We start from the raw sequence: 43,716 nt of genomic DNA, 5'->3' as shown, positions 1-43,716 counted from the left end.
CCTGCACCTGGTCATCGAGGTGAAGAACGGTTTCGTGCCCGAGGCGGTCCTGGAGCAGCTGTACCGGCTGACACCGATGGAGTAGACCTTCGGCATCAACAACGTCGCCCTCGTCGAGGGCCAGCCCCGCACGCTGGGGCTGAAGGAACTGCTCGTGGTTTTCATCTCCCACCGCCTGGACGTGGTGCGCCGGCGCACCGCGTACCGGTTGCGGCGCAGGGAGGAGCGCCTGCACCTGGTCGACGGCCTGCTGGTGGCGATCCTCGACATCGACGAGGTCATCGCCATCGTGCGCTCCTCCGACGACGCCGCCTCGGCGCGCACGAGGCTGGTGCAGGTGTTCGACCTGTCCGAGACGCAGGCCGCCTACATCCTGGACATGCAGCTGCGGAGGCTGACGAAGTTCTCCCGCATCGAGCTGGAGCGCGAGCAGGAGGAGCTGAACCGCCAGATCGCCGAGCTGCGGGCGGTCCTCGCGGACGAGGGCAGGCTGCGGAAGCTGGTCAGCGACGAGCTGGCGCAGGTGGCCGCCGAGCACGGCACGCCGCGGCGCACGGTGCTGCTGACCTCCAGCGGCCCGGCGACGGGAGCGGTGGCGGCGCTGGAGGTGGCCGACGACCCGTGCACCGTGCTGATGTCCTCCACCGGGCTGCTGGCGCGCACGGACGCGGCCGAGCCGCTGGGCACCGAGGGCCGGCGCACCCGCCACGACCTGGTGGTCTCGGCGGCCCCCGCCACCGCGCGCGGGCACGTCGGGATCGTCACCTCCGCGGGGCGCCTGGTGCGGCTGCCGGTGCTGGACCTGCCGGTGCTGCCGCCGACGAACGGGCGCCCGACCCTGTCCGGCGGGGTGGCGCTGAAGGAGTTCCTGACCCTGGCCAAGGGCGAGCGCGCGCTGGGCCTGGTGCCGCTGCCGGTGCCGGGGGTGGAGGACCCGGACGACCCGGGTTTCGCGCTGGCCACCGCCACGGGCGTCGTCAAGCGGCTGGTGCTGGAACCCCTCGGCAACCGCGAGGAGGTCGACGTCATCGCCCTGAAGGACGTCACCGCCCGCCGCAAGGACGAGGTCGTCGCCGTCGCGCAGCTGCGCACCGGCGAGGAGGACCTGGTGTTCATCACCTCCGACGCGCAGCTGCTGCGCTTCAGCGCCTCGCTGGTGCGACCGCAGGGCCGCGGTGCGGCGGGCGTGGCGGGGGTGCGCCTGTCCCCCGGCGCGCAGGTGGTGTCGATGACGGCCGTGGACGCCGACGACCCGGACGCGGTGGTGGTGACCGTGGCCGGCGACTCCGGAGCGCTGCCGGGCACCCAGCTGGGTTCGGCGAAGGTCACGCCGCTGTCGGAGTACCCCGCCAAGGGCCGGGCCACCGGCGGGGTGCGCTGCCACCGCTTCGCCCGCGGCGAGGACGTGCTGCTGCTGGCGTGGGCCGGGCACGGCCCGGCGGAGGCGGCCACCCCCACCGGCACGGCGGTGGCGCTGCCGGAGGCGCCCGGGCGCCGCGACGGCTCGGGCACGGCCCTGGACAAGCCCGCCGCGGCGGTCGCCGGGCCGCCGCTGCTCTGATCGACGTGCGGGTGCGCGAGGCCCCCGCACCTGCTCGGATGAGCGCGAGCGCCGTCGAACCCACGGGCGGCGAGGACGGAGGGCGCGTGAGCGCGAGCGGGAACGCCGGCAGGAGCACGGACAAGGACCTCGGCGCGGTGCACCCGTGGGCGGTGCACGAGGGCGAGCTGGACGTCTCGGCCCTGGAACGCACCGAGTCGCTGTTCACGCTGGCGAACGGCCGGCTCGGCGTGCGCGGCTCGCTCGACGAGGGCTCCCCCAGCGGCAGCCCGGGCACGTACCTCAGCGGCGTGCACGACCTCTGGCCGATGCACTACCCCGAGTACAGCTACGGGTACCCGCAGGTGCAGGAACGCATCGTCGCGGTTCCCGACCCGAGCCTCGTGGAGCTGTTCGTGGGCCCCGAGCGCTTCGACGTGCGCACCGGCGAGCTGCACGCCCACGAGCGCACCCTGGACCTGCGCACCGGCACGCTGCGCCGCGAGGCGGAGTGGACCTCCCCCGACGGCGCGCGCGTGCGGGTCCGCTCGGAGCGGCTGGTGCCCCTGGAGCGCCCCGGGCTGTTCGCCGTCGACCACCGCGTGCAGGCGGTGGACGAGCCGCTGGAGGTGGAGGTGCGCTCGGCGGTGGTGTGCAGCCCGCAGCTGCACCGGTCCCGCACCGAGGCCGCCGGTCGCGGCGGCGCCGTGCGCCAGCGCACCGACGGCAGCGCGCTGGCGGTCGCCGTGCTCGTGGAGCACGACGTCACCGGCCCCGCCGAGACGGAGGTGCGCACCCACGCCACCGCCGACCGGGTCGTCACCACCGCGCACGTGCGCCTGGAGCCGGGCCAGGAGCTGCGGGTCGTGAAGGTCGCCGCGCTGGGCTGGGAACCGCAGGAGACGCGCCAGCACCTGCTGCCGCGGCTGCGCACCGCCCTGGAGGCGGGCCTGCGCGACGGCTTCGAGCACCTGGCAGCGCAGCAGCGGGAGGTCCTGGACGACTTCTGGGAGCACGCCGACGTGCGGGTGGACGGCGACGAGGCGCTGCAGCAGGCCGTGCGGTTCGCCCTGTTCCACGTCCTGCAGGCCGCCGCGCAGGCCACCGACCGCGGCATCCCGGCCAAGGGGCTGACCGGCACCGGCTACGACGGGCACACCTTCTGGGACACCGAGGTGTTCGTCATGCCGATGCTCAACCACGTGTGGCCGCAGGCGGCCGCCGAGGCCCTGCGCTGGCGGCACGCCATGCTGCCGGCCGCCAGGGAGCGGGCCGCCGAGCTGGGCCTGGCGGGGGCGACGTACCCGTGGCGCACCATCACCGGCCGGGAGAGCTCGGGGTACTGGCCGGCCGGGACCGCGGCGGTGCACCTGAACGCCGACATCGCCGACGCCGCGGTGCGGTACGTGCACGCCACGGGTGACGAGGACGCCGCGCGCGAGCTCGTCACCGACGTCGTGGTGGAGACCGCCCGCTCCTGGGTGGTGCTGGGCCGCGAGGACGGGAGCGGCCGGTTCCACGTCGACGGGGTCACCGGCCCGGACGAGTACAGCGCCCTGGTGGACGACAACGCGTACACGAACCTCATGGCCCAGGCGAACCTGCGCGCCGCCGTGGACCTGGCCGGGCGGTTCCCCGAGCGCGCGCGGGCGCTCGGCGTCACCGGCGAGGAGGTGGCGCGGTGGGTGCGGCTGGCCGACGCGGTGCACGTGCCGCGCGACCCGGACACGGGCGTGCACGCCCAGGACGAGGGGTCCACCCGGCGCAAGCGGTGGGACTTCGAGGGCACCTCCCCCGAGCAGTACCCGCTGGCCGACCACTTCCCGTACTTCAGCCTGTACCGGCGCCAGGTGGCCAAGCAGGCCGACCTCGTGCTGGCCCTGCAGCTGCGCCCGGAGGCCTTCACCCTCGAGGAGAAGCGCGCCGCCTTCGAGTACTACGAGGGCCTGACCGTGCGCGACTCCTCGCTGTCGGCGTCGGTGCAGGCCGTCGTCGCCGCCGAGGTCGGGCACCTGGGCCTGGCCGCGGACTACGCCCGCGAGGCGGTGTTCGTGGACCTGCACGACCTGCGCGGCAAGACCTCCGACGGGCTGCACATCGCCTCCCTGGCGGGCGCCTGGCAGGCGCTGGTGGCCGGTTTCGGCGGGATGCGCGACGCCGACGGGCGCCTGGTGTTCGCACCGCGCCTGCCGGAGGGCCTGGACGGGTTGTGCTTCCGCACCCGGCACCGCGGTTCCTGCCTGGAGGTGAACCTCAGCCGGGACGGGGCGGTGCAGCGCGCGCGCTACACCGTGGTCAGCGGTGGGGCGGTCGACACCAGCCACCACGGGGAACGCTTCACCGTGGAGCCGGGCGCCCCGCGCACCCTCGACGTGCCGCCCGCACCGGACCTGCCCCGGCCGGAGCAGCCGCCCGGGCGGGACCCGCGCGAACTGCGCGAGCAGGCGGGCTGACCCCCCGCCCGCGGGGCTCCACCGTGAACTCCGTGTTTCCCGGCGGCGCGGCGCGGTGGCCGCCGACCGCGGACAGGAGTAGGTCTGCTGGGCATGGCAGAACCAGGCACCCCGCACCGGCAGGACCCCGCTGAGCCGGCCGCGCCCGACCGCACCTACCTGGCCTCGCTGCTGGCCGGTGTGGAGCGGGCGGCGGCGAGCGCCACCCCGCTGGGCAGCGGCTTCGCCGGTGCACCGCCGGAACTGCTGGACGCCACCGAGGTGGCCGTGGAGGGCCTGCGCGAGCAGTTGCTGGGGCTGAGCCACCGGCTGCACGCGAACCCGGAGGAGGCGTTCGGCGAGCACGCCTCGGTGCGCGCGGTGGCGGACCTGCTGGCCGGGCAGGGTGTGGACGCGCAGGTGGGCGTGCACGGGCTGGACACGGCGCTGCGGGCGTCCGTCAGCGCCGGTGAGGGCCCCACGGTGGCGGTGCTCGCCGAGTACGACGCTCTGCCGGGCATCGGCCACGGCTGCGGGCACAACGTCATCTGCGCGAGCGCGGTGGGCGCGTTCCTGGGGCTGGTCGCCGCGCTGCGCTCGGGCGCGGTGGGCGGCACGGCGGTGCTGCTGGGCACGCCCGCCGAGGAGGGCGGTGGTGGCAAGGAGACGATGGCGCGCGCCGGGGCGTTCGACGGCGTCGACGCGGTGGTGATGCTGCACCCGTTCAGCTACGACGTGGCGGTGCAGCCGTTCCTGGGGCGCCGGCAGGTGCGGGTGACGTACCGGGGCGTGGCGGCGCACGCCTCCGCGCAACCGTTCATGGGCCGCAACGCCCTGGACGCGGTGGTCGCCGGCTACCAGGGCATCGCGATGATGCGCCAGCACATCAGCCCCGCGGACCGGGTGCACGGCATCGTCCTGGACGGCGGGCAGCGTCCCAACGTGGTGCCCGAGCGGGCGGCCGCCGAGTACTACGTGCGCTCGGCGGAGCCGGCGACGCTGGCGGACCTGTGCGCGCGGGTGGAGGCGGTGCTGGTGGCCGCGGCCGCGATGACCGGGTGCGGATACGAGCTGCAGTGGGACCGCCAGCCGGCGTACCTGCCGATCCGGGCGAACCTGGAGCTCGCCGCGCGCTGGACGCAGCACCAGCGCCGACGCGGGCGCACCGCCCTGCCGCCGGGGGTGGTGCCGGAGAACCTGTCGGGGTCCACCGACCTGGGCAACGTCAGCGTGCGGGTCCCGGCGATCCACCCGATGGTCGCCGTCGCGGGGCCGGAGGTCTCCCTGCACACCGAGGAGTTCGCTCGGGCGGCCGGTTCCCCGTCGGGTGACGCGGGAGTGCTGGACGGTGCGGTGGGCCTGGCCCTGACGGCGCTGGACGTGCTGGCCGACGCGGAGCTGCTGGCGGCGGTGCGTGCGGAGTTCGAGCGCGCCGGCGGCGTGCTGGACGTCGAGGGGTTCCTCTCGTGAGCCGGCGCGGGCGCACGGGCGCACGCGCCGCGGACCGGCTGGAGGTCTCGCCGACCCGCGTGGACCGGTTCCTCGGCGGCATCGAACGGGTGGGCAACCGCATCCCGGAACCGTTCGTGCTGTTCCTGGTCCTGTTCGCGCTGCTGGCGGTGGCGAGCAGCGCCATGGCCTGGGCCGGTGTCACCGTCGAGGTGCCCGGCTCGGGGCAGGTGGACGCGGTGCGCGGGTTGTTCACCGGTGAGGGCGTGCAGTGGTTCACCACGAGCCTGGTCGACAACTTCGTGGCGTTCCCGCCGCTGGGCACCGTCGTGGTCATCCTGCTGGCGGTGGGGCTGGCGCAGCGCAGCGGGCTGATGGCGACGCTGGTGCGGGTGGCGTTCGCGGGTGCGCCGCGCTGGGCGCTGCCGTACGCGGTGGCGTTCATCGGCGTCGTGGGCAGCGTCATGGCGGACTCGGTGATGATCGTCATCCCGCCGCTGGCGGCGATGGTGTTCAAGGCCGTCGGGCGGCACCCGGTGGCGGGCCTGCTCGGGGCGTTCGCGGCGGCCGGCGCCGGGTACTCCACGTCGATCGCGGTCACCAGCCTGGACGCCCTGTTCGCGGGCATCACCTCGTCGGTGGCGCAGACCCTGCCGGACGCGGGAACACCGGTGACGCCGGTGTCGAACTGGTACTACAACATCGCCAGTTCGATCGTGCTGACCCTGGTGTGCGGGCTGCTCATCACCCGGGTGCTGGAACCGGCGCTGCGGCGCGGCGGGGTGCCCACCGAGGAGCGGGCGGACGCCGAGGGCCCGGGTGCGGTGCAGGACGTCGCCGACCTCACCGTCACCCCCGCCGACCGCCGCGCCCTGGGGCGCGCCGGGCTGGCGGCCCTGCTCACCGCGCTGGCGCTGACCGCGCTCACCGTCGTGCCGGGGTCCCCGATGCGCAACGAGGACGGCGGGTACCTGCCGACCTCACCGCTGCTGGGGTCGGTGGTGTTCCTCGTGGTGGTGATGCTCACCGTGCCCGCCCTGGTGTTCGGCCGGGCCAACGGCACGCTGCGGCGGATCACGCAGGTGCCGGCCGCGATGGCCGACGCGGTGAAGGACATGGCGCCGTTCATCGTCCTGGCGTTCGTGCTGGGGCAGTTCATCGCCCTGTTCACCTGGAGCCGGGTGGGCACCTGGATGGCGGTGGCGGGGGCGAGCGCGCTGCGCTCGCTGGACCTGACGGGCTACGAGGCGATCGTCGCGTTCGTGGCGCTGGCGAGCGTGCTGAACCTGTTCATCATCTCCGGGTCGTCGATGTGGACGATCATGGGTGCGGTGTTCGTGCCGCTGTTCGCGCTGCTGGGCTACGAACCGGCGTTCACGCAGGCGGCGTTCCGCGCCGGGGACTCCGCCACGCAGATCCTCACGCCGCTGAACCCGTACATCGTGGTGGTGCTGGCGATGCTGCGCCGCTACGAACCGCAGGCCGGGCTGGGGACCCTGATCTCGCGGTTCCTGCCCTTCACGATCTGCTTCTGGATCTCGTGGATGGCGCTGCTGACGCTGTGGTTCTTCCTCGGGCTGCCGCTGGGGCCGGGGACCGACGCGCGCCTGTGAGGACTCGCGCGCCGGACCGCCCGGCGGTGCGGCGCCGAGGGGCGTGGGTCACAACGCGCGCACCTCGGCGTCGGCCAGCGCCTGCACGGCCGCGCGCGCGGCTTCGGGCGAGTCGGCCGCCAGCGCCGCGCGCGCCATCTCCCGGCAGGTCGCGGAGCTGGTGCGGGCCAGCGCGAAGCGGACGGCGGGCACGGCGGCCGGGGCCATCGACAGGCTGGTCACGCCCAGGCCGACGAGCACCAGCGCCAGCAGCGGGTCGCGGGCGGCCTCCCCGCACACGCCCACGGGCCTGCCCGCCGCGGCGCCGGCCTCACCGGTCATCCCCACGAGCTGCAGCACGGCCGGCTGCCACGGGTCGAGCAGCTCGGCCAGCTCCCCGGCGAGGCGGTCGGCGGCCATGGCGTACTGGGTGAGGTCGTTGGTGCCGATGCTGACGAAGTCGAGCCCGGCGGCCAGCAGCGCCGGGGCGCGCAGGGCGGCGGCGGGGACCTCCACCATGGCGCCCACGGTGCGCAGGCCGGCGGTGCGGGCCTGCGCGGCGAAGTCCGCGGCCTCGGCGGGGGTGGCGACCATGGGGGCCATCACCCACGGGTCGGTGCCGGTGCGCTCGGCGGCGGCGGCCAGGGCCCGCAGCTGGGTGGTGAGCAGCCCCGGGTGGCGCCGGGCGGTGCGCAGGCCCCGCACGCCCAGGGCGGGGTTCTCCTCCGGTTCCACCTCGACGAACGCCAGCGGCTTGTCGGCGCCGGCGTCCAGGGTGCGCACCACGACCTTGCGGCCGGCGAACGCGGCCAGCACGCGGGCGTAGGCGTCGGTCTGCTCCGCCTCGGTGGGTTCGGAGGTGCGCTCCAGGAAGAGGACCTCGGTGCGGAACAGGCCGACGCCCTCCACGGCCGAGGCGCCCGCGCCGGCGGCGGCGCGCTCGGCGTCCTCGACGGCGCCGACGTTGGCGAGCAGCTGCACGGCCACCCCGTCGGCGGTGCGGCCGGGGCCGCCGGGCGCCTGCGCCAGCGCGGCCCGGGCGGCGCGGCGCGCCTGGACGGCGTCGACGAGCTCGGCGGAGGGCGCCGGGGTGACGGTGCCCTCCCGGGCGTCCAGCACGACCCGCTCCCCCGCCGGCAGGGCCAGGGCGCCTGCGACGCGCACCACGCAGGGCACGTCGAGCTGGGCGGCGATGATCGCGGTGTGGCTGGTCGGCCCGCCCAGCTCGGTGACGATCCCGACGACCTTCGCCAGGTCCAGGGTGGCGGTGTCGGCGGGAGCGAGGTCGGCCGCCACGACCACGGAGGGACCGCGCAGCTCGGGCACGCCCGGTTGCGGCAGCCCCAGGACGTGGGCGACGACGCGGTCGCGCACGTCGCGCAGGTCGGTGACCCGCTCGGCCAGGTACGGGCCGGAGGCGGCCAGGACCTCGCAGAAGCCCTCCACGGCGGCGTCGACCGCGCTCGCGGGCCCGGTGCCGGCGGCGATGCGCCGCTCCACGTCGCCCAGCAGGCCGGGGTCCTCGGCCATCAGCGCGGTGGCCTGCAGGACGTCGGCGGTGGTGCCGCCGGCCGCGGCGGCCCGCTCGCGCAGCGTGGTGGCCACGGCGGCGAACGCCTCGCGCACCGCGGCGGTGGCGGCGGCCGGGTCGGTCGCGGCCGGTTCGTCGGCCGGCGGGCGGGCGGCGGGGGCGACGAGCACGACGGCGCCGACGGCGGCGGAGGTGCCGACGCCCACGCCGGTCAGCGCGGCGGGCGTCGCGGGTTCGGTGAGCGTCACGGCGGGTCCTCGGTCCTGTCGTCGGTCGGGTCTGGTGGGGGAGGGGGTGGGAGGCCGGCGGGACGGCTCAGGCGGCGTCGTGGTCGGTCTCGACCAGGACCGCGAGCTGCTCCAGCGCCTGCTCGGCGCCCTCGCCGTCGGCGGCCAGGGTGACGCTCTGGCCGTGCTGGGCGCCCAGCCCCATGACCATGAGGATGCTGCGGGCGTCGACGGGCGCACCGCCCTCCACGGCGATGGTGACGGGCAGGCCGGTGGCGACGGCGGCCTGGACGAACAGGGACGCGGGGCGGGCGTGCAGGCCGACGCGGGAGCCGACGACGGCGGTGCGGGTGGGCACGGGGTTCTCCTCGGAGGTTCCAGGGGTGTGGCGACGGGGGTTCGCGCGGGTGGGGCCGCGGTCGCCCGGGGGCCCCGTGCGGGGCCCCCGGGTGCGCGTCTCAGGCCGAGACGGGCTGGCCGCTGGTGGCGCCGGCCTGCGCGCCGGCGGGGGCGTCGGTGCCCGCGCGGTGCGTGCTCTTGAGCGCGACGACCGCCAGGCCGGTGACGACGGTGCCGACGACGATCGCCAGCAGGTACAGCAGCGGCTGGCTGACCAGGCCCAGGACCACCACACCGCCGTGCGGGGCGCGCAGCGCGTTGTCGAACGCCATGACCAGGCCGCCGGTGACGCCGGAGCCGAGGATGCACGCGGGGATGATGCGCAGCGGGGCGGCCGCGGCGAACGGGATGGCGCCCTCGGAGATGAAGAACGCCCCCAGCAGGACCGCGGCCTTGCCGTTCTGCTGCTCGGCCTCGGTGAACAGGCGCTTGCGCAGGAACGTCGCCAGCGCGATGCCCAGCGGCGGGGTCATGCCGGCGGCCATGACCGCGGCCATGACCTTCAGCTCCACGGGGCTGCCGGAGGCCGCGGCGGCGGTGGCCAGACCGGTGGTGGCGAAGGTGTAGGCGACCTTGTTCACCGGGCCGCCCAGGTCCACGGCCATCATGGCGCCCAGGATCACGCCGAGCAGGACGACGCCGGAACCGGACAGCGAGTTCAGGCCGGTGGTGAGGGAGTCCATCAGCCACTTCAGCGGCCGGCCGAGCACCACGAGCATGACGAACCCGGTGACGATCGTGGCCACCAGCGGGATGACGACGACGGGCATGATGCCGCGCACGGCGTTGGGCACCTTCAACCGGGCCAGGCCCAGGGCGACGAAGCCTCCCAGGAAACCCGCGGCCAGGCCGCCGAGGAAACCGGCGCCCACGGTCACCGCGAGCGCGCCGCCGACGAAACCGGGGGCGATGCCCGGGCGGTCGGCGATGCCGAAGGCGATGAAGCCGGCGAGCACGGGCACCAGGAAGCCGAAGGCGGCCTGCCCCACGACGAGCAGCAGGCCTGCCCACTGCTCGCGGTCGGCGACGTCGAAGCCGTCGGCGAACAACCCGGTGAAGTAGGCGTTCGCGCTCACCCCGTCGCGGTCCAGGGCGATCTCGTACCCGCCGAGCATGAAGGCCAGTGCGATGAGGATGCCGCCGGCCGCGACGAACGGGATCATGTAGCTGACGCCCGTCATGAGCCACTGCCGCACGCGGGTGCCCACGCCGGCTCCGGAGGTCACCTTCGTGGCGGGCGCGGCCGGTGCCGCGGGCGCACCGGGGACGTCCTGGCCCGGCTGGACGGCCGGTCCGGCGGCGGTGCGCGCGGGAGCCGCCTCGACGGCGGCGACGGCGGCGGCCACCACGCCGGGGGCGTCCGCGACGGCCTTCTTCACGCCGACGTCGACGAACGGCTTGCCCGCGAAGCGGTCCTTGTCGCGGACCTCGAGGTCCGCGGCGTAGATGACGCCGTCGGCGGCGGCGATGACGGCGGGGTCGAAGGGCGCGGAGCCCGCGGCGCCCTGGGTCTCGACGCTCACCTCGTGCCCGGCGGCCTTGCCGGCCTGCTCCAGGGCCTCGGCGGCCATGTACGTGTGCGCGATGCCCGTGGGGCAGGACGTGATCGCGACGAACTTCATCGTCCGTAGACCTCTTCCATGACGGTGCGGGCGACCGACGCGGCGTCGGGCGCCTCGAGCAGGGACTGGCGGAAGGAGACGTGCACCAGCTTGCGGGCCAGCGCGGCGAGGATGGTCATGTGGTCGGCCTCGCCGGTGGTGGGCGCGGCGATGAGGAAGACGAGGTTGGCCGGGCCGTCCGGGGCCCCGAAGTCGACGCGCTCGCCGGAGACCACGCGGCCCACGGCGAGGCTCGGCACCGTCACGGCCGCGGAACGGGCGTGCGGCAGGCCGATGCCCCCGGGGATGCCGGTGGCCATCTGCTCCTCGCGGGCCGCGACGTCGGCGAGGAACTGCTCCAGGTCGGTGACGCGCCCGGCGGACTGCAGCTTCTGCGCGAGCTGGCGCGTGGCGTCGACGCGGTCGCCGGCGCGCAGGTCGGCGATGACGAGGTCGCCGGTGATGAGGTCCGGGGTGTTCGCGGTGTCGCTCATGGCTGCAGGTCCTTCACGGGGGTCTCGGGGTCGGGGTTCTCGACGACGCGGACGCCGGTGGCGCCTTCGCGCGTCTGCTCGGGGCCGGGGACGGTGCTGCCCGGCAGGAGGACGGCCGCGCGGCCCCACGCGACCGCGGTGGCCAGCCGTCGCGGGGCCGGGCCCTGCTCGTGCAGGTAGCCGGCCAGGGTGCAGTCGCCCGCGCCGACGGTGCTGCGCGGCACCAGGGGCGGGCCACCGGCCCACCAGGTGCCCTCGGTGGTGACCAGCAGGGCGCCGGCCTCGCCGAGGCTGACGAGGACGTCGCCGCACCCGCGCGTGCGCAGGTCCGCGGCGGCGGCGCGGACGTCGCCCACCGTCGTCAGCTCGCGGGCGACCAGCTCGGCCAGCTCCTCCAGGTTCGGCTTGACCACGTCCGGGCCGGCCTGCACGGCGGCCGCCAGGGCGGGACCGGAGGTGTCCACGGCCGTGCGCGCCCCGGCGGCGCGGCCCAGCCGCACCAGGCGGGCGTGCAGGTCGCCGGGCGCTCCCGGCGGCAGGCTGCCGCTGGAGGCCAGCCAGCGCGGACCGACGGTGAGGCGGGCGCGCACGGTGCGCTCGAGCGCCTCGACCTCCTCCGCGCCGAGCACGGGGCCGGGCTCGTTGAGCTTCGTGGTGGTGCCGTCGGCCTCGACGACGGTGGTGTTGGTGCGCACGGTCCCGGCGACGGCCACGGGGACCACCTCCACGCCCTGCGGGGCCAGCAGCCCCACCAGGCGGTCGCCGTCCAGACCGCCGCACGGCAGCACCGCCGCGGCGCGGGCGCCGTGCAGGGCCAGCGCGCGGGCGACGTTGACGCCCTTGCCGCCGGCCTCCTCGCTCGCGCCGCGGGCGCGGTGCACCTCGCCGCGGGTGAGGACGTCCAGCTCGAGGGTGCGGTCGATGCTGGGGTTAGGCGTGACGGTCAGGACCGCCGGGTGCGCGGCGCTCACGCCCGCACCACCCGCGGCCCGGCGGCCTCGACGTCGGCGACGACGTCGGGGTCCGCCCCGGTGTCCGTGATCACTGTGTCGACCCCTTCCAGGTCAGCGACGTGGGCGAAGTCGTCGCGGCCGAGCTTGGAGCGGTCGGCCAGGACGACGGTGCGGCGGGCGGCGCGCATCAGGGCCCGCTTGACGCCGGCCTCGGCGAGGTCGGGCGTGGTGAGCCCCCGCTCGACGCTGAGGCCGTTGGTGCCGAGGAAGCAGACGTCGGCGAAGACCTCCGCCAACGCCCGCTCGGCCCAGGCGCCCACGGCGGCCAGGGTGCGCCCGCGCACCTGGCCCCCGACCAGGTGCAGGGTGACGTTGCCGCGGGTCGCGAGCGCCTGGGCGATCTGCAGGCCGTGGGTGACGACCACGAGCTCGCGGTCGGTGGGCAGCAGCTCGGCGAAGCGGGCCGTGGTGGTGCCGGCGTCGACCAGGACGGTGCCGCCCTCGGGCAGCTCGGCCAGGGCGGCCCTGGCGATGCGTTCCTTCTCGGCGCTGAAGACCTCCTGGCGCTCCCCCACGGCCGGCTCGGTGCCCAGCCGCTCCACGGGGATGGCGCCGCCGTGCACGCGCCGCAGCACGCCGTGGCGCTCGAGCGCCGTCAGGTCGCGGCGGATGGTCTCGGGGGTGACGTCCAGGACCTCGGCGAGCGCGGTGACCTCGACGCGGCCCGCCGCGCGGGCCCGTTCGAGGATCGCCTGGTGGCGCTCCGGTGCGTACATCGCCGACTCCGTCGTCCGTGCCGACCCGCTGAGCGGGCTCCTCCGGACCTCGAACCGGTCCGGTGTGCTCGATGATGAGCCGGAAGCAAGCCTGTTGTCAAACAATCGGGCACGAACGGGCAAACAACCGGACACGAAGCCACAGCGGGTGGCCGTGCTCCCACGCGGAGCGCACGACGCCCCCGCGCCGGGGGCGCGGGGGCGTCGTGGAGGGTGGCGGCAGGACCCACCGGTGCTCAGGCGTCGATGCGCTCGCGGTCCAGCCGCTCGGCCCCGGCGATGATGAAGTCCTTGCGGGGAGCGACGTCGTTGCCCATGAGCAGCTCGAAGACCCGCTCGGCCGCCTCGCCGTCGGCGATGGTGACCCGCCGCAGCGTGCGGTGCTGCGGCTCCATCGTCGTCTCGGCCAGCTGGTCCTCGTCCATCTCCCCCAGGCCCTTGTAGCGCTGCGGCTCCTTGTAGGTGCGCCCGCGCCGCTGCAGGTCCGCGGTGACGCGGCGCAGCTCGGCGTCGGAGTAGGTGTACAGGACCTCCTTCTTCGCCCGGCCCGTGCCGTTGACCTCCAGGCGGTGCAGCGGCGGCACCGCCGCGAAGACCCGCCCGGCGTCCACCAGCGGGCGCATGTACCGGAAGAACAGCGTCAGCAGCAGGGTGCGGATGTGGGCGCCGTCCACGTCGGCGTCGGTCATCAGCACGATCTTGCCGTAGCGCACCGCCGAGAGGTCGAAGCTGCGCCCCGAGCCCGCGCCCACGACCTGGATGATCGAGGCGCACTCGGCGTTCTTGAGCATGTCCGCCACCGACGCCTTCTGGACGTTGAGGATCTTGCCGCGCAGCGGCAGCAGCGCCTGGTACTCGGAGTTGCGCGCCCCCATCGCCGTGCCCAGCGCCGAGTCGCCCTCGACGAGGAACAGCTCGGTGCGCGAGACGTCGTCGGAGCGGCAGTCCTTCAGCTTCGCCGGCAGCGAGGAGGACTCCAGGGCGTTCTTGCGCCGCTGGGTCTCCTTGTGCAGCCGGGCGGAGATGCGGCTCTTCATCTCCGAGACGACCTTGTCCAGCACGAGGGTCGCCTGCTGCTTGTCCTCCCGCTTGGGGGAGACGAGCACCTCGCCGAGCTCCCGCTCGACGACCCGGCGCACGATCTGGCGCACGGCGGCGGTGCCCAGCACCTCCTTGGTCTGCCCCTCGAACTGCGGCTCGGCCAGCCGGACGGTGACGACGGCCGTGAGCCCGGCGAGGATGTCGTCCTTCTCGAGCTTCTCGTCCTTGCCCACCTTCAGGCGGCGGGCCTGGGCGTCGACCTGCTTCTTCACCGCGGCGAACAGGCCCTGCTCGAAGCCCGACAGGTGCGTGCCGCCCTTGGGGGTGGCGATGATGTTCACGAACGAGCGGACGGTGGCGTCGTAGCCGGTGCCCCAGCGCAGCGCGACGTCCACGACGCACTGGCGCTGCACGTCCTGGGGCGTCATGTGGCCGCTGTCGTCGAGCACCGGGACGGTCTCGGTGAAGACGTCCTCGCCCTGCAGGCGCCACACCGAGGTGACCGGGGCGTCGGGGGTGAGGAAGTCGACGTACTCGCCGATGCCGCCGTCGTGCTGGAAGACCTCCTCGGTGGGCTGCTCGCCGCGCTCGTCGCGCACGACGATGCGCAGGCCCGGCACGAGGAAGGAGGTCTGGCGGGCGCGCGCGGCGAGGTCCTCGTAGGAGAACGCCGCGGTCTTCAGGAAGATCTGCGTGTCGGCCCAGTAGCGCACGCGCGTGCCGGTGGCGCCGCGCTTGGCCCGCCCCACGACCTCCAGGCCGGTGGTGGGCGTGAACGGCGCGTCCGGGCCCTCGCCGGCGTAGCGGCCCGGCGTGCCCCGCCGGAAGCTCGTGGCGTACGTCTTGCCGCCGCGGTCCACCTCCACGTCCAGGCGCGCCGACAGGGCGTTGACCACGCTGGCACCCACCCCGTGCAGGCCGCCGGAGGCCGAGTAGGAGCCGCCGCCGAACTTGCCGCCGGCGTGCAGGTGGGTGAAGACGACCTCCACGCCCGACAGCCCCGTGCGCCGCTCGACGTCGACGGGGATGCCGCGCCCGTCGTCGCGGACCTCCACCGAGCCGTCCGCGTGCAGCACCACGTCGATGCGGCTGCAGTGCCCGCCGAGCGCCTCGTCGACGGAGTTGTCGATGATCTCCCACAGGCAGTGCATGAGGCCGCGGGAGTCGGTGGAGCCGATGTACATGCCCGGGCGCTTGCGCACCGCCTCCAGGCCCTCCAGGACCAGCAGGTGGGCAGCGGTGTAGCCCTCCTCCCCCTGGCCGTCCTTCGGCGCGCGGGAGCGGGGGGCGGAACTGGGGGGAGTCACCCCGGCAGGGTAGACGGCGCCCCCGACGCGCCGCGGTGCCGCGCGCGGCGCGCGGCGCGGCGCCACCGGCGCCTCCGCCGAGAGCGAACGCACTGCTCCACCGGCGTGGGAACGCGCGCGCACCGGCGGGGGTTGGGACAGAGTGGGCGCGGGAGCACCCGCTACCGCCGCCCGCAGGACCGGAAGGAGTCGTGGAGTGACCACCACAACAGCCCTTGCCAGCGACCCGATGACGGCCGCCGACCGCTGCGACCGTTGCGGTGCACAGGCCTACGTCCGTGCCGTGCTGCCCTCCGGGGGCGAGCTGCTCTTCTGCGCCCACCACGGGCGCGAGCACCGCGACGCCCTCCGCGAGGTCGCGCGGGACATCCAGGACGAGTCCCGCAAGCTGGCCTCCACCCCGTCGATCGCCCCGGTCGACGAGCGCTGAGGCGGCGCTGACCAGGACCACGCAGGACCGACGAGCCCGGCGCCACCCCCGTGGGTGACGCCGGGCTCGTCGTCGTGGCCCTCGCCGTCGCGGTGGGCCTCGTCGGCGTCGTCGTGCCCGTCCTGCCGGGCACCGTGCTCATCGGCCTCGCCGTGCTGGTGTGGGCCGTCGTGCAGGGCGGGGCCGCCTGGGCCTTCTTCGCCGGCGCCGCGGCGCTGCTCGTCGCCGGGCAGGTCGCCATGTACCTCGTGCCCGGCCGGCGCCTCAGCCGCGCCGGGATCCCCCGCTCCACCCTGCTGCTCGGCGGCGCGCTCGGCGTCGTCGGGTTCTTCGTCGTGCCCGTCCTGGGCCTGCCGCTGGGCTTCGTGCTCGGGGTCTTCCTCGCCGAGCTCGCCCGATCCTCCCGCGCCCGGCTCGGGGCCCGCAGCGCGTGGTCCTCGACCGTGCAGGCGCTGAAGGGCGTGGGGCTCAGCGTCGCCATCGAGGGCCTGGCCGGAACCCTGGCCGCCGTGGTGTGGGTCGTCGGGGCGCTCGTCCTGCGGGTCTGAGCCCTCAGCCCCGTCGCACGCGCGCCGCACCCCACGTGCAGCGGCGTGCGGGCGGGCGCTGTCGCGTGCCCCGGACGCACCTCGGCCCCCGGTCCGCGTGAAGCGGTCCGGGGGCCGAGGTGCGTGTGCGGAGCTCAGTCCAGGTAGTCGCGCAGCACCTGCGAACGCGACGGGTGGCGCAGCTTGGACATCGTCTTGGACTCGATCTGCCGGATCCGCTCGCGCGTGACGCCGTAGACCTTGCCGATCTCGTCCAGCGTCTTCGGCTGACCGTCGGTCAGGCCGAAGCGCATCGAGACCACGCCCGCCTCGCGCTCGGAGAGGGTGTCCAGCACCGAGTGCAGCTGCTCCTGCAGCAGCGTGAAGCTGACCGCGTCGGCCGGCACGACCGCCTCGGAGTCCTCGATGAGGTCACCGAACTCGCTGTCGCCGTCCTCGCCCAGGGGGGTGTGCAGCGAGATGGGCTCGCGGCCGTACTTCTGGACCTCGACGACCTTCTCCGGGGTCATGTCGAGCTCCTTGGCGAGCTCTTCCGGAGTGGGCTCGCGGCCCAGGTCCTGCAGCATCTGCCGCTGCACGCGGGCGAGCTTGTTGATGACCTCGACCATGTGCACCGGGATGCGGATGGTGCGGGCCTGGTCCGCCATCGCGCGGGTGATGGCCTGGCGGATCCACCACGTCGCGTAGGTCGAGAACTTGTAGCCCTTGGTGTAGTCGAACTTCTCCACCGCGCGGATCAGGCCCAGGTTGCCCTCCTGGATCAGGTCCAGGAAGAGCATGCCGCGGCCGGTGTAGCGCTTGGCCAGGGAGACGACCAGGCGCAGGTTCGCCTCCAGCAGGTGGTTCTTGGCGCGGCGGCCGTCCTCGGCGATCCACCACAGCTCGCGCTTGGAGATCGGGTCCATGCTCTCGCCGGAGTGCAGCTTCTCCTCGGCGAACAGGCCGGCCTCGATGCGCTTGGCGAGCTCGACCTCCTGCTCGGCGTTGAGGAGGGCGACCTTGCCGATCTGCTTGAGGTAGTCCTTGACCGGGTCGGCGGTGGCGCCGGCGGTGGCGACCTGCTGGGCGGGGGCGTCGTCGTCGTCGTCGGTCAGCACGAAGCCGCCGGCGGTCTTCTTGGCCCCGGGAGCCTCCTCGGAGGCCTCCTCGACGACGGCGTCGTCGTCGACGACGAGGTCCTCCACCTTGACGTCCTCCACCGGCTCCTCGCCGGCGGCACCGTCACCGGGAGCGGTCTCGGGAGCCGCGGTCTTGGCCGCGGACTTCGCCGCCGTCTTGGCGGTGCTCCTGGTGGCGGTCTTGGCGGCGGGCTTGGCCTTGGCCGCCGGGGCCGCAGCGGCCTCGCCGTCGACCGGGGCGGCGGCGCGCTTGGCCGCCGGCCGGGCCGGCTTGGTGGCCGTGGCGGTGGAGGTGGAGCGGCGGGTCGAGGAAGCGGCGACGGCGCGCTTGGGCGCGGCCTCGGGGACGCGCACGGTGATGCCGGCGTCGTCGAGGGCGCGCAGCACCACCTTCATGCGCTGCACGGGCAGCTGGGCGTCCTCGCACGCGGTGCGCACGGCGTGGGCGTCGACGAACCCGTGGGTGGTGCCGTGCTGCAGGAGCTCCTGGAAGGGAGCGGAAGCGAACTCGGGCGGGAGCGGCCGGGATGTCGATACCGACGACACGGACTGCCTTTCGTCGTGGGCGGAACGGGACTGCGCGGGCAGCAGCCGACAAGGTCAACACCGGCGGGCACCGTTGCATGCCCACTGAGGACGACAAACGCCGATTGTGGCACGACGGGAGCCGTCCCGGCGTACCCCGCCACCTGTGCGCGCCCCGCGAGGCCCCCGCACGGCCCCTCCGGAACCGCTGTCGCGGCCCGTCCAGCCGGGTGCCCGGCGCCGTCGCGCACCGGGCGGTCAGTCCTCCGGCTTGACCGCCAGGACGGGGCAGGGGGCGTCCAGCAGGATGCGCTGGGCGCTCGCTCCGAGGATGAGCTTGCCCACGGGGGTGCGGCGGCGCAGACCGATGACGATGAGGGCCGCCCCGGAGCTCTCCGCGGCTTCGATGAGGTCCTCGGCGGGGTCCTCGCTGTCGGGGACCTCGCGCAGCTCGTCCTCCAGCCCCGCCTCGTCCAGGCGGGCGCGCACGGCCTCGTGCACGGCCTGCAGCTGCTCGGCCTCCTGCGGATCGGCCTCCCTGCCGGGCCGGCGGCTGTGGACGACCACCAGCGGCAGCCCCAGCCGGGCGGCGGCGGCTCCGGCCTGCTCCAGCGCGGCGCGCCCCTCCGGGTTGGCCACGTACCCGACGACGATCCCCATGCGCACACCCTCCTGGACCCTGCTGCGACGCGCGGTCCCGCCCGAGCGCGGACCGCACCTGCCGACGGCCCCGTCCCGCCTGTGCGCGGTCCGGGTGCAGCCGCGGTGACGGTACTAGACACCTCTCGCCGCGACGCGCGCCAGCCCCGTGCGCACCGCACCGCGGCGGCCGGTCACCGCGCAGCGCCCCCGCGCGGCGGCAGGCCCACCCGCAGCGCCGCGGCGACGAGCCCGGCGAGGCGGTGGCCGGGGTCGGCGTCCAGCGCCGCCTCGGCACAGGCACCGGCGCGCACCCCGTCCCCGACGGACCAGTACGCCCAGCCGGCCAGCGCCCACGCACCGGCTCCGGGGGCTCCGGGGGCGTGGCGGGCCAGGTCCACCGCGAGCGCGGCCGCGGCCACCGACCGGGAGCGCTCGCACTCGGCGTCCAGGGCGCGGTGCACGAGGGCGGCGGTGCCCCCGCCGGCGGGGTCCCCACCGGCGGGCGTGCGGACGAGGGCGGCCACGGCGGGGGCGCGCAGGTGCGCGGGCGCGCCGGTGAGCAGGGCCGCGTCCCGCACGGGCACGTCCTGCAGGGCGGCCAGCAGGCGACCGGCGACGGCGGGGTCGGGCAGGGCGGGGGCGGCGGGCGGCAGGTACCGCTGCACCTCGCGCTCGAACTCGGCCAGGGCCAGCGAGCGGCGCTGCGGCGTCCACGCCGACCGCACGGCGCTGCGGCGCGCTGCGCCGGCGGTGCGCAGGCGCGCGTGCGGCAGCGGGGTCCGCTCGGGCAGCAGCGCGTCGCGGTCGGCGAGGGCGGACAGGCCCCGCCCGACGGCCTCCGCCGCCACCCGCTCGGCGCCCGGGGTCCGCAGCGGCAGCCCCTCGGGCGGGCAGCAGCGCACGTCGGGGCAGCTCAGGGAGCGCCAGCGGCCGCCCGCGACGAGGACCGCCTCACCGGCGCTGCAGCCCGCCGCGCGCAGCCCGCTGAGGGCGGCCGCCACCGCGGCGGCACCGGCCGCCCCGGCGCGCAGCACCGCGGGCGCCGGTCCCGGTGCCGCTCCCGCCGGTCCCGTCTCGTCGTAGCAGGCCACCACGACCGGGTGGGTGGACCGCCCGGCACCCGACCGGGCGCGCAGCAGCCGGTCGACGGCCTCGGCGGCCGCGGTCCCGGCGAGCCGCTCGAGCACCTGCGGTTCGGCCGGGCCGGGCAGGTCGACGCGCACCACGGCGCCGAGCCGGGCACGGTCGCCCGTCCCGTCCCCGGCCGGACGCAGCTCCAGCAGGACGAGGCTGTGCCGGGGGTGGAAGCCCAGCCGGTACGGCAGCACGGCGAGCAGTTCCCCGGGACCGGACAGGACGAGCGGGGGCTGGGGCGCGGCATCGGTGGTCACGGGCCCACCGTGCCCGCCGGCCGGGCCGGCGAGGGGGTGCGGTCCACAGGTGCGCCCGCCGCGGCGCCTCAGGGGGCGGCGTGCCTCCCGCGGCGCTCCCGGCGGGTGCCACCGGGGCCGGCGTCCACGGCCCCGGCGTCCCAGCGCGCGCGCCAGGCGGCGTAGTCCTCGGTGGCCGTCAGCAGGGCGCCGGCCACCCACGCGGCGACCACGGCGTCGTCGAGGACGCCCACCAGCGGCAGCACTGCCTCGGGGACCAGGTCGGCCGGCGACAGCAGGTACGCCAGGCCGGCGGCCGCACCGGCCAGGCGGGGACGGCCCGGCCCGCGGTAGCGCCCGCCGATCGAGTCGGACACCATCGCCGGCAGCGAGCGCGCCCGGGCGCCCGGGCCCGGCGTCCCCGGCCGGGTGCCCGAACGGGCCGTGCGCCACAGCACGGCCAGGGCCGAGCGGCGCCGGTCCACCGGCAGCACCGGTCGGGCGCTCACGGTTCGGCCGGGCCCTCCACGGCCGCGGCGGCGGACACCGGCGGCAGCGCGTGCTCGGCGTGCTTGGCGATGCGGCGCAGCATGAGGGCGTCGGCACCGGCGCCGACCGCTCCACCGAGCACCGGCACCACGCGGCTGCCGACGCGGACCAGTCCCCCGGTGCCGATGCGCGCCAGCAGGCGGAACCCGACGCCCTTGTTGACGAGCATGAGGACCGCCGGGGGCCAGCGGCGGGTGGCCAGCGAGGCCAGGCGCCCGCCGATGTTCAGGCTGGGCAGGCCCGCCGACTTCAGCACGTCGGTGGCGTCGGCTCCCACGAGGGTCAGCAGCACGGCGCTGCGCACCTCGGGCCGGGAGGTGTCGTAGCCGCGCAACTCCGCCACGGCCGCGACCGCGCGGGTGGCCAGCACGTAGAAGCCGGCGACGTTGGCGGGCAGGGCCACCGGCAGCGTCAGCAGGCCCCCCACCCCCGTGGCGAAGCCGCTGGCGGCCACGAGCCTGGTGTGCCGGCGCACCACGGCGTGCACCGCGGACTCGGTGCTGGGGTGCGCGGCGCGCGCGTCGCGCGCCACCTCGGCGGCTCCCGCGAAGGGCCCCCTGCCGTCGATCCCGACGGCGAGGAGCCGTTGCACCAGGGCGGCGGCGCGCGAGTCGTCGGCGCCCTGAACGGCCTGCTGGGCGGGGTCCTGCGCTGCGTCTCGGCGTGCCACTGCTCTCGTCCTCCTCCGGCCGGCCGGGCGTGGCCGGGCGCAGGAGACGCTAACGGCCGCGGCCGCGCGACGCTCGCCGGGCGGGCGGCCGCGGGGCCGCCGGGGGCGTCAGCGGGCGGGGTCCTGCTCGCTGAGGTAGGCGGCGACCTCGGCCACGCCCTCCTCGACGTAGCGGCGGCGGGTCCACGCGCGCGGCGCGCGGGTGCCCGCGGCGACCGGCGGGCGGTCGGCCAGGGGCATGAGGGAGGGGTCCAGGGGACGGCGGCGGGCGCGGCGGTCCAGGACGAACGGCACGAGGAAGAGGACGAGCAGGGCGGTCTGCACGAACGTGAACATGAGGACTACCTCGGCACGGGCGCGCGCGGACTTCAGCCCCGCCGCGAACCTCGCGCCGCCGCCTCCGCGCCACCCCTCGCGCCACCCCTCGCGCCGCTGCGGGACGCCCCCGCGCCACGCCCCGGCGCGGGCGGCGGGACGGCGGGCGCGCACGGGTGCTGGTTGGATCGGCGGGTGCCCCGTTCCCCCCGCCCCCGCCCGGTGCGCCCGGTGCGCGGCGCCGGCCGGCCCCCCGAACCGGTCGAGGGCGAGGCGCTCATCAGCACCGGCACCGTGCGGCTGGAGCGCGACCGCGACGACCCCGACGGCTGGCTCGTGCTGGTCAACGGGGTGCCCAGCTCCTACGTGGACCTCGCCGACCCCGCGCACCTGGTGTTCGAGTACCAGCAGTGGACGGCGGCCGTCCTGGACGCCGTGCACCCGCCGGGACCGCTGCGCGTGGTGCACCTGGGCGGGGCCGGGTGCGCCTTCCCCCGGTACGTGGCGGCCACGCGCCCCGGCTCGCGCCAGCTGGTGCTGGAGGTGGACGAGCGGCTGGTGGACCTGGTCCGCCGCAGCTTCGGCGCCACCGGTTCGGCGGGCTTCAAGTTGAAGGTGGCCGACGCGCGCGAGGGCGTCGCGGCGCTGCCGGACGCCACCCAGGACGCGCTGGTGCGCGACGCCTTCGTCCACGACCGGGTGCCCGCCCACCTGGTCACCGTGGAGTTCCTGCGCGACGTGGCCCGCGTGCTGGCGCCGGGCGGGGTGTGGGTGGCCAACCTGGCCGACCGCCCGCCGATGCCGCACGCCCGGGCGGAGGTGGCCACGGCCGCGGAGGTCTTCGCCCACGTGGCCGTCCTCGCCGAGCCGGGGGTCTTCCGCGGGCGCCGCTACGGCAACGCGCTGCTCGTCGCCTCGCAGGAGCCGCTGCCCGAGCAGGCGCTGGTGCGGGCGCTGGCCGGGGGCGCGGCCCCGGCCCGGCTGGTGGCGGGAGCCGACGCGCGGCACTTCGCCGCGGGGGCGAGCGTTGTCACCGACGCCGCCGTGGCGGGCCCCGCGCCCGCCGCCACCTCGACCGATCCCCCGGAGGACGCACCCGCATGAGCCTTCCGCTGCAGAGCGCGAGCGGCGGTCAGGCCGACGTCGGCGGCCTGACCGGCTTCGTGCTCGACACGGTCGCCACCCTGGGGGCTCCGGGCGTGGGAGTGCTGAGCTTCCTGGAGGTCGTCTTCCCCCCGATCCCCAGCGAGGTGGTGCTGCCGCTGGCGGGCTACCAGGTGCAGCAGGGCCGGGTCAGCCTGCTCTGGGTGGCCGTGCTGTCGGTGCTGGGGGCGTTCCTCGGCTCGCTGCTGCTGTACTGGGTGGGACGGGCGGTCGGGCTGCGGCGCGCGGCGGCGGTCGCCGACCGGGTCCCACTCATGGACGCCGACGACGTGCACCGCTCGTCGGACTGGTTCCGTCGGCACGAGGGCGCCTCGGTGTTCACCGGCCGCTTCGTGCCCGGCGTGCGCAGCCTGATCTCCCTGCCGGCGGGCGCCGCGCACATGCGGCTGTGGAAGTTCTCGCTGCTGACCGTGCTGGGCTCGGGGCTGTGGAACGGCCTGCTCATCGGCCTGGGCATGGCCCTGGGCACCCAGTACCGGCTGGTGGAGGAGTACGGGCAGTACCTCGACTACGTCTTCTACGCGGTCATCGCCGGGGTCCTGGCGTGGGCGGTGCTGCGCCGGGTGCGCCGGCGACGCACCGGCCCGGCGACCGCGACGGGCGGCGAGCCGCAGCAGCGGGACCGGCCCGACGCGCACCGGGACCGCCGCTAGGTCAGCGCGTCGTCCCGGCCGGGACGCGCGCCGCCGCCGCGGGCGCGCCGGGCGGCCGCGTCCCGGCGCACCGCCTCGCGCATCCGGGGCACCACGACGCCCTCGCGGGCCAGCAGCTCGCGGGTGCGGCGGCGGCTGACCACGATGCCCACCACGCCGAGCGCCCAGAGCGGGAACTGCACGGCGAAGGCCAGCTTGAAGGCGCCCAGGGAGTACGCGCCGGGGCTGCCGGCCCCCTGCAGGTCGAGCACCACGCCGACGGCGAGCACGACCACGACGGTGGAGGCGAAGCCCATGACGTTGGTCATCCCCGTGGCCCCGCCGAGGCGGTGGGCGGGGTTGGACGTGCGGGCGTAGTCGAAGCCGATCATCGACCCGGGGACGCCGGTGCCCAGGACGACCACGAGCAGCACGAGCAGCGCCAGGGGCGAGCGGCCGGGCCAGGCCAGCACGGCCGCCCACGCGACGGCCTGGCCGGCGACGACCGTCAGCACGATCCAGGAGCGGCGCAGCGGGTGGCGGGCCACGAGGGTGCCCATGAGCGGACCCGTGCCGGCGGCGACGACGGTGTAGAGGGTGAGCAGGGCACCGGCGGCCCCGGTCGACAGGCCCTGCCCGGAGACGAGGAACGGGTAGCCCCACAGCACGGCGAAGGCGTTGCCGGCGAAGGGGGTGGCCCAGTGGGTCCACAACCCCAGGCGGGTGCCGGGGTGGCGCAGCGCGTCGCGCAGGTCCCCGGCGACCTGGCGGGCGCCGCGCCGGCTGCGGGGGTCCGGCGCACCGGGCGGCACGTCGCGCAGCACGAGGACCGACAGCACCGCGGCCAGGACGCTGAAGGCGGCGAGACCGGCGTAGGCGGGCGTCCAGCCGGCCCCGTGCAGCAGCGCGACCAGCGGCAGGACGCTGAAGACCTGGCCGAGCTGGCCGAACAGGCCGACGAGCTGGGTCATCACGGGCACCCGGTGCGGTGGGAACCAGTTGGTGACGATGCGGATCACGGAGGTGAAGGTGGCGGCGTCGCCCGCTCCGACCAGGACGCGGGCGAGCACGGCCTGCCACGTCTCGGTGCTCAGGGCCAGCAGGAGCTGGCCGGCGCCCATGGTGGCGCCTCCCAGGACGACGAGGCGGCGCGGGCCCCACCGGTCGATGAGGACGCCGACGGGCACCTGCAGCAGGGCGTAGACGAGGAACTGCAGCACGGCGAAGCTGGACAGGGTGCCGGCGCCGATGGCGTAGCGCTCCTGGGCCTCCAGGCCGGCGGCGGCCAGGGAGGTGCGGTTGGCGACGGTGACGACGTAGGCGGCGGCGCCGACGGCGAAGACCAGCCACGCCCCGCGCACGGCGCTCGCGGCGCCGTCGGCGGGTCGGGTCGGGGCGCTCACCGGGCACTCCGCAGCCGCTGCCCGGCGCCGCGCACGTGCTCGCGCACGAGGTCCAGCCAGCGTCCGCGGTCCTCGCCGGCCAGCGCCTCCAGCAGCGCGGCGTGCTGGTCCAGGGTGGTGCCCATGCGCTCGCGGGAGCCGCGCACGATGGCCACGCCCATGCGCATCTGGCGGTCGCGCAGGGTGTCGTAGAGGCCGGCGAGGATCTCGTTGCCGGCGGCGCGCACCACGGTGGCGTGGAAGGCGCGGTCGGCGGCGGTGAAGGCCCAGGCGTCGCCGGCCTCGCGGGCGGCGCGCATGTCGTCCAGGTGCCCGGCCAGCGGGCCGGTCAGCTCGGCGCGCAGGTCCCAGGCGCGCGCGGCGGTGTGGACCTCCACGAGCTCGCGGGCCTCCAGGACGTCCTCGACCTCGGCCGGCGAGACGGGCACGACCAGGGCGCCGCGCTTGGGGATGAGGTGCACCAGGCCCTCGGCCTGCAGTCGCAGCAGCCCCTCGCGCACGGGGGTGCGCGAGACGCCGACGCGCTCGGCGACCTCGCCCTCGGTGAGCAGGTGCCCACCCGGCAGGGACCGGTCGAGGATGGCGGCCTTGACGTCGGCGTAGACGCGGTCGGCGGCGGGCGGCGCGGTGCGCACCTCGGCTGTGTCCATGATGTATCTATCCTCGCACGGCGAGGACCGGGTCAGCCCAGCGCCCCCGCCGCCACCCGCAGGTCCGCCACGAGCGCGGCGTGCGCGGCCTCGCGCTCGGCCTCCGGCACGCGCAGCACCGCCGAGGGGTGGATCGTGCCCAGGAACGTCTTCTCCCCGCGCGAGGTGACCCGCCGGATCAGCTGCCCGCGGTGCTTGGTGACGCGGAACCCCGGCGGCAGCAGCGCCTTCGCCGCCGTGGCCCCCAGGCACACCACGACGTCGGGGTCGACCTGCGCCAGCTCGGCGGCCAGCCAGGGCCGGCAGGCGGCGACGTGCGCGACGTCGGGGCTCGCGTGGATGCGCCGACCGCCCGGCGCCCGCTGGGTGAACCGGAAGTGCTTGACCGCGTTGGTGACGTACGTCGTGGCCAGGTCGATGCCCGCCTCGGCCACGGCCCGCTGCAGCAGCCGACCCGCCGGGCCGACGAAGGGGACCCCGCGCCGGTCCTCCTGGTCGCCGGGCTGCTCGCCCACCAGCGCCAGGCGCCCGTCGACGGCCCCGGCGGAGAACACCACCTGCGTCGCCGGCTCCCACAGCTCGCAGCCGCGGCACGCGGCGGCCGCTGCGCGCAGCTGCTGCACGCTCGCGCCCGCAGGGACCCACCGCGCCGCGCCGGGGCGCTCGGGTCGGCGCGCGGAGCCGTCGGGGGTGCGGGTCGCGGGATCGCTCACCCCCCGATCATGTCCGCGCCGCCGGGCGGGCGCCCACCGCGGGGTGCCCCGCCGCAGCGGGGCACCCCGGACGGTCAGCGGCCCTTGCGCGAGCCGGTGACGCTGTCGGCGACGGCGGCGGCCGCGCCGCGCTCGGCGGACTTGGCCTTCTTGTCCACCCGCTTCTCCTTCAGCGACTTGCCGGCCTTCTTGACGGACCCGTTGCGCGGGGACTTGTCCACGGTGTGCTCCTCGCCGCCCGGTCGACCGGGCGTGCTCGCGCCTTCTCGGCGCGCGGTCCGCGTGGTGCCGGCCCGGGGCCCTGGAGTCCCCCGTCGTGGTGCTGCGGGCCGGCGACGGGACCCCTCGGGCCCCGTGCGGTCCTGCGACGGTACGCCCCGCGGCGTCAGCCGGTGGCCGACGGGGCGCTGGGCCCGACGGGCAGGTCGTTGCGCACCGCGAGCGTCGCCCCGGCCCGGCGCACCGCGCGGCCGTGCTCGGCCGGCAGCACGTCGCGCAGGAACCCGTAGCGGCGCACCAGCTCCGCCGTGGCGGAGGTGCGCGGGCCCAGCCGCACGTGGGACCACCAGTCGGCGATGTCGCCCCACCCCGGCGCCGACAGCGAACCGCCGAACTGCTGCACGCTCAGCCCCGCGCACAGGTTCGCGAAGGCCACCCGGTCCGCCAGCGGCCAGCCGGCCAGGGTGCCGGTGAGGAAACCCGCGCCGAACACGTCACCGGCGCCGGTGGCGTCCAGCGCCTCCAGCCGCAGCCCCGGCACCTGCGCGCTCTCCCCCGTCGTCTGGTCCACCGCCACCGCGCCGTCCGCACCGCGCGTGACGACGGCCACCGGCACCCGCTCCGCGAGCGCGGCGACCGCGGCCCCGGCGTCGTCGGTGCGGGTGTACCGCATCGCCTCGACGTGGTTGGGCAGGAACGCGTAGCAGTGCTCCAGGCCGGCCAGCACGTCCGGGCTCCACTGCGTGGAGGAGTCCCAGCCCACGTCGGCGAAGACCAGGGCGCCCTGGCTCTCCGCCCGCAGCACCCACGGCTGCGGGTCGGCCTCCAGGTGCACCAGGCAGGAGCGCGCCGGGGGCACCTCCACCGGGTCGGGGACGGGCGGGGGGTGCTCGTGGGTGACCATCGCCCGGTCGCCGCCGTAGGCGAGGGAGACGGTCACCGGGGAGTGCCAGTCCTCGACGCGGTGGGAGGTGGACAGGTCCACCCCCTCCTGCTGCCCGAGGGTCTCCCAGCAGAACCGCCCGTAGGCGTCGGTGCTGAACGCCGCCGCCAGCGAGGTGCGCAGGCCGAGGCGCGCCGCGGCCACCGCCATGTTCGCGATGCCGCCCGGGCACGAGCCCATGCCGGAGGTCCACACCTCCGTGCCCAGGCGCGGCTCGGCCTCCAGGCCGGTGAAGACGATGTCCAGGAAGACCGTGCCGCGCACGTGGACGTCGAAGGGCTGCGGGCTCTCGGGCACGCCCCGATGCTGGGTGATCCCACCGGACCCCGCAACGGGTCAGCGCTGCACGGCACCGCGCAGGGCCGCCAGGCCGCGGTGGGCGTTGCTGCGCACCGTGCCGGTGGTCACGTCGAGCAGGTCGGCGATCTGCTCGTCGGCCATGTCCTCGAAGTAGCGCAGCACCAGCACGGTGCGCTGCTTGACCGGCAGCGCGCGCAGCGCGGTGAGCAGCTGGTCGCGGTCGGCGAGACGGGCGCCGGCGTCGGGGTGGGTGCGCCCGGCCGGCTCGGGCAGGTCCTCACCGGCCGGCCGCTCGCGCCGGGCGGCGCGGCGCCACCAGGACGTGCACGCGTTGACGACCATCCGGTTGACGTACGCGACCGGGTCGTCAGCGCCGGCCACCCGCCGCCAGGACAGCAGCGCCTTCGCGAGGACGTCCTGCACGACGTCCTCCGCGGTGTCGGGGTCGCGCAGCAGCCCGCGCGCCAGCCGGACGAGGGCCTGGCCGCGCACGGCCACGAACTCCTCGAACGCCAGCACACCCGCAGCCTCGCGCAGCGCGGTGCCCGCCGGGCTCACCGGGTCACCTCGGCCGCGGCGCGCGCCAGCGCGTCGGCCGCCAGCTCCTGCACCCGCTCCACCAGGGCGTCCTCGTCCGCGGCGAAGACCTCGGCCGTGAGGTCGACGACGGCGTCGCCCTCGCGGGCGACCACCCGCACCCGGTGCTGGGGGTTCTCCCCCGCGAAGACGGTCGTCCACCCGGTCACCGAGTCGTCCCCGACGCCGGAGCCGGGGAGCACCCGCCACGGCGCGGACTCCGGTGCGTCCGCGGCGCACTCGCCGGCCTGCTCGCGCGCCTGGAGCACGAACTCGCGCGCCCCGCCGTCGCGGAGGAGGAGCACCCGCTCGGTCACCGACTGCTGCAGCGGTTGCACGACGGTGGCGTCGAGGGACCAGCCGGCCGAGCGGGCGGCGACCACGGTGGCCGGCAGGCCGAAGACGTCGTCGCGGCACAGGCCCACTCCGGCGCCCGCCTCGTCGGGGTCGGCGCCCGGTGCCACCACCTGCGACAGCCCGGGGTCGGCAGTGGCCGACGGCAGCACCGCGCGCACGGCGGCGTCGTCGAGCAGCGCCGCGGCGGGCACCCCGACGGCCGGCTGCGGCGCCGCCGTGCGGGTGCGCACCGGCTGCTCGAGGCCGGGCCACCGCGACAGGCCCAGCGGCAGCACCACGGCCACCGCCGCGACGGCGCCGGCCGCGGTGCGCCGGCGGCGTCGCACCGCGCGGGACCGGCCGCGGGCCGCCGCGGTCAGCGCGACCACGTCCACCCCGGGGTCGCTGCTCCCCAGCGCCCGCAGCGCCCGGGCCAGCGGGTCCTCGTCCCGCCCGTCCTCGTCCACCGTCGTCCTCCGTCCCGCGGCCCGTGCGGGCCGTCGTGCAACGGACGCGGCGGCCGGCACGTCCGTTGCACGTGATGCTCACCAGGACCACCCGCTCCCTGCTGCCGCTGCTCCTCGCCGTGGCCGGTGCCGCCGGCTGCGGCGGCGGCACCGCCCCGGCCGCGACCGCGGAACCGGCGGGGAGCACGACCACCTCGCCGACCACCTCGCCGACGACGTACGCGACGCCCACCGACTCGGCCGCCGACCAGGCCCTGTCCGACCTGGCCGGCGCCCGGGGGGCCGACGTGGTCTCGCTGGACCCGGCGACGCCGGACCAGCCGGCGCTGGCCGCCCTCGTCACCGACGAGGGCACCGCTGCGACGCTGGAACTGCTGCACTGGGAGCGCTCGGGCTGGGTCGCCGACGCGACCCTCGACCTGCCCGAACCGGTGCTGGCCGAGCACGAGGGCGGTGCGGTGCAGTGGCGGCACCTGACGCAGGACCTGTGGTCCGACGTGGTGGTGCACCTGCAGGGCGGCACGCTGCACTCCGGGGTGGACGCGGTCGTGGCCAGCCACTACGGCGGCGAGTGGTCGCTGGTGCCGCGCGAGGGCGTCGAGGAGGGCGAGGGCTCGCCCGTGCTGCTGGGGAACCCGCTGTTCGACGACGGCGCGGTCTTCGTCACGCGGGCGAGCGCGGGCGGGGAGGTGGTGGCGCAGTACTGGCGCTTCGACACCACGACGGGGGCGTGGGGCGAACAGCCCGGCCCCTCGGTCGGCTGAGGGCGGGCGCGGAGCAGGATGGGTGCGGGGATCCCCCCGTCAGTCCACCCGTCTGGAGGAACGCACGATGGAGTACCGGACCCTGGGCAGCAGCGGCACGTCCGTCTCGCACCTGGCCCTCGGCACGATGACGTTCGGCGCCGAGACCGACCGGGACGGCGCGTTCGCGCAGCTCGACGCGTTCGTGGAGGCCGGCGGCACGCTCGTGGACACCGCCGACGTCTACAGCGCCGGCACGTCGGAGGAGATCGTCGGCGCCTGGTTCGCCGCCCGCCCGGCGGAGGTCACCGAGCGGGTGGTGCTGGCCACCAAGGGGCGTTTCCCGACCTCGGGGGAACCCAACGGCGTGGGGCTGTCCCGCCGGCACCTGACCCGTGCGCTGGACGCGTCGCTGCGCCGGCTGGGCCTGGACGCGGTGGACCTGTACCAGGTGCACGCCTGGGACCCGTGGACGCCGATCGAGGAGACGCTGGAGACCCTCGACGCGTTCGTGCGCGCCGGCAAGGTCCACAACGTGGGCCTGTCGAACTTCACGGGCTGGCAGCTGCAGAAGGCGGTGAGCACGGCCGACGCGTCCGGGCTGGTGCGGCCGGTGACGCTGCAGCCGCAGTACAGCCTGCTGGTGCGCGAGATCGAGTGGGAGATCGTGCCCGCCGCGGAGGAGAACGGCCTGGGGCTGCTGCCGTGGTCGCCGCTGGGCGGTGGCTGGCTGTCGGGCAAGTACACCCGCGACCAGGCGCCCACGGGGGCGACCCGGCTGGGCGAGAACCCCGAGCGGGGCGTGGAGGCGTACGCGCGCCGGAACTCCCAGCAGCGCACCTGGGACGTCATCGCCGCGGTGCAGCAGGTGGCGGAGGCGCGCGGGGCGTCCATGGCGCAGGTGTCGCTGGCGTGGCTGGCCGCGCAGCCGGCGGTGTCCTCGGTGATCCTGGGGGCGCGCACGCTGGAGCAGCTGCGCGACGACCTGGGTTCGGCGGACCTGGAGCTGGAGGCCGACGAGCTCGACGCGCTGGACACCGCCAGCGACCCGCAGCCGGCCGACTACCCGTACGGGGTTCCCGGCGAGCAGCAGCGCAGCCGCAAGCTCACCGGCGGACGGTGAGACCTGCGGCTGCGCTGGACGTGCGGCTGCGCTGAGCGGGGCGCGAGCCCGGGGGCCTAGCGGTCCTCGGGCTTGCGGTCCGCCGCGACGGCGTCGCGCTCGCCCATGGGCTGCGGGTCGCCGACGGTGGTGTCGTGGTCGGTCTGGCGCTCGGACTCGGCGTTGATCTCGGCACCGAGCAGGATGGCGTAGCTGGTCAGCCACAGCCACATCAGCAGGATGACGACCCCCGCCATCGCGCCGTAGTTCTTCGTGTACGAGGTGCCGCCGGCCAGCGTGACGTACAGGGAGAAGCCGATCGAGACGAGCAGCCACAGCGCGGTGGCGACGGCCGCCCCGACCGAGGTCCACTTCATCCGCGGCGAGTCGCGGTCCGGGGCCAGCCGGTACACCACGGCCAGGGCCACCAGCACCAGACCCAGCAGCAGCACCCAGCGCAGGACGCTGACGACGACGTTGACCACGCCGCTGGCGCCGAGCGCGTTGACCAGGACCGGTGCGACGGCGATGAACCCGATGGCCAGCAGCATGAAGACGATGGCGCCCAGCGTCAGCAGCAGGGCCACGCCCTTGCGCTTGACGAAACCGCGGGTCTCGTCCTCGTCGTAGGCCATGTTCGTGGCGGCCATGAGGTTCTGCACGCCGCTGGAGGCGCTCCACAGCGCCAGCACGATGGCCAGGGCGGCGCTCCACCCGGCGCTGGCCTTGTTCTCGCTGACGTGCTCGACCTGGCTGGTGACCAGGCTGCGCGCCTCTGCCGGGATCGCGGAGATCTGGTTGATCTGGTTCGTGATCTGGTCGGGGTTGCCGAACAGGCTCCACAGCAGGAACGCCGCGGTCAGCGCGGGGAAGATCGCCAGGAACGCCTTGAACGCGACACCCGCCGCCAGCAGCGGCACCTGGTCGTCGCTGGCCTCGCCCCAGGCCCGCTTGGAGACCTGCAGCCAGCCCTTCGCCGGGATCTGCTGGGGCGACTCGGCCTTTTCGCCGTGCTCGCCGTGCTGCACGGACAGCTCGTCGCTGCCGGTGCCGTTGCGCTGCGTCGTCCTGCTCATGGTCTCCACTCTCCCGCCCCCCGCGCCGGGACGCGCGCCGAGCGCGTCCCGGCAGCACTGCTCAGGGGATGTGCGTGCCGCCGCGGGGTTCGTCCGGCGCGTCGGCGTCGTCGATGTCCATCGCCTCGTCGACGAGGTCGTCCGTGCTCTGCTGCACGGCGTCCTCGTCCTGCGGGCGGGCGTTCTCGTCCGGTCCGGTGCTCACACGTCCTCCTCGTCCACGGCCCCGCCCCCCAGCGGGGGACGGGGCCGTCGTCGGGTCCTGCGGGTCGTGCCGGGGTCCGGGTCAGCCGCGGGCGGTGCCGCGGACCTCGCCGGCTGCGGACTGGCCCTGGTCCTTGACCTCCCCGGCTGCGGACTGGCCGTGCTCCTTGACCTCGCCGGCCGCGGACTGGCCGTGCTCCTTGACGTGGGCGGCGGCGCCCTGCGCGTCCGAGCGCACGGCCTCCACCCCCTCCTTCGCGGTGTCCGCGACGTGCTGGGCGGCCTGGGTGGCCTGCTCCTGCAGGTTCCCGCGCACGTCCGACACGACGCCCTTGGCGGCCTCGACCACGCCACCGCCGTGCTCCTTGGCGGCGTCGACCGCCTTGGAGGTGGCCTGCGCCTCCTTCTCGCTGGCCGGCAGCAGCGAGGACAGCAGCCAGCCGGCGCCGAAGGCGATCACGCCGGCCGCCAGGGGGTTGCCGCGCGTCTTGGACGTCACGGCGCCCTTGGCGTCGCCCGCGCTGCCGGCGGCGCCCTCGCGGACGGACCCGGCACGCTCGCGCACGCCGCCGCCGGTGTCACCGGCGCGGTGGCGGACGTCGCCGGCCTTCCCGCGCACGGAGTCGGCCGCGTCGTGGGCCGAGCCCATCACCGAGTCGGCGGCGTCGTGGGCCGAGCCCATGACGCGGTCCTTGAACCCGGTGGCCTTGTCCTTGACCTTGTCGGCCTGGCGCTGGGCGACGTTCGAGGGGCTCAGCCGGTCGGTGAGCTCATCGAGGTCGGCGCTGAGCGCGGAGCGGGTGCCGGCGATCTCGGTCTCGATCTGCTCGGGGCTGCCCGGGCCCGCGTGGGTACCGGTCAGCTCGTCGGGTGCTTGGCCCATTGCGCGTCCTCCTTCAGTGTCACGGTGGTCCGCTCCATCGGCGGCGGCACCTTCTTCATCTCCTTCTGCCCGCTCTTGGCCAGCACGGCCGCGACCACGCCCCATACGACGGTGACGACGAGCGCCGCCCACGCGTGGCCGATGAGGTCGCCCAGCGCGAGGATCGCCAGGGCGGTCAGGGAGATCAGGAACAGGTGCCCGGCCACCCCCGCGCCGGCGAGCATGCCCGCGCCCTTGCCGGCGTTCTTGGCGTCCTGGCGCAGCTCGGTCTTGGCCAGTGCGATCTCCTGGCGCACCAGCGTGGACATCTCCGTGGTGATGCTGGAGAAGATCTCGCCGATGGAGCGCTCGCCGCCGCCGCTCTCGGGCTCGGGGCGGGGCGCGCTCGTCGCCCCGCTCACGGCCGGGACCCGTGCGACGGCGCGTCCGAGACCGAGGGGACGTCGGAGGCGATGTGGTGCGGGACGAGGTCCTCGTTCGGGTCCTCGCCGTAGCGGGCCACGGCCTCGTTCGCGCTGGTGCCCGCGGCGGTGGTGGTGCCCGTCCCCGTGACGCCGGCGGCGTAGGTGGAGGACAGGTCGCTGCCGGGCAGGTCCAGGGTTCCGGTGGCGCCCGGGGTCGGGGCGGTGCCCAGCGGCTCCAGCTCTCGGCCCTCGGACCCGGAGGAGCTGTGGGCGGCCTGCGCCCCGCGGGTGACGCGCCCGGCGAGGGCGCCCGCGGCGAGCGCGCCCAGCAGGAACGCACCGGGGCGGCGGCGCGCGTAGGAGCGCACCTGCTCCAGCAGCTCGCGCGGCTCGCGGCTGGACAGCGCGTCGCCCAGGGCGCCGGCGCGGTCGCCGGCCTGGCGCACGAGCTGCGTGGCCATCCCCGAGCCCTCGCTGGCGCTGCTCATCTGGGACAGCTCGGTCCCGGCCTGCTTCAGGAAGGCCGCCAGCTTGTCGCGCTGGCCGGTGCTCTGCTCGTCGACCTGGCGGCGCAGCTCGCCGAGCAGGTCCACGGCCTGGCTCTGCGCCTCCTGCAGCACACCGCCCAGCTGCTCCTGGGCCGAGTGCACGACGTGCCCGGCCTCCTCCTTGGCGGTACCGGCGACGGCACCGGCCTGCTCCTTGGCGGTGCCGGCGACGGCACCAGCCTGCTCCTTGGCGGTGCCGGTCACCTGGCCGGCCTGCTCCTTGGCGGAACCGGCGGTCTGCTGCGCGCGCTCCTTGGCGCCACCGGTGCTCCCGGCGTCAGCGGCCGTCGCTCCGGGGCCACCTGCGACGTCGTACGTCGACATGTTCGCCTCCTCGTTGGGGTGCTGCGGGGTCGTGGGGTTCACGCGCCCTGGTCGCCGCCGACGGCGTCGTCGGCCTTGCCCTGGGCCGTGTCGACGGCACCGGCGTGCTTGCCGCCCGTCTTGGCGTCGGCGGCGTCGCCCGCCTTGTCGATGGCCTGGTCGGTCTGCTGCTCGTGGCCCTGCGCGAACTGCTGGGCCTTGTCGGCGATCCCCACGTCTGTCCTCCTCGCGTCCTGGCCGGCTCGCGACCGGCCGCGTGATCTCTCGCGTTCCTGCGGGATCACTACCCGGGCCGCGGGTGCTCAAACGTGGAACGTCCAGAAGGTGCCGTTCCCCGTGCACCGGGTCAGGCTGGGCCGCGTGAAGGCACTCACCTGGCAGGGGAAGCGGTCCGTGCGCGTGGAGGAGGTCCCGGACCCGCGGGTCCAGGAGCCCACCGACGCGGTCGTCCGCATCACGTCCACGGCGATCTGCGGTTCCGACCTGCACCTGTACGAGGTCCTGGGGCCCTACCTGGCAAAGGGCGACGTCCTGGGGCACGAACCCATGGGGATCGTCGAGGAGGTCGGGCCGGAGGTGCCGAACCTCTCCGTCGGGGACCGCGTCGTCATCCCGTTCCAGGTCGCCTGCGGGCGCTGCTTCATGTGCGAGCGCGGCCTGCAGACGCAGTGCGAGACGACGCAGGTGCGCGAGAAGGGCTCGGGCGCGGCGCTGTTCGGCTACACGTCCCTGTACGGCTCCGTGCCCGGCGGGCAGGCGGAGTACCTGCGCGTGCCGCACGCCGACTACGGCCCGATCAAGGTCGGGGCGGAACTGCCCGACGAGCGGTACCTGTTCCTGTCCGACGTGGTGCCCACCGCCTGGCAGGCCGTCGCCTACGCCGACGTGCCGGCCGGTGGGACCCTGGCCGTCCTGGGGCTGGGGCCGGTCGGGCAGATGAGCGCCCGCATCGGCCGGCACCTCGGGTTCACCGTCGTCGGGGTGGACCCGGTGCCCGAGCGGCGCGCGATGGCCGAGCGGCACGGCGTGGCGACGATCGACCTGACCGACGCCTCCGGAGCCGACGTGGCCGCCCAGCTGCGCGAGCGCACCGACGGGCGCGGGCCGGACTCCGTGGTGGACGCCGTGGGGATGGAGGCCCACGGCGCACCGGAGGGAGTGGTCGCCAAGGCGGCCCAGAGCGCGGTGGGGCTGCTGCCGGACAAGGTGGCGCAGAAGGTGATGGAGACCGGCGGGATCGACCGGCTCGGCGCGCTGCGCGCGGCGATCTCCTCGGTGCGGCGCGGCGGCACCGTCTCGCTGTCCGGCGTGTACGGCGGCGGGGCCGACCCGCTGCCGATGATGACGATGTTCGACAAGCAGATCCAGCTGCGGATGGGCCAGTGCAACGTCCGCCGCTGGCTGGACGACGTCCTGCCGCTGGTGGAGGACCCCGCCGACCCGCTGGGCGTGATGGACCTGACCACCCACCGCCTGCCCCTGTCGGAGGCACCGGGCGCGTACGAGATGTTCCAGAAGAAGGAGGACGGCTGCGTCAAGGTCGTCCTGGAACCCTGAGCGCCTCCCCCCGCGGGCGCTCGCCGCGCGCGAGCACCCGCGGCCTGCTGTTCGGCCGCTGGCCCCGGCTGGGCCTGGCGGTGCGCACCGCGCTGGCGGCGACCGTGGCGTGGCAGGTCGCCCTGTGGCTGCCGTTCTCCGCCGCGGAGACGTACCCGTACTACGCGCCCCTCGGCGCGGTGGTCGGGTCCTACACGACGGTGCGCTCCTCGGTCGACAACTCCGTGCGGGCCGTGGCGGGCATCGTGCTCGGTGCGGTCGTGGCGCTGGCCAGCCACGCGCTGCTGGGGGCCGGCCTCGCGGTGGTCGCCGTCGTGGTGTTCACCGCGACCCTGCTGGCCGGGTGGCGGGTGCTGGGCGACCAGCGCAGCTGGGTGCTGACCGCCGCGGTGTTCGTCCTCATCGTCGGCGACCCGGACCCCGTCGACTACGTGCTGGCCTACAGCGGGCTGACGCTGCTCGGCGGCCTGGTCGCGGTGGGCGTCAACGCGCTGCTGCCGGAGCTGCCGCTGCTGCAGTCCGACCGCACGCTGCAGCAGCTGGCGGACGTGCTGGCCGACCAGCTCGACGACCTCGCCGACGGCCTGCGCCGCGACACCCCGCCCAGCGCCCAGGAGTGGAGCGAACGGCTGCGCGCGGTCGAACCCGTGCGCGCCGCCGCCCGCGAGAGCGGCGAGGAGGTCGAGGAGTCCCTGCACGCCAACCTGCGCGCGCGACGCCACCACGACGCGGTGCAGCGGCGCCAGGAGCGGGGCCTGGTGCTGGCCGGCCTGGCGGTGCGGGTGGAGGAGCTGACGGCCCTGCTCGTGGAGGTGCAGAACCCCTCCGAGCGAGGCGTGGCCATGGACGCCGCGCTGCGCCAGCCGGTGGCGGCGACCCTGGCCGCGATGGCGGCGGTGGTGCGCGAACCGCCCCCCGGCCCGGAGCCCGACCAGGACGGTGCGCGGGACGGGCAGGCGCAGGGACCCGACCGCACCGACGGGCTGCGCGAGGAGGTGCAGCGCCTGTCCGCGGCCGTGGCCGCCGCGGACTACAGCAACGAGCGCGACCGGCAGACCGCCGGCGCCGTCGTGACGGCGGTGCGCCGCTGCCTGGGTGCCCTGCGGACGGGGCACGGGGACGTCGAGCCGGACCCGGAGGCGGTGGCGCCCACGCCCTGGACCCTGCCGGGCACGACCCCGTCCGGGGGGACCGCCACGCCCCGGCAGCGGTGGCGCGACCGCTTCCGCCGGCCGCACCGGCGCAGCGGGTGAGGGTGGGCGACCGCGCGGGAAACGAGGCGGTTGAACACGGCCGCGGCGGGTACGGGGACAGCACCAGCGGAACCACCCGAGGAGGGACACACGTGGTCAAGTACCTGCACGAGGCCGGGATCAAGTCCGAGTGGGCCTACGCGGCCGCCTTCGGCAGCATCGGCCTGTCGTTCGCGTCCTGGCTCACCTCCAAGGAGAAGGAGAAGGGCGCGGGCATCGACCGCGCCGACCGCTGGGGCATCTTCATCGGCCAGTGGGCGCCCACCTTCTTCGGCCTGGGCAACGCCCTCGCCGGGTACGAGAAGAAGAACTGACGGCCCTGCCCGCGCAACCACGGAAGGAATCGCGTGTACCGACACACCCGTGAACTGCAGTTCACCGCCAAGCCGGAGAAGCCCGACGCCCTGTACGCCATGAAGCTCCAGGAGATCCTGGGCGGGCAGTTCGGCGAGATGACCGTGATGATGCAGTACCTGTTCCAGGGCTGGAACTGCCGCGTGCCCGGCAAGTACAAGGACATGCTCCTCGACATCGGCACCGAGGAGATCTCGCACGTCGAGATGATCACCGTCATGATCGCCCGCCTGCTGGAGGGCGCTCCCGGCGAGACGACCGAGAAGGCCGCGGCGGCCAACCCGGTCCTGGCCGCGGTCCTCGGCGGGCAGAACCCGCAGCACGCCATCGTCTCCGGCGGCGGCGGCCAGCCCAAGGACAGCCGGGGCGTCCCGTGGAACGGCGGCTACATCGTCTCCAGCGGGAACCTGCTGACGGACTTCCGCTCCAACGCCGCCGCCGAGGGGCAGAGCCGCCTGCAGAGCAGTCGACTGGCGAACATGACCGACGACCGCGGCGTGAAGGACATGCTGGCCTTCAACCTGGCCCGCGACACCTACCACCAGCAGCAGTGGCTGCTCGGCATCCAGATGCTGGTGGAAGAGGGGTTCAACGAGACGGAGATCGAGAACTCCAACGGCGACTGGGAGAACAAGGACGCCGCCCACGTCTTCTACACCTCGACCGAGGGCAGCCGGGCCGGCGAGGGCCTGTGGGCCACCGGCAACAGCGTCATCGACGGCGAGCCGTTCCGCGTCGAGGAGCTGCGCCCGCTGACCGACGACCAGGGCATCCTGCCCGCCCCCGACCCGCTGCAGTACGTCACCTACGACGGCAGCCAGGGCCCGGGCAAGCCCGGCAACGCGGTGGGTGGCGCGGCCCAGCAGGCCGAGAACGTGGTCACCAAGGTGAAGGACGCCATCACCGGCGACAAGCACTGAGCGGACCGGTCCGTCCGGTGCTGAGCACCGCTCGCACCGGCTGACGGAACGCCCCGCCGGAGCCCGGGTGCCGACCCCTCGAAGGGTCGGCACCCGCGCTCCAGCGCGTCGGTGCGGTCAAGGGCACGCCGACGGGCGCCGACACCTCGACCGTGACCCGCGACCCCGACCCCACCCAGCCGCACCGCACCCGCGGGGTGCGGGCGTGAGCGTCGCGCTGGCGCTGTTCGCCAGCGCGCTGTGGGGCACCTCCGACTTCCTCGGCGGCACCGTCAGCCGCCGCCTGCGCGCCGTGCAGGTCCTCGCCGTCTCCCAGGTCCTCTCCTGCGCGGTGCTGCTGTCCGTGCTGGGCAGCGGCGTCGGCGGGGGTTCGGCAGGCCCGGCGAGCGCCTGGCTGGGCTGGTCGCTGCTCGCCGGCCTGACCTGGGCCGGCGCGATGGCAGCTCTCTACACCGCCCTGGCGCGCGGCACGATGGGCGTGGTCGCCCCCATCGCCGCCGGCGGCACCGTGCTCCCCGTGCTGCTGGGCCTGGCCGCCGGTGAACGGCCCGCCCCGCTGCAACTGGTCGGCGTCGCCGTCGCGTTCGCCGGTGTCGTGCTGTCCGCCGGCCCGGACCTGCGCGGCGGTTCGCGCAGGCAGGGTGCCGCCGTGGCGCTGGCCCTGCTGGCCGCCGTCCTGTTCGGGGTGGAGATCTGGGCGCTGGCGCGCGGCAGCGCCGCCTCGGTGCCGGCCACCCTGCTGGGCATGCGCGTCACCTCCGCCGCCCTCGTCGTCGTCGCGGCCCTGTCGCGGCGGGGAGCCGAGCGCGTCGGTCCCCGCGACCTCCCACCGCTGCTGGCGCTGGGACTGCTGGACCTGGCCGCCACCGCCGCTTACGCCGTGGCCTCGCGCGGTGCGCTCGTCAGCGTCGTGGCCGTGCTCGCCTCGCTCTACCCGGCGGTCACCGTGGTGCTGGCGCGGCAGGTGCACGGTGAGCGGTTGCGGCCGGTGCAGGCCACCGGTGTGGTGGCCGTCCTCGCCGGCGCCGTCGTCACCGCTCTCGGCTGACGCACGGATCCGCCACCCGTTCGGGTGGTTCAGCCGGGTCGCTGCACAGCCGAACCACCTCCTGACGCTCGAGCAGGAGGTTGACGTGACCGGAACGGTCCCGGCAGGCACGGCGGCACGGCCGCGCAGGTGGCGTTCCACGACGCTGCAGGCCGGGCTGCTGCTGCCACCCCTGGTGTTCATCACCACGACGATCCCGGGGGTGCGCCCGCAGGAGGGCTACCAGTTCCTCCTGGACGGGGTCCTGAACAACCTCGCCTACGAGTGCGCAGCGCTGCTGTGCCTGGTGCGGGCGTGGCGGGCGCCCGCCGGGCGCACCGGTTCCGTCCTCCTCGCCGCTGGCCTGGCGCTGTACGGCTCCGGCAACGTGGTCTGGACGTTCGTCGTGCGGCCGCTGGCCGACCCTCCGTACCCGTCGGTCTCCGACGCGCTGTTCCTGTCGTTCTACCCGCTCGCGTTCGCCGCGCTGGTGCTCGCGACGCGGCGACGTGACGGCCGCTTCGCCGGGACCCTGTGGCTGGACGGCCTCGTCGCCGGCCTGGCCGTGAGCGCGGGCGCCGCCGCGGCCGTCGTCGGCACCGTCCTCGCCGTGCCCGGCGAGGGGTGGGCCGCCGTCGCGGTGACCACCGCCTCCCCCCTGCTGGACCTGGTGCTGCTGGTCCTGCTGGCCGCGGTGCTGTCCATGCACGGCTGGCGCCCACCCGCGGGGTTGTGGCTGCTGGCAGCCGGGCTGGTGCTGTTCGTGCTGGCCGACCTCAGCTACCTGTTCCACACCGCTGAAGGCTCTTACGTCTCCGGGCGGCTCACCGACGGGGTGTGGGTCCTGGGCGTGGTCCTCATGGGTCTGGCGCCGGGCTGGCCCGACGGGCGCGCCGGGTTCCAGCTCCCCCGCTGGGCGGTCCTGGCGATCCCGCTGCTGTCCACGGCGCTGGCGCTGGCGGTGCTCGTGGGTGACCACGTGCTGCACCTGCACCCCGTGGCGATCGGCCTGGCCGCGGCCACCGTGACGGCCGCGCTCGGCCGCCTGCTGCTGACCTTCCGCGAGGTCGCCAACCTCGCCGAGAGCCGTGAACTGGCCCTCACCGACGAGGTGACGCACCTGGGCAACCGCCGCGCCCTGTACCGCGCGGTGGAGGACCTGGCCCGCACGAAGGGCACCGCTCCGGCCGGCCTGGTCCTGCTGGACCTCGACCGGTTCAAGGAGGTCAACGACAGCCTCGGCCACCACGCCGGCGACGAGCTGCTGCGCGCCGTGGGCGAGCGGCTCGCGCGGTTCGGGCGGGACAACGGCGCCCGCGAGGTGGTGCGCCTGGGCGGTGACGAGTTCGCCCTGCTGCTCGCTCACGGCGGCACCGCCGCCGAACTCGTCGCGGCGGGGGTGCACGAGGTGCTGCGGGCGCCGTTCCCCGTGGAGGGCCTGCAGGTGCGGGTGCGGGCCAGCGTCGGCATCTCCGTGCTGCCCGCGCGCTCGCTGGACGCCTCCGCGCTGCTGCGCCGGGCGGACGTGGCGATGTACCGAGCCAAGAGCCGCGGGCTGGGCACCTTCACCTACGACGTGGACGCCGACGAGTTCGCCTCCGGCGACCGGCTGGCCACGGCCGAGCTGCTGCGGGAGGCCGTCGAGCAGCGCACCCTCACGCTGCACTACCAGCCGAAGGTGGACACCGCCACGGGCGCCGTGGGCGGTGTCGAGGCGCTCGTGCGCTGGCACCACCCCACGCGGGGGCTGCTGTTCCCCGACGCGTTCCTGTCGATCGTCGAGGGCGCCGGGCTCATGGAGGAGATGACCACCGCCGTCCTGGAGCAGGCCCTGGACCAGGCCCGCGACTGGCACCGGGCGGGCCACCCGCTGGCGGTGGCCGTGAACCTCTCGGCGTCCTCCCTGGCGGACCCGCGCCTGCCCGACCGCGTCCAGCGCCTGCTGGCCGAACGGGGGGTGCCCGCGCACCTGCTGGAGATCGAGATCACCGAGGACTTCCTGATGGCCGACCGCGAGCGCGCCGAGGTCATCCTCGCCGGCCTGCGCCGCCGCGGCGTGCGGGTGGCCGTCGACGACTACGGCACCGGGTACTCCTCGCTGGCGTACCTGCGCCAGCTGCCCGTGGACGACCTGAAGCTGGACAGGTCCTTCGTCACCGACCTGGGCTCCGACCCGAAGGCCCTCGCGATCGTCCGCTCCACGATCATGCTGGCGCACTCGCTGGGCCTCCGGCTGGTCGCCGAGGGGGTCGAGGACGAGGCGACGTGCCGCGAACTGGCCGACGCCGGGTGCGACGTCGTGCAGGGCTGGTACTACAGCAAGGCCCTGCCCGCGGCCGAGCTGGACGCCTGGCTCTCCCGCCACCGCGCGGCCGCTCTCGGTGAGCGGGTGGCGCCGTGAGCGTCCTGTCGCCCGGCCCGGCCCTGCCCGCCGGGGGGCTGCCCGCGCCCCGCACGAGCGCGCCCGCCGGCGCGACCGGGCGGGTGGAGGGGGCGGTGGCCGTGGCCGGCGCCCTGCCCGAGGTGGAGGCGCTCGCCACCGCCCTCGGGCAGCCGCTGACGGCCCGGCTGCCGTGGTGGCGCGCCCGCCTGTCGGTGCAGCCGGCCGCTGCACCGTGGGCCGTGCTCGTGCGCGACTCCGTCGGCCGCCTGCGCGCTGCGGCGGTCCTGGTGGACGAGCCCTCCCCCGGCGCTGCGGGCACCCGCCGCACCGCTCTGGCCTCCGGCGGCGAGGGCTACCTCGCCGGTGTCGCCGCCACGGGCTCGCCCGAGGCGGCCGAGCTGGGCCGGGCGCTGGCCGCCGGTGCCGCTGCCCGCGGCACCCTCCTGGACCTGGAGGACCTGCCCGACGACGTCACCTCCCGCGCCCTGGCGGCGGGAGCCGGCGCGCAGGTGCACCCGCTGGACCCCGTCCCGGTGCTGCACCGGCCCGACGCCGGCGAACCCGTGACGCTGCTCAGCCACGGCACCCGCAAGACGCTGCGCAAGTCCCGCAACCGCGTCACCGCCGACGGTCTGGTGGCCCGGCTGAGCTTCACGTGCGACCCGGCGGACCTGGAGGCCCTGCTGCCCGACCTGGAGACCGCCCACCGGGACCGCGACGACGCGCACGGCCTGCCGTGCGCGCTGGACACCCCCGCCGGGCGGGCCGCGTGGCTGGCGCGCCTGCGCGAGCTGTCGGCGACCGGGGCGCTCGAGGTCGCCACGCTGCACCTGGACGGCGAGCTCGCCGCGTACGTGCTGGGGTTGCGCGACGGCGACGGGTACGGGGTGCTGGAGGGCCGCTTCCGCACCCGCTTCGCGCGCTACGCGCCGGGCCGCCTGCTGGAGTTCTGCGTGCTGGACCGGGCGCTGCGCACCGACGGCGTGCGGTTCCTGGACTGGATGACCGGGGTGGCACCCGAGACGCTGCTGGCCGCGGACGCCGCCCGGGCCCGGGTGGCGGTGCGCCGGCCCTGACGAGGAGCGCACGCCCGGGCCGGCACCGCACCGCACCGCACCGCACCGCACCGGCGGAACGGGTGCCGCACCGCCCCCGTTGCCCGTTCGTGCTGCCCGAGACGCCCGACGACCCGCCCGCCCCCGTGCCGCTGTCCGTGCTGGACCTGTCCCCGGTGCCGTCGGGGACGCCGTCGTCGGCCGCCCTGCGCCGCACGGTGCAGCTGGCCCGCGCGGCCGAGCGGTTCGGCTACCACCGGTACTGGCTGGCCGAGCACCACAACACCCCCTCGGTCGCCTGCTCGGCACCCGAGGTGCTCGTCGCCGCCGTGGCCGCCGCGACCACGACCCTGCGCGTCGGCGCCGGGGGGGTCATGCTGCCCAACCACGCACCCCTGCGGGTCGCCGAGGCCTTCCGGGTGCTCGAGGGGCTGCACCCCGGGCGCATCGACCTCGGGCTGGGCCGCGCTCCGGGCACCGACGCCCGCACCGCCCTGGCGCTGCGCGGCGCCCGCGAGCCGCACCGCGGTGACGACTTCGCCGAGCGGTACGCGCAGCTGCTCGGGCACGTCGACGGCTTCCCCGCCGGGCACCCGCTCGCCGGGGTGCGGGCCGTGCCCGTGGACGTGCCGCTGCCGCCGGCGTGGGTGCTCGGCTCGAGCGAGCACGGCGCGCGCGCGGCGGCCGAGCTGGGCACCGGGTACGCCTACGCCGCGCACTTCGGCACGGCCGACCCCGCCAGCGCGCTGCGCACCTACCGGGAGGGTTTCCGCCCCTGCGGCCGGCGGGCGCAGCCGCACGCCGTCCTGGCCGTCGGCGCGATCGTCGCGGACGCCGACGAGCGGGCCGCGGGGGGGGGGGGGGGGGGGGGGGGGGGGGGGGGGGGGGGGGGGGGGGGGGGGGGGGGGGGGGGGGGGGGGCCGGCGGCGGCCGGGGGCGCCGCGCGGCCGCCCCCGCCGCGCCCCGCCCCC

At 76.0% G+C, this 43,716-nt stretch carries 43 protein-coding genes and 1 pseudogene; 18 read left to right on the top strand and 26 right to left on the bottom strand.

What is annotated here, in order from left to right:
* The 4 genes and pseudogenes from ACRYM0_RS08910 to ACRYM0_RS08895 all read left to right on the top strand — a co-directional run.
* Window positions 1–1,561, top strand: a pseudogene (locus ACRYM0_RS08910) (DNA gyrase subunit A); the annotation flags it as partial.
* Window positions 1,562–1,647: 86 nt separating this feature from the next.
* On the top strand, window positions 1,648–3,993 hold the full coding sequence (locus tag ACRYM0_RS08905; protein ID WP_432504175.1) for a glycoside hydrolase family 65 protein: 2,346 nt from the start codon (window positions 1,648–1,650) through the stop codon (window positions 3,991–3,993).
* A 93-nt stretch (window positions 3,994–4,086) separates the two neighbouring features.
* Entirely contained in the window at window positions 4,087–5,442 is a 1,356-nt protein-coding gene (locus tag ACRYM0_RS08900; RefSeq protein WP_432504174.1) for a M20 family metallopeptidase, read from the top strand.
* On the top strand, window positions 5,439–7,034 hold the full coding sequence (locus ACRYM0_RS08895) for an AbgT family transporter (protein ID WP_432504172.1): 1,596 nt from the start codon (window positions 5,439–5,441) through the stop codon (window positions 7,032–7,034). Before ACRYM0_RS08900 ends, ACRYM0_RS08895 begins: the two co-directional genes overlap by 4 nt.
* Before the next feature lie 48 nt (window positions 7,035–7,082).
* On the opposite strand, the gene ptsP is transcribed toward ACRYM0_RS08895, so the two are convergent.
* From ptsP to ACRYM0_RS08860, 7 genes are all read right to left on the bottom strand, one after another.
* Window positions 7,083–8,792: a phosphoenolpyruvate--protein phosphotransferase gene (gene ptsP, locus ACRYM0_RS08890; protein WP_432504170.1), complete on the bottom strand. Its 1,710-nt coding sequence runs from the start codon at window positions 8,790–8,792 to the stop codon at window positions 7,083–7,085.
* A 67-nt stretch (window positions 8,793–8,859) separates the two neighbouring features.
* Window positions 8,860–9,129 carry an HPr family phosphocarrier protein gene (locus tag ACRYM0_RS08885; RefSeq protein ID WP_432504167.1) on the bottom strand — a complete coding sequence of 90 codons (270 nt, stop codon included), beginning with the start codon at window positions 9,127–9,129 and terminating at the stop codon, window positions 8,860–8,862.
* A gap of 100 nt (window positions 9,130–9,229) precedes the next feature.
* The gene (locus ACRYM0_RS08880; protein WP_432504165.1) at window positions 9,230–10,792 is read right to left on the bottom strand and encodes a PTS fructose transporter subunit IIC; all 1,563 of its coding nucleotides are present in this window, start codon (window positions 10,790–10,792) and stop codon (window positions 9,230–9,232) included.
* A complete protein-coding gene (locus tag ACRYM0_RS08875) occupies window positions 10,789–11,265 on the bottom strand; it encodes a PTS sugar transporter subunit IIA (protein WP_432504162.1) in 477 nt (158 codons plus the stop codon). Before ACRYM0_RS08875 ends, ACRYM0_RS08880 begins: the two co-directional genes overlap by 4 nt.
* Window positions 11,262–12,236, bottom strand: a complete 975-nt coding sequence (gene pfkB, locus ACRYM0_RS08870) for a 1-phosphofructokinase (RefSeq protein WP_432504159.1) — start codon at window positions 12,234–12,236, stop codon at window positions 11,262–11,264. The genes ACRYM0_RS08875 and pfkB overlap by 4 nt, the downstream gene beginning before the upstream one ends.
* Complete coding sequence (locus tag ACRYM0_RS08865) at window positions 12,233–12,994, bottom strand: DeoR/GlpR family DNA-binding transcription regulator (protein WP_432504157.1); 762 nt, start codon at window positions 12,992–12,994, stop codon at window positions 12,233–12,235. Before ACRYM0_RS08865 ends, pfkB begins: the two co-directional genes overlap by 4 nt.
* 236 nt (window positions 12,995–13,230) lie before the next feature.
* A complete protein-coding gene (locus tag ACRYM0_RS08860) occupies window positions 13,231–15,342 on the bottom strand; it encodes a DNA gyrase/topoisomerase IV subunit B (protein ID WP_432504155.1) in 2,112 nt (703 codons plus the stop codon).
* Between the two features lie 229 nt (window positions 15,343–15,571).
* Here ACRYM0_RS08860 and ACRYM0_RS08855 point away from each other — a divergent pair, with 229 nt between their 5' ends.
* Both ACRYM0_RS08855 and ACRYM0_RS08850 read left to right on the top strand, forming a co-directional pair.
* On the top strand, window positions 15,572–15,772 hold the full coding sequence (locus ACRYM0_RS08855) for a DUF7455 domain-containing protein (protein WP_432504177.1): 201 nt from the start codon (window positions 15,572–15,574) through the stop codon (window positions 15,770–15,772).
* 50 nt (window positions 15,773–15,822) lie between these two features.
* Entirely contained in the window at window positions 15,823–16,320 is a 498-nt protein-coding gene (locus tag ACRYM0_RS08850; protein WP_432504153.1) for a DUF456 domain-containing protein, read from the top strand.
* Window positions 16,321–16,454: 134 nt separating this feature from the next.
* Here ACRYM0_RS08850 and ACRYM0_RS08845 read toward each other — a convergent pair whose 3' ends face one another.
* From ACRYM0_RS08845 to ACRYM0_RS08820, 6 genes are all read right to left on the bottom strand, one after another.
* A complete protein-coding gene (locus ACRYM0_RS08845) occupies window positions 16,455–17,984 on the bottom strand; it encodes an RNA polymerase sigma factor (RefSeq protein ID WP_432504151.1) in 1,530 nt (509 codons plus the stop codon).
* A gap of 237 nt (window positions 17,985–18,221) precedes the next feature.
* A complete protein-coding gene (locus tag ACRYM0_RS08840) occupies window positions 18,222–18,623 on the bottom strand; it encodes a universal stress protein (protein ID WP_432504150.1) in 402 nt (133 codons plus the stop codon).
* 173 nt (window positions 18,624–18,796) lie between these two features.
* Complete coding sequence (locus ACRYM0_RS08835) at window positions 18,797–19,996, bottom strand: DUF4192 family protein (protein ID WP_432504148.1); 1,200 nt, start codon at window positions 19,994–19,996, stop codon at window positions 18,797–18,799.
* Window positions 19,997–20,064: 68 nt separating this feature from the next.
* Window positions 20,065–20,484, bottom strand: a complete 420-nt coding sequence (locus tag ACRYM0_RS08830) for a DUF1232 domain-containing protein (protein WP_432504145.1) — start codon at window positions 20,482–20,484, stop codon at window positions 20,065–20,067.
* Window positions 20,481–21,194, bottom strand: a complete 714-nt coding sequence (locus ACRYM0_RS08825; protein ID WP_432504142.1) for an EcsC family protein — start codon at window positions 21,192–21,194, stop codon at window positions 20,481–20,483. The genes ACRYM0_RS08830 and ACRYM0_RS08825 overlap by 4 nt, the downstream gene beginning before the upstream one ends.
* Before the next feature lie 108 nt (window positions 21,195–21,302).
* Complete coding sequence (locus ACRYM0_RS08820; protein ID WP_432504140.1) at window positions 21,303–21,530, bottom strand: hypothetical protein; 228 nt, start codon at window positions 21,528–21,530, stop codon at window positions 21,303–21,305.
* Between the two features lie 174 nt (window positions 21,531–21,704).
* On the opposite strand from ACRYM0_RS08820, the gene ACRYM0_RS08815 reads away from it, so the two are divergent.
* Both ACRYM0_RS08815 and ACRYM0_RS08810 read left to right on the top strand, forming a co-directional pair.
* Window positions 21,705–22,613 (top strand): spermidine synthase, encoded by a 909-nt coding sequence (locus tag ACRYM0_RS08815; RefSeq protein WP_432504138.1) that lies wholly within the window; start codon window positions 21,705–21,707, stop codon window positions 22,611–22,613.
* Entirely contained in the window at window positions 22,610–23,326 is a 717-nt protein-coding gene (locus ACRYM0_RS08810; RefSeq protein ID WP_432504136.1) for a DedA family protein, read from the top strand. The genes ACRYM0_RS08815 and ACRYM0_RS08810 overlap by 4 nt, the downstream gene beginning before the upstream one ends.
* Here ACRYM0_RS08810 and ACRYM0_RS08805 read toward each other — a convergent pair.
* The 7 genes from ACRYM0_RS08805 to ACRYM0_RS08775 all read right to left on the bottom strand — a co-directional run bounded on the left by ACRYM0_RS08805 (window position 23,323) and on the right by ACRYM0_RS08775 (window position 28,912).
* Window positions 23,323–24,708 carry an MFS transporter gene (locus tag ACRYM0_RS08805; RefSeq protein WP_432504133.1) on the bottom strand — a complete coding sequence of 462 codons (1,386 nt, stop codon included), beginning with the start codon at window positions 24,706–24,708 and terminating at the stop codon, window positions 23,323–23,325. The genes ACRYM0_RS08810 and ACRYM0_RS08805 overlap by 4 nt on opposite strands.
* Window positions 24,705–25,358, bottom strand: a complete 654-nt coding sequence (locus tag ACRYM0_RS08800) for a GntR family transcriptional regulator (protein ID WP_432504130.1) — start codon at window positions 25,356–25,358, stop codon at window positions 24,705–24,707. Before ACRYM0_RS08800 ends, ACRYM0_RS08805 begins: the two co-directional genes overlap by 4 nt.
* A gap of 32 nt (window positions 25,359–25,390) precedes the next feature.
* Window positions 25,391–26,071: a UdgX family uracil-DNA binding protein gene (locus ACRYM0_RS08795; RefSeq protein ID WP_432504129.1), complete on the bottom strand. Its 681-nt coding sequence runs from the start codon at window positions 26,069–26,071 to the stop codon at window positions 25,391–25,393.
* 74 nt (window positions 26,072–26,145) lie between these two features.
* The gene (locus ACRYM0_RS08790) at window positions 26,146–26,292 is read right to left on the bottom strand and encodes a hypothetical protein (protein WP_432504128.1); all 147 of its coding nucleotides are present in this window, start codon (window positions 26,290–26,292) and stop codon (window positions 26,146–26,148) included.
* A 164-nt stretch (window positions 26,293–26,456) separates the two neighbouring features.
* Window positions 26,457–27,530: a PfkB family carbohydrate kinase gene (locus ACRYM0_RS08785; RefSeq protein ID WP_432504126.1), complete on the bottom strand. Its 1,074-nt coding sequence runs from the start codon at window positions 27,528–27,530 to the stop codon at window positions 26,457–26,459.
* A gap of 39 nt (window positions 27,531–27,569) precedes the next feature.
* Window positions 27,570–28,091: a SigE family RNA polymerase sigma factor gene (locus tag ACRYM0_RS08780; protein WP_432504124.1), complete on the bottom strand. Its 522-nt coding sequence runs from the start codon at window positions 28,089–28,091 to the stop codon at window positions 27,570–27,572.
* Window positions 28,088–28,912: a hypothetical protein gene (locus tag ACRYM0_RS08775; RefSeq protein ID WP_432504122.1), complete on the bottom strand. Its 825-nt coding sequence runs from the start codon at window positions 28,910–28,912 to the stop codon at window positions 28,088–28,090. Before ACRYM0_RS08775 ends, ACRYM0_RS08780 begins: the two co-directional genes overlap by 4 nt.
* A gap of 74 nt (window positions 28,913–28,986) precedes the next feature.
* Between ACRYM0_RS08775 and ACRYM0_RS08770 the strand changes: the two genes are divergently transcribed.
* Window positions 28,987–29,676, top strand: coding sequence for a hypothetical protein (locus ACRYM0_RS08770; protein WP_432504120.1), 690 nt, complete (start codon window positions 28,987–28,989; stop codon window positions 29,674–29,676).
* Window positions 29,677–29,743: 67 nt separating this feature from the next.
* Window positions 29,744–30,778 (top strand): aldo/keto reductase, encoded by a 1,035-nt coding sequence (locus tag ACRYM0_RS08765; RefSeq protein ID WP_432504118.1) that lies wholly within the window; start codon window positions 29,744–29,746, stop codon window positions 30,776–30,778.
* Window positions 30,779–30,834: 56 nt separating this feature from the next.
* Here ACRYM0_RS08765 and ACRYM0_RS08760 read toward each other — a convergent pair whose 3' ends face one another.
* From ACRYM0_RS08760 to ACRYM0_RS08735, 6 genes are all read right to left on the bottom strand, one after another.
* Complete coding sequence (locus tag ACRYM0_RS08760; protein WP_432504115.1) at window positions 30,835–31,833, bottom strand: YihY/virulence factor BrkB family protein; 999 nt, start codon at window positions 31,831–31,833, stop codon at window positions 30,835–30,837.
* A 61-nt stretch (window positions 31,834–31,894) separates the two neighbouring features.
* Window positions 31,895–32,038, bottom strand: a complete 144-nt coding sequence (locus ACRYM0_RS08755) for a hypothetical protein (protein ID WP_432504113.1) — start codon at window positions 32,036–32,038, stop codon at window positions 31,895–31,897.
* Between the two features lie 81 nt (window positions 32,039–32,119).
* On the bottom strand, window positions 32,120–32,920 hold the full coding sequence (locus ACRYM0_RS08750) for a DUF3618 domain-containing protein (RefSeq protein ID WP_432504111.1): 801 nt from the start codon (window positions 32,918–32,920) through the stop codon (window positions 32,120–32,122).
* Complete coding sequence (locus ACRYM0_RS08745; RefSeq protein ID WP_432504109.1) at window positions 32,896–33,321, bottom strand: phage holin family protein; 426 nt, start codon at window positions 33,319–33,321, stop codon at window positions 32,896–32,898. The genes ACRYM0_RS08750 and ACRYM0_RS08745 overlap by 25 nt, the downstream gene beginning before the upstream one ends.
* Entirely contained in the window at window positions 33,318–34,238 is a 921-nt protein-coding gene (locus ACRYM0_RS08740) for a hypothetical protein (protein ID WP_432504107.1), read from the bottom strand. Before ACRYM0_RS08740 ends, ACRYM0_RS08745 begins: the two co-directional genes overlap by 4 nt.
* The gene (locus tag ACRYM0_RS08735; RefSeq protein ID WP_432504105.1) at window positions 34,235–34,411 is read right to left on the bottom strand and encodes an antitoxin; all 177 of its coding nucleotides are present in this window, start codon (window positions 34,409–34,411) and stop codon (window positions 34,235–34,237) included. Before ACRYM0_RS08735 ends, ACRYM0_RS08740 begins: the two co-directional genes overlap by 4 nt.
* 145 nt (window positions 34,412–34,556) lie before the next feature.
* Here ACRYM0_RS08735 and ACRYM0_RS08730 point away from each other — a divergent pair, with 145 nt between their 5' ends.
* From ACRYM0_RS08730 to ACRYM0_RS08695, 8 genes are all read left to right on the top strand, one after another.
* Window positions 34,557–35,753 carry a zinc-dependent alcohol dehydrogenase gene (locus ACRYM0_RS08730; RefSeq protein ID WP_432504103.1) on the top strand — a complete coding sequence of 399 codons (1,197 nt, stop codon included), beginning with the start codon at window positions 34,557–34,559 and terminating at the stop codon, window positions 35,751–35,753.
* Window positions 35,754–35,833: 80 nt separating this feature from the next.
* Window positions 35,834–37,006, top strand: a complete 1,173-nt coding sequence (locus ACRYM0_RS08725; RefSeq protein ID WP_432504101.1) for an FUSC family protein — start codon at window positions 35,834–35,836, stop codon at window positions 37,004–37,006.
* A gap of 92 nt (window positions 37,007–37,098) precedes the next feature.
* Complete coding sequence (locus ACRYM0_RS08720; protein WP_432494568.1) at window positions 37,099–37,320, top strand: hypothetical protein; 222 nt, start codon at window positions 37,099–37,101, stop codon at window positions 37,318–37,320.
* 33 nt (window positions 37,321–37,353) lie between these two features.
* Complete coding sequence (locus tag ACRYM0_RS08715; protein WP_432504099.1) at window positions 37,354–38,280, top strand: manganese catalase; 927 nt, start codon at window positions 37,354–37,356, stop codon at window positions 38,278–38,280.
* Window positions 38,281–38,485: 205 nt separating this feature from the next.
* Window positions 38,486–39,328 (top strand): EamA family transporter, encoded by an 843-nt coding sequence (locus ACRYM0_RS08710; protein ID WP_432504097.1) that lies wholly within the window; start codon window positions 38,486–38,488, stop codon window positions 39,326–39,328.
* A gap of 85 nt (window positions 39,329–39,413) precedes the next feature.
* Window positions 39,414–41,708, top strand: coding sequence for a putative bifunctional diguanylate cyclase/phosphodiesterase (locus ACRYM0_RS08705; protein WP_432504095.1), 2,295 nt, complete (start codon window positions 39,414–39,416; stop codon window positions 41,706–41,708).
* Window positions 41,705–42,766 (top strand): GNAT family N-acetyltransferase, encoded by a 1,062-nt coding sequence (locus tag ACRYM0_RS08700; protein ID WP_432504092.1) that lies wholly within the window; start codon window positions 41,705–41,707, stop codon window positions 42,764–42,766. Before ACRYM0_RS08705 ends, ACRYM0_RS08700 begins: the two co-directional genes overlap by 4 nt.
* 89 nt (window positions 42,767–42,855) lie before the next feature.
* Window positions 42,856–43,716, top strand: an 861-nt coding sequence (locus ACRYM0_RS08695) for an MsnO8 family LLM class oxidoreductase (protein WP_432504090.1), incomplete at its 3' end; no start/stop codon positions are given.

This window comes from Kineococcus arenarius subsp. arenarius (genome assembly GCF_050871845.1).
GTDB lineage: Bacteria > Actinomycetota > Actinomycetes > Actinomycetales > Kineococcaceae > Kineococcus.
Note: the sequence above shows the minus strand (reverse complement) of the source record. Positions and strands in the feature narration are given on the sequence as shown.

Bases quoted from the DNA above. Each gene is read 5' to 3' on its own strand.
- ACRYM0_RS08880 (WP_432504165.1), bottom strand. From the start codon at position 10,792: ATGAAGTTCGTCGCGATCACGTCCTGCCCCACGGGCATCGCGCACACG.
- ACRYM0_RS08855 (WP_432504177.1), top strand. From the start codon at position 15,572: ATGACGGCCGCCGACCGCTGCGACCGTTGCGGTGCACAGGCCTACGTC.
- ACRYM0_RS08760 (WP_432504115.1), bottom strand. From the start codon at position 31,833: ATGAGCAGGACGACGCAGCGCAACGGCACCGGCAGCGACGAGCTGTCC.
- ACRYM0_RS08810 (WP_432504136.1), top strand. From the start codon at position 22,610: ATGAGCCTTCCGCTGCAGAGCGCGAGCGGCGGTCAGGCCGACGTCGGC.
- ACRYM0_RS08865 (WP_432504157.1), bottom strand. From the start codon at position 12,994: ATGTACGCACCGGAGCGCCACCAGGCGATCCTCGAACGGGCCCGCGCG.
- ACRYM0_RS08750 (WP_432504111.1), bottom strand. From the start codon at position 32,920: ATGGGCCAAGCACCCGACGAGCTGACCGGTACCCACGCGGGCCCGGGC.
- ACRYM0_RS08800 (WP_432504130.1), bottom strand. From the start codon at position 25,358: ATGGACACAGCCGAGGTGCGCACCGCGCCGCCCGCCGCCGACCGCGTC.
- ACRYM0_RS08765 (WP_432504118.1), top strand. From the start codon at position 29,744: ATGGAGTACCGGACCCTGGGCAGCAGCGGCACGTCCGTCTCGCACCTG.
- ACRYM0_RS08770 (WP_432504120.1), top strand. From the start codon at position 28,987: ATGCTCACCAGGACCACCCGCTCCCTGCTGCCGCTGCTCCTCGCCGTG.
- ACRYM0_RS08820 (WP_432504140.1), bottom strand. From the start codon at position 21,530: ATGTTCACGTTCGTGCAGACCGCCCTGCTCGTCCTCTTCCTCGTGCCG.
- ACRYM0_RS08900 (WP_432504174.1), top strand. From the start codon at position 4,087: ATGGCAGAACCAGGCACCCCGCACCGGCAGGACCCCGCTGAGCCGGCC.
- ACRYM0_RS08875 (WP_432504162.1), bottom strand. From the start codon at position 11,265: ATGAGCGACACCGCGAACACCCCGGACCTCATCACCGGCGACCTCGTC.
- ACRYM0_RS08840 (WP_432504150.1), bottom strand. From the start codon at position 18,623: ATGGGGATCGTCGTCGGGTACGTGGCCAACCCGGAGGGGCGCGCCGCG.